The organism is Streptomyces sp. NPDC005408, assembly GCF_040606445.1.
Classification (GTDB): Bacteria; Actinomycetota; Actinomycetes; order Streptomycetales; family Streptomycetaceae; genus Streptomyces.
Window position 1 is genome coordinate 190,448 of sequence record NZ_JBEXEX010000003.1, and the last position, 56,419, is coordinate 246,866.

Consider the following 56,419-nt stretch of genomic DNA (forward strand, 5'->3'; position numbering starts at 1 on the left):
GACGACGTGGAGCCCCGGAGTCGCCATGTAGTACGCCTCGGACGAGTCGCTGTGGTGCTCCACGCCGCCGATTCCGCCGCCGTACGGCACGCGCACGGTGATCGGCAGCGGCATCCCGCCCCGGGTGCGGTTCCGCATCCGCGCGACATGGCTGATCAGCTGCTCGAACGCCGGGTAGGCGAAGGCGTCGAACTGCATCTCGACGACCGGCCGCAGCCCGTACATCGCCATGCCGACGGCCGTGCCGAGGATGCCCGCCTCCGCGAGCGGTGTGTCCGTACAGCGGTCCTCGCCGAACTCCTTGGCCAACCCGTCGGTGACCCGGAAGACTCCGCCGAGCGTGCCGACGTCCTCCCCCATCACATGGACGGTCGGATCCTCGGCCATCGCGTCCCGCATCGCCCGCTGAAGGGCCTGCGCCATCGAGGCGGGCTTCACCGCAGCCGTGGTCATCGTGCTTCTCCCTCGGCGTCGAGCTCGGCCCGCAGCTGCGCCGCCTGCTCCCGCAACTGGCTCGTCTGCTCGGCGTATACATGCGCGAACAGGTCCATCGGGTCGAGCACCGGGTCGGCGTTCATCCCCTCGCGCAGCTGTGCGGCCATCGTCTCGGCCGCGTCGGCAGCCGCCCGTATGCCGTCCTCGTCGAGCAGTCCTCGCTCGGTCAACTCCCGCTCCAGCAGCCTGATCGGATCGTGCGCACGCCAGGCCTCGACCTCGCTCTCGACCCGGTAGCGGGTCGCGTCGTCGGCGTTCGTGTGGGCGTCCATGCGGTATGTCACGGCCTCGATCAGCGTCGGACCGCCGCCGCGCCTGGCACGGGCCACGGCCTCGGTGAGCACCTCGTGCACCGCGGCCGCGTCGTTCCCGTCGACGAGGCGGCCGGGCATGCCGTACCCCACGGCCTTGTGGGCGAGCGAGGGCGCTGCGGTCTGCTTGGCCAGCGGCACCGAGATCGCGAAGCCGTTGTTCTGGACGAGGAAGACGACCGGGGCCTGCCACACCGCGGCGAAGTTCAGCGCCTCGTGGAAGTCGCCCTCGCTGGTGCCGCCGTCGCCGACCATGGCAAGGGCGACGACGTCGTCGCCCTTGAGCCTTGCCGCGTGCGCCAGTCCCACGGCGTGCGGCAGCTGGGTGGCGAGCGGGGTGCACAGGGGCGCTATGCGGTGCTCACGCGGGTCGTATCCGGTGTGCCAGTCGCCGCGCAGCAGTGTCAGAGCCTGCACGGGGTCGAGGCCGCGCGCCACCGCCGCGAGGGTGTCGCGGTAGCTGGGGAAGAGCCAGTCCCGCTCATCGAGCGCCAGCGCCACCGCGACCTCGCACGCCTCCTGCCCGGTGCTCGACGGGTAGACGGCGAGCCTGCCCTGCTTGGTCAGGGCCGTCGCCTGGGCGTTGTACCTGCGGCCGCGCACCAGCTCCGCGTACAGCCGCAGCAGCAGCTCGGGGTCGGCACCGGCTGCGGCGTCCGTGCCGAGCACGCGGTACGGCTCCGGGTCCGGGAGCAGGGGTGCGGGGTCGGTGCGGGGCTTCCACGCCGGGGGCGGGGTGGGCCGGTAGGCAGCCGTGGCACCGGGCAGCTCTTGGACCGTCATGCTGCTCTTTCTCAACGCGAGCACCTCCTCGTGGGAGCGGCGACGAGGCGGCACGACGATGTGGCCCGCCTCCCTACCGATTGTTCGGTCGTGGACGCATTTTGGCTACAGGCACCTTCAGCCTGTGGACAAACGGTTCTCCACAGCCTGAGATGGAGACAGGTCGTCCATGCTGGGAAGGCGGGGGGATATGGCAGCTGAACAAATGGCCGAGGGCGGGGACCGGACGGAGCAGACCCCTCCGGCCCGGCCCCTCGACCCCATCGACCGGGACATCCTGCGCATCCTCCAGACGGACGGCCGCGCCTCGATACGCTCCGTGGCCGAACGTGTGCATGTTTCGCGCGCCAATGCGTACGCGCGCATCAACAGGCTCATCGACGACGGTGTGATCCGCGGCTTCAGCGCCCGCGTGAACCACGAGCGGGCAGGTCAGGGAGCATCCGCCTACATCACGCTCAAGATCGTGCAGAACACCTGGCGCACGGTGCGCGAGCAGCTGCAGGCGCTGCCCGGAGCCGCCCATATCGCTCTGGTCAGCGGTGATTTCGACGTACTGCTGCTGGTGCACACCCCCGACAACCGCACCCTGCGCGAGCTCGTCCTGACCAGGCTCCAGTCCATCCCGGAAGTGCTCTCCACCCGCACGCTGCTGGTCTTCGAGGAGACCGATCTCGACCCGGGGCCGGGCTCCTCCGGCCCAGCCCCGGACGTGGAGCCCCTGCAGTGAGCCCCGCGGCAGCCCGGCCGTGGATCTCTAGGAGTCCGTACGCAGGCCGTCGAAGGCGAGTCTGACGACGGTCTCGGCGACCTCGTCGCCCTCGTAGCCGCTGCCCGGATGCGGGCGGTACCACTCGACCAGGGAGTTCACCATGCCGAAGAGCAGCCTGGTCGCGAGCCGTATGTCCATGTCGGCGCGGAGATCGCCGTCAGCCGCGGCCGCCTTGAGCAGATCGGCGACCCGCTGGTCGAACTCGCGGCGCCGTTCCATGGCCCACCGCTCGGTCTTCGTGTTGCCCCGCACGCGCAGCAGGAGCGTCACATAGGGCAGCTCGGCCACCAGCACCTCGACGGTGCGCCGGGTGACGTACTCGACCCGCTCGACGGCCCGTCCGCGCAGCGCTCCCGGCTCGTCCAGGACGGCGAAGAGCGCGTCGAGAGCCCGGCTGACGGCCCGGCGCAGCAGCTCCTCCTTGCCTGCCACATGGTGGTAGATCGAGGACTTGGAGATGCCGGCCGCCTTGGAGAGGTGCTCCATGGAGGTGCCGTCGTAGCCGCGCTCGTTGAAGATCCGGACGGCGACGGTCAGCAGCGTCTCCGGGGTGTACGTGTCCCTCTTGGCCGTGGTCATGTGCCTGCCTCGTCCTTCTCCGGCCGGACATACGACTGCCGGTAGAGCCCCAGGGAAGGGGCGTAGCGCCCGGTGGGCACGCGCGCGTGGAGCTCGTCCAGCAGCTCGTGCGCCCAGGAGCGCCCGAGCCGTCGGCCCCATTCGACGGGCCCCAGCGGATAGTTGACGCCGAGCCGCATCGCGGTGTCGATGTCCTCCGGGGTGGCGACCCCCTTCGCGACGGCGTCGGCGGCGAGATCCATGAGCATCGCGACCGTACGGGCCACGATCATCCCGGGCACGTCCCCGATGACGCTGACCTTCTTGCCGATGGCCTGGAAGAGGCCGATCGACTGCCTGAGCGTCTCCCAACCGGTGACCTCGGAGGCGGAGAGCGCGATCCGGGTCGCGGCCCGGTAGTCGAGCGCCAGGTCGAAGTAGACGACATCGCGGAACTCGGCCGAGGTCTGTCCGTCGGCCAGCACCAGCTGTCCGCCGCTCGGCAGCACAATCCTGGTGCCCCGGTCCTCGTCCGCCTCGTGGACGGTGATGCCCGCCTCCCGGAACAGCCCGAGCAGCTCCCCGGCGGGTCCGAGGCCGCCCTCCACGGTGATGTGGGACGGCGGCTCGGTGGCCGGTGCGGTATGCGGCTCGGGGCGTACGGCGCCTTCCTCGTACGAGTACCAGCCGTGCCCGCTCTTGCGCCCGTGCAGGCCCGACTCGACCAGTCGGCGCTGGGCGAGCGACGGGGTGAACTTGGGGCTCCGGAAGAAGGACTCCCAGACCGACCGGGTCACGGCCTCGTTGACGTCCTGGCCGATCAGGTCGGTCAGCTCGAAGGGCCCCATCCGGAAGCCGCCGCACTCACGCAGCACCGCGTCGATGGTGGCCGGGTCGGAGCCGCGCTCCTCGTAGACCGCAAAGGCCTCCGCGTAGAAGGGCCGGGCGATGCGGTTGACGATGAAACCGGGGGTGTCGGTGCAGCGGACCGGCGTCTTGCCCCAGGCCTTCGCCGTCTCGTACGCGCGCGTGGCGGCCGCGTCCTCGGTGGCGAAGCCGCTGACGACCTCGACCAGCGGGAGCAGCGGCGCCGGATTGAAGAAGTGCAGGCCGACGAAGCGGCCAGGGTTCCTGAGCGCTCCCGCGACGGCGGTCACCGAGAGCGATGAGGTGTTGGTGGCGAGCAGACAGTCGTCGGCGACTATCTCTTCGAGCGCCGTGAACAGTTCCTGCTTCACCGGGAGTAGTTCGACGATCGCCTCGACGACGAGCGCGGCGTCGGCCAGCTCGGCCGGTTCCGCAGCGGGGTGCAGCCTGGCGCGGGCGGCGTCCCTGGCGGCCGCGTCCATACGGCCCTTCTCGACCAGCCGGTCGAGGCGCGCGCCGATGGCGTCCGCCGCCTCGCCCGCCCGCCCGGGGACGGCGTCGTAAAGACGCACGGGGTGGCCTGCGACGAGGGCGACCTGCGCAATGCCCTGCCCCATGGTGCCGGTGCCGACCACGGCGACTGTCCGGCTCTGATCGATGGCGGTCATGGGAGCGATCCTCCCCGATGAGTTGTCCACAGGTTCGACAGGCCCCCTTGTACCGACCGATCGTTCGGTTACTCTAACTCTGTCATTCCTTCCCTGCCCAGCTCGACGAGGAGTTGGTCCTTCATGCAGCTGACCGAGACCCACCGGCCCACGCTCGACCAGGCCCTCGAGGCGATCCGCACCCGCGCCTACTGGTCCCCGCACGCCGAGCACCCCAAGGCGTACGGGGAGAGCGCGCCGGCCGACGGCGTTGCGGCGTTCGAGGCCCTGCACAACACCCGCTTCGAGCTGGACCAGCCGGGCACGGACGGCTGGACCGGCGGCGAAGTCTCGCCGTACGGCCCGGAGTTGGGTATCGAATACCCCCACCCGGACCTGGACGTCCTGCTGCCCGCGATGCGCGCGGGCATGGCCGCCTGGCGCGAGGCCGGGCCCGAGACCCGTGCCCTGGTCTGTCTGGAGATCCTGGCGCGGATCAATGCCCGCACCCATGAGTTCGCGCACGCGGTGATGCACACCAGCGGGCAGGCTTTCATGATGGCGTTCCAGGCGGGCGGCCCGCACGCCCAGGACCGCGGCCTGGAGGCCGTGGCGTACGCCTACGAGGAGCAGGTCCGCACCCCCGCCGCAGCCGACTGGTCCAAGCCGCAGGGCAAGCGCGACCCCCTGGAGCTGAAGAAGACCTTCACCACGGCGGGCCGCGGCATCTCCCTGCTGATCGGCTGCAACACCTTCCCCACGTGGAACGGCTACCCGGGGCTGTTCGCGTCCCTGGCCACCGGCAATCCCGTACTGGTCAAGCCGCACCCCCGCGCGGTGCTGCCTCTCGCGCTCACGGTGCGGGTGGCCCGCGAGGTGCTCGCCGAGGCGGGCTTCGATCCGAATCTCGTCGCTCTGGCCGCGGAGCGACCGGGCGAGGGCATCGCCAAAATCCTGGCCGTCCGCCCCGAGATCAAGATCATCGACTACACGGGGTCCACCGCCTTCGGTGACTGGCTGGAGGCGAACGCCCGCCAGGCGCAGGTCTACACCGAGAAGGCCGGCGTCAACACCGTCGTTGTCGACTCCACCAACAACTACAAGGGGATGCTGTCCAACCTGGCCTTCTCGCTGTCCCTGTACAGCGGCCAGATGTGCACCACGCCGCAGAACTTCCTGATCCCGAGGGACGGCATCACCACGGACGCCGGACCCAAGTCCTACGACGAGGTGGTCACCGACCTCGCGGCCTCCGTGGGCGGCCTGCTCGGCGACGACGCCCGGGCGAACGCCCTGCTGGGCGCGCTGGTCAACCCCGATGTGAAGGCACGCCTGGACGCGGCGGCCGGACTGGGCGAGGTGGCTCTGCCCTCGCGGAAGATCGCCAACCCGGAGTTCCCGGACGCGGTCGTCCGTACGCCGGTCATCGTCAAGCTCGACGGCGCGCGGAAGCTCTGGGAGGGAACCGACCCGGAGGCCGTGTTCCTGTCGGAGTGCTTCGGCCCGGTGTCCTTCGCGGTCGCCGTGGACTCGACGGCCGACGCGCTGGAGCTGCTGCGGCGCACGGTCCGCGAGAAGGGCGCGATGACGGTCGGCGCGTACACGACGTCGGAAGAGACCGAGCGCGCGATCGAGGACGTCTGCCTGGACGAGTCGGCGCAGCTGTCCCTGAACCTGACAGGCGGGGTGTACGTCAACCAGACGGCGGCGTTCTCCGACTTCCACGGCTCGGGCGGCAACCCGGCGGCGAACGCGGCGCTGTGTGACGGCGCGTTCGTCTCCAACCGCTTCCGGGTGGTGGAGGTCCGCCGCCAGTCCTGAGGCCCGGACAGGCCGTGACCCGTGGGACGTACGGGTCACGGCCCCGCAGGGGTCACGGCTCTGCGGGAGCCTCGGTTCAAGGTCTTCCGGAGACCCAAGGACAACGATCTTCCCCGGGGCTCATAGGAGCCCTCGGCGATCCGCTACGGGGCCTGGATCTCCGCGTACCGCTGCACCCAGGCATGCATCGCGATCGCCGCCGCCGCGCCGGCGTTGATCGAGCGCGTCGAGCCGAACTGCGCGATGGAGCAGACCATCGTCGCGTGCTTGCGCGCCTCCTCGGTCAGTCCGGGCCCCTCCTGGCCGAAGAGCAGCACGCACCGGCGCGGCAGCTCGGTCCGCTCCAGGGGTACCGCCCCCGGCAGATTGTCGATCCCGATGATCGGCAGGTTCTCCGCGGCCGCCCACGCGGTCAGAGAAGCCGTGTCCGGGTGGTGGCGCACATGCTGGTAGCGGTCGGTGACCATGGCCCCGCGCCGGTTCCAGCGCCGCCGGCCCACGATGTGGATCTCCTTCGCCAGGAAGGCGTTGGCGGTGCGCACCACGGACCCGATGTTGAAGTCGTGCCCCCAGTTCTCCACGGCCACATGAAACCCGTGTCGCCGTGTGTCCAGGTCGGCGACGATCGCCTCGCGCGTCCAGTACCGGTACTGGTCGACCACGTTGCGCCGGTCTCCCTCGGCCAGCAGCTCGGGGTCGTACCGCTCGTCCTGCGGCCACGGCAGGGGATGCGGCCCGACGCCGACCTCGGCCGTGCCGTAGCCGTCGTCGTACTGAGTCGGTTCTTCGGTGGTGCTCACCCGACGAGCGTACGGGGCTGGTCCTGGCTCCCCCGCCGCTGCTGCGCCCCCACCGCGTCGCTCCGCGAGAGCAGCCGGTCCCGGCCCCGCGCCGCCCACCCGCCGAGCCGGACCAGGAAGGTGGTCGGCAGGAATACGGCGTCGGCGGCGATCATCGCGAGCGAGAAGAACGGCAGCCCGAGCAGCACGGCGATGGCTGCGTGCTCCATCATCATGGCCACGAGCAGGACGTTCTTGACGCGCCGGTTGAAGAGCGTGAAGGGGAAGGCGACCTGCACGATCACCGTGCCGTACGTCAGCACCATCACCATCACGCCGCCGGAGGCGAGGAGGTCCGAGAGGGCCGGCCAGGGCGTGAAGTAGTCGAGTTTGAGCGGGTAGTAGAGCGCGGTGCCGTCCTGCCAGCGCGAGCCCTGGATCTTGTACCAGCCGGCCGTGGCGTAGATCAGACACACCTCGGCCATGATCACGACGAGCGCGGCGTTGTGCGCGAGGTTGGCGAGGACGTCCAGGAGGGTGCGCGGTTCACTGTTCGGCGCGTACCGGCCGACCATCCACCACAGGCCCTGCCCCACCCAGAGCACCCAGAGAAGGAGCAGGACGAACCAGCCGGTCTGGTTCAGGAAGGTGGCGATGACCAGGGCGAATCCCAGGACCGCCCAGAGCGCGGTGCCGACCCGGTCACGCGGCGGCACGCCCCGTACATCCGGAACGGCCCGCTCCGCGCGCCGCGCGTCCAGGGACCAGACCTGGCCGCAGCGCGTCAGGACCAGATAGATCGCCATCAGGTGGATGACGTTGTCGCCGCCGTCGCCCACGAAGATGGAGCGATTCTGCAGCGAGAGCACGCCGATCATGAAGAGCACAGACATGGTGCGGGTGCGCCAGCCGAGCATCAGCAGCGCGCTGGAGAGCACGGCCAGGCCGTACACGAGCTCAAACCAGAGGGTGTTGTCCGACCACATCAGCGCGGTGAAGGCGTCATTGCCCGCTATGAGCTGCTGCGCCATGTCCCAGCTCCATGGGCCGTTGGGCCCATACATCTCATGGCGGTTGGGGAACTCGCGCAGCAGGAAGAGCAGCCAGGTGGCGGCGAAGCCGATCCGGACGATGGCGCTCTGATACGGGCCGAGTGCCGTGGAGGTGATGCGCTGGACAGCGCGGGCGGCCCTGCGGTCGGGAGTGTCGCTCACTGGCCCGCCTCCGTACGACCGTTGGTGACTCCCCCGGGCAGATCCGCGGCGGTGACCGTCCACCAGGGCAACACCCGGTAGGCCGGGCGGGTGTCGATTTTCTCGTCGCTCCACGCCGGGGCCTTCACCGAGCGGGTCGACGACCTGAGCTGTATGCGCTCGACACGGCCGCCCAGGTCGCGCTTGTCGACCCGCATCATCACGATGCGGCGGACATAGCTCTCGGAGAGCCGGCCGCGCAGGCCGTTCCCGCGGTTCTCGTTGTCGTGGGAGTTCACATAGAGGTCCCAGGCCCGGCGCAGCTCGTTCTGCTGGACATGGCTGGGGAGGGGATTGCCGCGTATCGCATCGCCGTCATCGGCGGTGAGGTCGATCCAGTCGGTGTTCTTGCGGCTCCCGTCGGTGGTCGTGTACTCGACCTTCACCTGTACGTCGACGTTCTGCTGGAGCGGGTTCGGGGCGAAGAGCTTCCAGTTCTGCTCGAACTCGGGATAGATCCAGCCGTCGACCGCCTCGCCGTGCTCCTTGGTCACCGTGTTGGGGGGCGCGACGTGCAGAAAAACCATGGCCAGGTGGACGCAGGCGAGCGCGGCGATGATCGCGAGCGAGACGGCGGCCGCCACTTGGTATGGGAGGGAGAGCGCCGCGATGCCGCGGGCGGGGGCGGGGCCGGGGCCGGCGGCGGGCTGGACCGGCGGGAACTGGTGCAGATATGGGTGGGCGAGGGAATCAGGCTCGGGCACCACGGCGGATTCGGGCCCGGTGGCCGCCTCCCGCCGGGCCGCGGGAACGGGCTCGGGACCGTGGCCGGCCGGCGCCTCGGAGCTCAAGCCCCCGGCGCCTTTGACGTCCTCGTCCTCGTAGGAGTCCATCCCGCCCCGATCCCCATCGGTCCACCTCAGTTATCCACAGGGTTGACACCCTACGGGCCGTCGACTCACCATTGAAGTCAATGAACCGAACGATCGGTCGGTAGGGGGCCCGGATGACGGCAGTGACTGCGGATACGTACGAGGCGGTTTTCGACGCCGCCGTAGCCGCCGACGAGCGCATCGAGCCGCGCGACTGGATGCCGGACGCCTATCGGGCGACGCTGGTGCGCCAGATGGCGCAGCACGCCCACTCCGAGATCATCGGCATGCAGCCCGAGGCGAACTGGATCACCCGGGCGCCCTCGCTGCGGCGAAAGGCGATTCTGATCGCCAAGGTCCAGGACGAAGCCGGCCACGGTCTTTATCTGTACAGCGCCGCCGAGACCCTGGGCACCAGCCGCGAGGAGCTGCTCGACAAGCTCCACGCAGGCCGCCAGAGGTACTCCTCGATCTTCAACTACCCGACGCTGACCTGGGCCGATGTGGGTGCGATCGGCTGGCTGGTGGACGGCGCCGCGATCACCAACCAGGTGCCGCTGTGCCGCTGCTCGTACGGCCCCTACGCCCGGGCGATGGTCCGGATCTGCAAGGAGGAGTCCTTCCACCAGCGCCAGGGTTACGAGCTGCTGCTCGCCCTCTCCAGGGGCACGGCCGCCCAGCACGAGATGGCGCAGGACGCGGTGAACCGCTGGTGGTGGCCCTCGCTGATGATGTTCGGCCCGCCGGACGACGAGTCGTCGCACTCCGCGCAGTCCATGGCGTGGAAGATCAAGCGGCACTCCAACGACGAGTTGCGCCAGCGCTTCGTGGACATCTGCGTCCCGCAGGCCGAATCCCTGGGGCTCGCCCTCCCGGACCCCGACCTTCGGTGGAACGAGGAGCGGGGCCACCACGACTTCGGCGCGATCGACTGGTCGGAGTTCCAGGAAGTCCTCAAGGGCAACGGGCCCTGCAACGAACAGCGGATTTCGCAGCGGCGCACGGCACACGAAGAGGGTGCCTGGGTCCGGGAAGCGGCCGCGGCATACGCCACCAAGCACGAAGCACAGCACGTGAAGCCCGGGGAGGCGACGGCATGAGCAGCTCGACAGACTGGCCGCTGTGGGAGGTCTTCGTCCGCTCACGCCGCGGGCTCTCCCACACCCACGCGGGAAGCCTGCACGCCCCGGACGCGGAGATGGCCCTGCGCAACGCCCGCGATCTGTACACCCGCCGGAACGAAGGCGTGTCGATCTGGGTGGTGCCGTCCACCGCGATCACCGCGTCCTCGCCCGACGAGAAGGACTCGTTCTTCGAGCCGGCGGGCGACAAGCCATACCGGCACCCGACCTTCTACGAGATCCCGGAAGGGGTGAAGCACCTGTGACCACCACGGTGAACGCCGCAGCACTCGCCCTCGGCGACGACGCTCTGGTGCTCTCGCACCGACTGGGGGAGTGGGCGGGCCACGCGCCCGTCCTGGAGGAGGAGGTCGCCCTCGCCAATATCGCCCTGGACCTGCTGGGTCAGGCGCGGGTGCTGCTCTCCCTCGTCGGCGACGAGGACGAGCTCGCCTATCTGCGCGAGGAGCGGGCCTTCCGCAATCTTCAGCTGGTCGAGCAGCCGAACGGCGACTTCGCGCACACCATCGCCCGCCAGCTCTACTTCTCCGTCTACCAGCACCTGCTGTACGGGCAGCTGGCGGCCCGCGACAGCGAGTTCGCCGGGCTCGCGGCGAAGGCGGTCAAGGAGGTCGCGTACCACCAGGACCACGCCGAGCACTGGACCGCGCGGCTCGGCGACGGCACGGCCGAGAGCCATGAGCGGATGCAGCGCGCCTGCGACGCACTGTGGCGGTTCACCGGCGAGATGTTCCAGCCGGTCGAAGGGCTGGACGTCGACTGGCAGGCACTGCAGACCAGTTGGCTGGAGTGCGTCACCGCTGTCCTGGAGCGGTCGACGCTGACCGTGCCCGACGGGCCGCGGTCCGGCGGCTGGGCCGCGGGCGCGGGCCGCCAGGGCCTGCACACCGAGTCCTTCGGGCGGATGCTGGCCGAGATGCAGCATCTGCACCGCAGCCACCCGGGGGCGTCATGGTGACCGACGTGACCGAAGCCTCCGAAACCGCCGAGGCAACCGAAGCCGCCGGCGTCACGGGCGCGGCCGACACGGCTGAAGCCGGGCGCGGGACGGTGCCCGGTACGCGCCTCGAGGAGGAGCTGCGCAGGCTCGCCGGCTCCGTGCCGGACCCTGAGCTGCCGGTGCTGACGCTGGAGGAGCTCGGTGTGCTGCGCGGGCTTCAGATCCTCGGGCCCGGCAGGGTCGAGGTGGAACTGACCCCGACCTACACCGGCTGCCCGGCGATCGAGGCCATGACCTCGGACATAGAGCAGGTCCTGCACGACCACGGAATTCCGGACGTCTCGGTCGTCAAGGTTCTCTCCCCGGCCTGGTCGACGGACGACATCAGCGCGGAAGGGCGGCGCAAGCTCGCCGAGTTCGGCATAGCCCCGCCCCGCCCGCACGCTGCCCAGGAGCCGGTGGCGCTCACGCTCTCCGTGCGCTGCCCGCACTGCGGCTCCACCGACACCGAACTGCTGAGCAGGTTCTCCTCCACCGCCTGCAAGGCCCTGCGCCGCTGCGTCAGCTGCCGCGAACCATTCGACCACTTCAAGGAGTTGTAGATGTTCCATCCGCTCCGGGTCAGCGAGGTCGAACAGCTCACGGACGACTCGGTGTCCGTCACCTTCCAGGTGCCGCCCGAGCTTCGCGAGACCTTCCGTCACACCCCCGGCCAGCATCTGGCCCTGCGCCGGCTGGTGCAGGGCGAGGAGATCCGCCGTACGTACTCGATCTGCGCCCCGGCCCCCCTGGCGAACGCTGATCCGATGCTGCGTGTGGGCATCCGGCTGGTAGACGGCGGCGAGTTCTCGACGTTCGCGCTCAAGGAACTCGCTGTCGGCGACACCGTCGAGGTCATGCCTCCGATGGGCCGCTTCCTCCTCGCCCCCCGCCCCGGTTACTTCGCGGCGATCGTCGGCGGAAGCGGCATCACCCCGGTGCTCTCGATGGCGGCGACGCTGCTGGCGAGCGAGCCGGAGGCGCGGTTCTGTCTGATACGGAGCGACCGCACCGCGGCCTCGACGATGTTCCTGGACGAGGTCGCCGACCTCAAGGACCGCTTCCCCGACCGTCTGCAGCTGGTCACCGTGCTCTCCCGGGAGGAGCAGCAGTCGGGGCTGCCGTCCGGACGGCTGGACCAGGAGCGGCTGACCGGGCTGCTGCCGGCCCTGCTTCCGGTGGCGGACGTGGACGGCTGGTTCCTGTGCGGCCCGTTCGGCCTGGTCCAGGGCGCCGAGCGCGCGCTGCGCGGGCTCGGGGTCGGCCGGAGCCGTATCCACGAGGAGATCTTCCACGTCGACGACGGCTCCGGGCCCAGCCAGGCCCCGGCGACGGCGCCGGCCCATGCCGAGCTGACCGCGACCCTCGACGGCCGGTCCGGCAAGTGGCCCGTCCGGGAAGGGGAGTCGCTGCTCGAGACGGTGCTGCGCAGCCGCGCGGACGCGCCGTACGCGTGCAAGGGCGGCGTCTGCGGCACGTGCAGGGCGTTCCTGGTCTCGGGCGAGGTGCGGATGGACCGCAACTTCGCACTGGAGGACGAGGAGACCGAAGCGGGCTATGTGCTGGCTTGCCAGTCCCATCCGGCCACGCCGGAAGTGGAGTTGGACTTCGACCGCTGAGCCGGGGGCGCGCCGTGCGCGCGCCTACTCGATCCCTCCCAATGCCTGTGTTCTTTTTCAAGAACGTGTTCTATCTTAACGGTCTATCTTGACGGTCCGTCAGATATGGACGAGGCAGCACCGGTGCGTGGGAGGACAGGGCAGTGGACTTCACCTTCACCGAGGAGCAGCAGGCGGCCGTCGAGGCGGCGAAGGCGGTCTTCTCGGGCGTCGCGCCCGACGGAGTGCCGAGCCCCGCGCTCACCCCGGGCGCGGTGGCCGAGGAGTTCGACCGGCCGCTGTGGGCCAAGCTCGCGGGCGGGGATCTGCTGAGCCTGGTCCTCTCCCCAGAGCACGGCGGGGCGGGCCTCGACCCCATCGCGCTCTGCCTGGTCCTGCGCGAGTCCGCGAAGGTGCTTGCCCGGGTGCCACTGCTGGAGACGAGCGCGGTCGCCATGGCCGTGGAGCGTTATGGCAGCGCCGAGTTGAGCGACGAGATCCTCCCCCGGGTCGGCCGCGGTGAACTGGTCCTCACCGTCGGAGCCAATGGCCGCACCGGCCACGACCCCGCCGAGCTCGCCGTCGCCGCCCGCCGGGACGCCGGGCAGGGGGACGAGCACGGAGGCGGCTGGGTGCTCGACGGCGTACAGACGGGCGTGCCATGGGCCCAGTCCGCGGACCGCATTGCGGTGCCTGCCCACACCGATGACGGCCGGGCCGTGGTCGCCCTGATCCCCCGGGACCGGGAAGGCCTCGCTCTCGCCGAGCAGATCTCCACCAGCGGCGAGCGTTTCGCCGAGGTCAGCCTCGATTCCGTACGGATCGGGAGCCGCGAGCTGATCGATGCCGAGGGCGCCTGGGAGTGGCTGCGCCAACTCCTGGCGACCGGAACCTGCGCGCTGGCGCTCGGGCTGGGTGAGGGCGTTCTCTCGATGACCAGCGAATACACCGGAAAGCGCGAGCAGTTCGGCTTCCCGGTCGCGACATTCCAGGCCGTCGCCGTCCAGGCCGCCGACCGTTATATCGATCTGCGCGCGATGGAAGCGACCCTCTGGCAGGCGGCCTGGCGGCTGGGTCCGGTGCGGGGGAGTGCGGGAGTCGGTGGCCCGCTGCCGGTGTCCGGCGATGTGGCGGTGGCGAAGATCTGGGCCTCGGAGGGCGTACGCCGTGTCGTGCAGACCGCCCAGCATCTGCACGGCGGCTTCGGCGCGGACACCGACTACCCGCTGCACCGGTATCACGCCTGGGCCAAGCAGATCGAGCTCTCGCTCGGCCCGGCGGCGGCCCATGAGGAGGCTCTCGGCGACCTGCTGGCCGCCCACCCCCTCGGCTAGAAGCTCAGAGAACGAACGCCGAGCTGCCGCTGTCGGTGACCATCGGACGCCCGGCGCCGTCCCAGGCGAGCATGCCGCCCTCGACGTTCACCGCGTCGATGCCCTGCTGCACCAGATACTGGGTGACCTGCGCCGACCGCCCGCCGACCCGGCACATCACATAAGCGCGGCCCTTGTCGGCCACGGCCTCGGTCACCTCACCGAAGCGGGCGACGAAGTCGCTCATCGGCACATGCAGTGCGCCTTCGACATGCCCGGCCGCCCATTCGTCGTTCTCCCGGACGTCCAGCACAAGGCCGTCGGACGGTACCGCCGCGGCATCGACCGAGGGCAGCGGTGCGAAGTTCATGGGTCATGCCTTCTCTCGTACGTACGCGAACCTCAGGAAACCTACTGCACCAGTCCTACTGCACCAGTTTGGACAGTTCAGCCTCACGCTCGGCGACCTGCGCGAGCAGTTGCTCGGCGATCTCCTCCAGCAGGTGGTCCGGGTCATCGGGCGCCATCCGCAGCATCGCGCCGATCGCGCTCTCCTCCAGCTCTTTGGCGACCGCGTTGAGCAGCTCTTTGCGCTGCGACAGCCACTCAAGCCGGGCGTAGAGCTCCTCGCTCTCGCTCAGCGGCTGCTCGGCGGGTACGGGCCCGGCCTCCCACTCGGTGGCCAGCTCCTGCAGCAACGCCACGTCGCCGAGCGCGTACGCAGCGTTCACACGGGTGATGAACTCGTCGCGCCGCGTCCGCTCCTCCTCGTCCTGTGCCAGGTCCGGATGCGCCTTGCGGGCCAGCTCGCGGTAGAGCTTGCGCGCCTCCTCGCTCGGCCGCACGCGCTTCGGCACCCGCACAGGCTGGTCGGTGAGCATCGCGGCGGCCTCGGGGGAGAGGCCGTCGGAGTCCATCCAGTCGTGGAACAGCTCGTCGACGCCGGGCATCGGCATCACCATCGCCCGCGCCTCCTGCGCCTTGCGCAGATCCTCCGGGTCGCCGGTCCGGGCGGCCGTGGCCTCGGCGATCTGGGCGTCCAGCTCATCGAGGCGCGCGTACATCGGGCCGAGCTTCTGGTGGTGCAGCCGGGAGAAGTTCTCGACCTCCACCCGGAACGTCTCCAGCGCGATCTCGAACTCGATCAGCGCCTGCTCGGCCGCGCGCACCGCCTTCTCCAGCCGGGCCTCGGGCCGCGTCTGCGCGTCCTGCTCTTCGTCGTTCCGGGTCGTCGGGCCCCCGGGGGCATCCTCGGTCACCCGCCCAGCCTACGGGCGCGGTCGAGCGCCCTGTCACACCCCCAGCTCAGCGGCTATCCGCCCGCTCTTGATCGCCGACAGCAGATCCGCGTGGTCCGCCTCCGTACGGTCCGCGTAGACCACGGCGAAGCCGGCCACAGCCTCGTCCAGCTCTTCGTTCTTTCCGCAGTATCCGGCGAGCAGCCGAGGGTCGGCGCTGTGCGCGTGGGCCCGGGCCAGCAGGGCGCCGGTCATCCGTCCGTAGTCGTCGAGCTGGTCGGGCGCGAGGGCCGCCGGGTCCACGCTGCCCTTGCGGTTCCTGAACTGCCTTACCTGGAACGGCCGTCCGTCGACTGTCGTCCAGCCGAGCAGAATGTCGCTGACCACCTGCATGCGCTTCTGGCCGAGCACCACCCGGCGGCCCTCGTGGCCCACGTCCGCCACCGGGAACCCAGCGGCCGTCAGATGCGGAAGAAGGGCCGAGGCCCGCGCCTCCTTCACCTGCAGCACCAGCGCATCACCGCGGTGGTCGAGCAGCAGCACCACATACGACCGGGTACCGACGCTGCCGGTACCGACCACCCGGAACGCCACGTCATGGATCGAGTACCGGGCGAGCAGCGGCAGCCGGTCCTCCGACACCGTGCGCAGATACTCCTCCAGCGACGAGGCGACAGCCGCCGCCTCCGCGTCGGGCACCCGCCGCAGCACCGGCGTCGCATCCACGAAGCGCCGTCCTCCGTCGTCGCTCTCCTCGGTCGCCTTGGCGGCGAACCGCGCGCTCGTGTTGTTGCGGGCCTTCTCCGAGACCCGCTCCAGCGTGCCGAGCAGATCCCGCGCGTCCGTGTGGGAGACCAGCTCCTCGTCCGCGATGGCGTTCCACGCGTCCAGCGCGGGCAGCCTGGCCAGCAGCCGCATCGTGCGCCGGTACGCGCCCACGGCGTCGAAAGCGGCCGCCCGGCAGACGGTTTCGTCCGCGCCCACCACACGCCCAGCCAGCACCAGCGAGGCGGCGAGCCGCTTGAGGTCCCACTCCCACGGGCCGACAACGGTCTCGTCGAAATCGTTGAGGTCGATGACGAGACGGCCGCGAGCATCGCCGTACAGGCCGAAGTTCGCCGCGTGCGCATCGCCGCAGAGTTGCGCGCTCACCCCGGTGACCGGAGTGCCCACCAGGTCATGGGCCATCAGCCCGGCCGAGCCGCGCAGAAAGGCGAACGGCGAGGCGGCCATCCGGCCCACCCGTATCGGAGTCAGCTCCGGCACCCGGCCGCGGCTGGACTCCTCGACGGCCCGGACCGCGTCGGGCCGCCCCACCGGAAGCGCGAGCGAGTCGTGCGACGCCCGCGGAATCTTGTCCCGCAGCGCCTTTCCCGCCTCCTTCGGCGACCTGGCGCCATCGGGAGCACCGGCCGCCCTCTGCCTCGGATGCCGTGCGAAGCCGGGCACCACCGGAATACGCTCGCGGCCCGCGGCCTCCGCTCCGGCCTCGCTCCCAGCCCCTGCCGCGGTTCCAGCAGCTCCAACCCCTGCCGCACTCCCGTACGCGCCGGCGCCCACTCCCTGGAACTCCGCCCGCTGCACCGGCATCACCGTCTCAGCCTCGCCCATGGCGCGCTGCCTCCCCCGTCGTCGTACAGGTACACCTTCAACATCAACTGCCAACGACCGTACCGCCGCTCCCCGACAGTCGTCTCCCCCTGTGGATAACGTTCGGCAACTCCACTGCCTGCGAAGATCAAGCACCCGCACTCACAGAGCTCCCCGATCCCCCAAACGTTGTACTATGCAACTGGACATCGAGGAGGCGACCCATGTCAGCCACACGTGACGAGTCCGTCGACACCATCGAGCGTGAACTCACCGCTTTCGCCCGCCGAGCCCGCGCCGCGGCCGCCCGTCTCCACCCCGAACTGCCGCTGGTCTCCTACACATTGCTGTCGCACATCGACGGCCGCCAGGGCTGCCGTGCGACCGACCTCGCGGCCCATTACATGCTCGACAAGTCAACCGTCAGCAGACAGGTCTCAGCGCTCGAAAAGCTCGGCCTTGTCGAGCGTCGCCCCGACCCGGACGACCATCGCGTCCAGGTCCTGCACCCCACGGCGGCCGGAACCGAACTGCTCTCCTCCACGCACGCGAGCCGCCGCGCCGCCTACCAGGAGCGCCTCGCCGACTGGCCGACCGAGGATCTCGCCCGCTTCGCCGCGTATCTCCGGCGCTACAACTCGGCTGGAGAAGCCTCCAGTTAGCCCCTCGGGCCTCGGGCCCCAGACCCGCGGAAGCGCGCGTAGTCCCAGTGGAAGCGCGCGCTGGCAGGTGCCGCCCGACTCGCCCTTCGCGAGATGCGTTTCGGCCCACAGCGCCAGCTCCTTGAGCGCGGTCTCCATCGCCGCCCCGGCTTCGGTCAGCCTGTACGCGACCCTCAGCGGCGGCCCTTCGTCGACCTCCCGCACAACCAGCCCGGCCGCCCCCAGCTCGGTCAGCCGGTCCGACAAAGGTGCTGACCGGAATGCTCGGCGCCGAGGTCGACTTCATCGTTCCTGAGCTGACGCTGGCCCGCTCCAGGCCGGAGATGGCGGAACTGATCCCGCTCGCCGACGCCTCCCGGACGAAGGCGCTGGACGAGGCCGCCGAGAAGGGCAAGGACCTGGCCGCACGCCTCGCAAGCTGACCGCTCACGCCACGTACAGCGCACGCGAACGCCCGCGCAGGGTCCACCCCGCGGGCGTTTCACGTGAAACAGGCAACGTGGATGTTCCACGTGAAACGACGGCCCACCCCGCCACCGCCCCCGAGACGCCAGGCTGACGCCCTGCACCTCACACCGCTCCGCACGGCCTCCGCCCGTGCGGGACCGCACCACGCCGCCAGACGCTCACCACCCCGCGTCCAGCCCCGCATCCCGTGCCAGCAGCGCCGCCTGCACCCGGTTCTCGCACGCCAGCTTCGCCAGGATCCGGCTCACATACGTTTTCACCGTGGCCTCGCTCATATGCAGCCGCCGCCCGGCGTCCGCATTGGACAGCCCTTCGCCGAGCAGTGCAAGCACCTCCCGCTCGCGACCGCTCAGCTGGGCCACCCGCGCCCGCGCCTGCTCGCCACGCGCCGCCGCCCGCCCCGAGGCGAGCTGGTCCACCACATGCCGGGTCGCTCCGGGCGAGAGATAGGCATCCCCCGCGGCCGCCGCCCTCACCGCCCGGATCAGCTCCGCGGGCGCCGTGTCCTTCAGCAGAAACCCCGCGCCACCGTGCTCCAGCGCCCTCAGTACGTTCCCGCGCTCGCCGAAGGTCGTCAGCACGATCACCCGCGCCGCCGGTACTGCCCTGCGCAGCTCTCCCAGCGCCGTGAGCCCGTCCATCACCGGCATCTGGATGTCGAGGAGCACCACATCGGCGTTGTGTGAACGCGCCAGTTCGACGGCCTCGCGTCCGTTCGCCGCCTCCGCCACGACCTCGATCCCGCGGTCGGAGGTGAGGATCATCCGTATCCCGGCCCTGATGAGCGGCTCGTCATCAGCGATGACGACCCGGATCGGCGACTCGGTCACTGCACCCCCCACAACCAGCGGCACCCACTCGGCCAACTCCTGCTATCGGCTGACCTCGTAGGACTTCTTCTCGATCAGCTTGCCGCCCTTGAAGCAGAACCGGAACACCGGCTCGGTGTCGATGCTGTCTCCCACCTCCGAGGACATCAGCACCATGCACTCGGAGCCCGCAGGCTCCACAGGGCCTTTGCCGCTCAGACCGGCCGTGGTGATCGTGTCGCCGCTGGGCAGCCGGTCGCGCACCTCGTCCTCCGCGGCCCCGACCTCCACGCGCTCGTACTCGGACGGCTCGATCATTCCCTCGCTCATCGAGCCCACCAGGAAGAACAACCCGAAGACACCCGCCGCCCCCAGCACCAGCAGTGCCGCCAGAGATATCCCGCAGCCCAGCGCAAGACCGCCGCCCCGGCTTCTGTTCTGTCCACCCATCGCCAGCTCCCGCTCCGAAACAGTCCAGTCCATGACCGGACCACCGTTCCCGAGCGCGGCCTTCGGCGACTGCTGGCGGAAGTCGTCCTCCGTCGCGACGAACGGCGCCGCCTCCACGACTCCGTACGGCAGCACCCCCGCCACCCGGAAACCTCCGCCGTCCGCCGAACCCGCGTGCACGATGCCGCCGACCAGCCGCGCCCGCTCGCGCAGTCCCGTCAGCCCCTGCCCGCCACTGACCACTTCGCCCGCCGCCGGCGCCACCGCGGCCCCGCTGACGATCTCGACGACGAACGAGTCCGGCTCGTATCTCAACTCCACGCCTATCGCTGCACCAGGCGCGTGCTTGTACGCATTGGTCAGCGCCTCCTGCACGATGCGGTACGCGGCGTGGTCGGCCGCGGCCGCAAGGGGCCGCGCCTCGCCCGCGCACCGAAGGTCCACGGCGTTGCCCGCAGTACGCGCCGCCTCGACGAGCCCCGCGATACCGGCCGTCCCACGCGCGGCACGACCCGACTCGTCCACCGGCGGCCCCTCGACCCCGTCCCGAAGAATCCCGACGACCTCACGCAGCTCATGCATCGCGGTCACCGAAGCCTCCCGCAGCACGCCTACCGCCTCCCGCTGCCGCGGTGTCAGCTCGGGATCCACCTCGAGCGCCCCGGTGTGCACGGAGATCAGCGCCAGCTGGTGGCCGAGGCTGTCGTGCATGTCCTGGGCGATCCGCTGCCGCTCACGGAGCCTCGCCTGCCCGGCAACCATGGCCCGCTCCCGCAGCAGCTGGGCGTTGCGCTCCTGCAGGGCGTGCAGCAGGGTCCGGCGCTGCGTCCAGTACCGGCTGGCAAGGCCCGGCACGACCATCGTCGCCAGGAAGTACAGAGTGGCGAGCAGCACCTCCGTCATCGGCGCCTGCTGCGACCAGGTGTCCAGGAGCGTGGTGCCGATAAAGAGGACGTACGCGGCGGTGAACGCGGCCAGCGCCCGCCCGGCGCCCACGATCCTGCGCCCCGCCGACCACCCCACGACCATCAGCAGCGGCGCGAAGCCGCTCATGAGCGGCGCCAGAGCCCCGGTCAGCGCCAGCACCGGTGTCGGCATCCGGCGCCGCAGCAGGGACAGCAGCGCGGCCGACACACCGACGACGAGCAGCCTCAGGCCCTCACTGCCGACCAGCTCCTCGGTCCCGGCGGCCATGAGGCCGAGCACCAGAGCGAGCACAAGCTCGCCGGCGGTGCGCCGCCTCGACCACAGCTCGGGCGCCGCCAGCCATCTCCAGCCCGCCCGGATCCTCGATGAAGCGTCCACATCCGCAACCTAAGCAGCCTGGCCCGCCGCCCACGGCTCACTTTCGTCTCGCCCGGAAGCGACGAACGTCGCACAGTCGCACATCCCACATCCGGCAGCCCGCCCGATGTGACCCAGGCGCCGACGTGACCCAGGCGCCATGTGACTCAGATCCCGATGTGACTCCGGCAACGCAGAAGCCCCGTAGGTCGATGACCTACGGGGCTTCTGATCTGTGCGCGAGGGGGGAGTTGAACCCCCACGCCCTTTCGGGCACTGGAACCTGAATCCAGCGCGTCTGCCTATTCCGCCACCCGCGCATTGGGTGTTGCCGCCTGCCCCACCTGTTGGGTGTGAGCGCCTGGCGACATCCAGAAGATTAGCACGCTGCACAGGGTGGATTCACATCCGATTGTTTCGCGGACGGTGCTGGGGAACAGGGAACGGAAGGCGGCCGCCCCCGCTCCTCCTTGGAGCACCCCGGGTGCGGGACACTGTCAGGAGGCCGCCTCTACGATCCGTGTGAGAGGTGACACTCATCGACGGGGCAGACAAGGGGAACCAGCCGATTTCCCTACGCGTGGATACGATCAGTAAGCAGTACCAGGACGGCAACGACGGAGGAGGTGCCTCATGGGAGTCCTGAAGAAGTTCGAGCAGCGACTCGAAGGTCTGGTCAACGGCACCTTCGCCAAGGTGTTCAAGTCCGAGGTCCAGCCTGTCGAGATCGCGGGCGCACTCCAGCGCGAGTGCGACAACAACGCGACGATCTGGAACCGCGAGCGGACGGTCGTCCCCAACGACTTCATCGTGGAGCTCAGCGCGCCCGACTTCGAGCGCCTGAGCCCGTACTCCGGCCAGCTCGGCGACGAACTGTCCGGGCTCGTGCGCGACTACGCCAAGCAGCAGCGCTACACCTTCATGGGGCCCATCAAGGTCCATCTGGAGAAGGCGGACGACCTCGACACCGGTCTGTACCGGGTGCGCAGCCGCACCCTCGCGTCGAGTACGTCACAGTCGCCCGAGCGGGCACCCGCCGGTCCCGGCCACGCCGCCGCCCCTCAGGGCGGCGCCCGCGGCGGCTACGGCTACCCGCCCGTCGGAGCACCTCCCATGCCGGCCGCGCCCCCTCCGGGCGTCGGCCGACCCGGCCCCGCGCCCGTCGCGGACCGCCGTCCGGCACCCGGCCCAGGCCCAGGCCCGATGCCGAGCACTCAAGTACGACGTTGGATCGAGATCAACGGCACCCGCCATCAGATCTCCCGCCCGACGCTGGTGCTGGGTCGCAGCACCGACGCCGATGTGCGGATCGACGACCCCGGCGTATCGCGCCGGCACTGTGAGATCCGGACCGGAACGCCCCCGACGATCCAGGATCTCGGGTCTACCAACGGCATCGTGGTAGACGGGCAGCACACCACCCGCGCTACGCTCCGCGACGGCTCGCGGATCGTCGTGGGCAGCACCACCATCGTTTACCGGCAAGCCGAAGGGTGAAGCGGGGGCAATGTCAGAGCTGACCCTGACGGTCATGCGGCTAGGTTTCCTGGCCGTTCTGTGGCTGTTCGTTATTGTGGCCGTTCAGGTCATCCGCAGCGACCTGTTCGGTACGCGCGTCACGCAGCGCGGCTCACGCCGCAACGCCGACGCGCGTCCCCAGCAGGCACGCCAGAATGCCGCGCCTCCGCAGCAGCGGCAGCAGGCGAGCGGCCGCCAGCGACGCGGTGCGCCGACCAAACTGGTCGTCTCCGAAGGCACGCTCACCGGAACCACGGTGGCGCTGCAGGGCCAGACGATCACCCTGGGCCGTGCGCACGATTCCACGATCGTGCTGGACGACGACTACGCATCCAGCAGGCATGCCAGGATCTACCCGGACCGTGACGGCCAGTGGATCGTCGAGGATCTCGGGTCCACCAACGGCACATATCTCGACCGGACCCGACTCACCACCCCGACACCGATTCCGCTGGGAGCGCCGATCCGCATCGGCAAGACCGTCATCGAGCTGCGGAAGTAGTACGACAATGAGCGAGCGGAGCGAGCGAGCCGCGGCGGTCCCGACAGCGGACCGGGGCGGGCTCCCGACCGGAGGGTGGGCAGTGTGGCTCGAGACCGGCTGTACCCCGAGCCGACGGGCGAGGTGCGCATGAGTCTGTCTCTGCGTTTCGCCGCCGGATCTCACAAGGGCATGATCCGGGAGGGCAACGAGGACTCCGGCTATGCCGGTCCCCGCCTTCTGGCCATCGCCGACGGCATGGGCGGCCAGGCCGCCGGCGAGGTCGCCTCGTCGGAGGTCATCTCCACGCTCGTCACCCTCGACGACGACGTGCCCGGCTCGGACATCCTCACCTCGCTCGGCAGTGCCGTACAGCGCGCCAATGACCAGCTGCGGCTGATGGTCGAGGAGGACCCCCAGCTCGAAGGCATGGGCACCACGCTCACCGCCCTGCTCTGGACCGGCCAGCGCCTGGGCCTCGTACACGTCGGCGACTCCCGCGCCTATCTCCTGCGCGACGGCGTGCTGACCCAGATCACCCAGGACCACACCTGGGTGCAGCGCCTCGTCGACGAGGGCCGGATCACCGAAGAGGAAGCCACCACCCACCCGCAGCGCTCCCTGCTGATGCGCGCACTGGGCAGCGGCGACCATGTCGAGCCCGACCTCTCCATCCGCGAGGTCCGTGCCGGCGACCGCTATCTGATCTGCTCCGACGGCCTGTCCGGCGTGGTCTCCCACCAGACGATGGAGGAGACGCTCGCCAGCTACCAGGGCCCGCAGGAGACGGTCCAGGACCTGATCCAGCTCGCGCTGCGCGGCGGCGGCCCGGACAACATCACGTGCATCGTGGCTGACGTCCTCGACACCGACTCCAACGACACCCTGGCCGGGCAGCTCAACGACACCCCGGTCGTCGTCGGCGCGGTCGCCGAGAACCAGCTCCAGCTGAACGACGGCGGCGCCATGCAGACCCCGGCGGGCCGCGCTGCGGGCCTCGGCCGTCCCGTACCCCCGCAGCAGGCCGGCGGCGGCTTCGGCCCGCCTGGCAGCGGCGACGGCATGGGATACGGCGGGATGCCGCCCGAGGGCAGCTTCGGGGCGTACACCGACGAGGACTTCATCAAGCCGCGCGGCGGCCGCAAGTGGCTGAAGAGAAGCTTCTACATCGTGCTCGCGCTGGCGGTCGTCGGCGGCGGTCTGTACGGCGGCTACCGCTGGACGCAGACCCAGTACTACGTCGGCTCCCAGGACGAGCACGTCGCGCTCTTCCAGGGCATCAGCCAGGATCTGGCCTGGGTGTCGCTCTCGGACGTCGAGAAGGACCACCCCGAGATCGAACTCAAGTACCTCCCGCCCTACCAGCGCAAGCAGGTCGAGGCGACGATCACCGCCGACAGCCTCAGCAAGGCCAAGGCGAAGGTCGACGAGCTCGCTGTGCAGGCCTCGGCCTGCAAGAAGGACGAGCAGCGCCGCGACGCGGCCGACCGGGCGAGCACGCCGCCGCCGGGCGAGGGCGAGGCCGGTGGCACCACCGGCAAGCCCACCACCCAGAACGCAAAGACCAAGCCGTCCGCACCTACTCCCACTCCGGGCCCCACCCTCTCGGAGGAGGAGCAGAAGCTGGCCTCGAACTGCGGTAAGCAGTAATCGGCCGTAGGGGGCCTTCTCCACCATGAGCGTTGTCACCAACACCACCACGATCGGCGCGATCGAAGCACCGAGCCGCCGCAACACCGAGCTGATGCTGCTCGCGTTCGCCGTTGTCATTCCGGTGTTCGCGTACGCCAATGTGGGCCTCGCGCTGAACGACGAGCTCCCGGCCGGCATGCTCGCCTACGGCCTGGGGCTGGGGCTGCTGGCAGGCGTCGGCCACCTCGTGGTGCGCAAGTTCGCCAAATACGCAGACCCGCTGCTGCTGCCGCTGGCGACACTGCTCAACGGCCTTGGCCTGGTGCTGATCTGGCGGCTCGACCAGTCGCCGAGACTGGCCTACCAGGGTGCCGCCGCCCCCAACCAGCTGATGTGGTCGGCGCTGGGCGTCGCCATGTTCATCGGTGTGCTGGTGTTCCTCAAGGACCATCGCGTCCTGCAGCGCTTCACCTACATCTCGATGGCCGTCGCGCTGATCCTGCTCGCAGCACCTGCGTTCTTCCCCGCGGACGACGCGAACTTCGGTGCGAAGATCTGGATCCGTCTCGGGCCGCTCTCGCTCCAGCCCGGCGAGTTCGTGAAGATCATCATCGCGATCTTCTTCTCCGGCTACCTGATGGTGAAACGCGACGCGCTCGCCCTTGCCAGCCGTCGTTTCATGGGCCTGTACCTGCCTCGCGGCCGAGACCTCGGCCCCATCCTCGCCGTCTGGATGCTCAGCATCCTCATCCTCGTCTTCGAGACCGACCTCGGCACCTCACTGCTCTTCTTCGGAATGTTCGTGGTCATGCTCTACGTGGCCACAGAGCGGACCAGCTGGATCGTCTTCGGCCTGCTGATGTCGGCGGTGGGCGCAGTCGTCGTGGCGGCGTTCGAACCGCACGTCAAGGCCCGTGTCGCGGCCTGGCTCAACCCGATGGCGATCTTCCTGCCGCCTGAACAGCGGCCCAAGGGCCTGATCTCCGACCAGGCGGCGCAAGCGCTGTTCGCCTTCGGCTCCGGTGGGACCCTCGGTACGGGCCTCGGCCAGGGCAACTCGGACCTGATCAACTTCGCCGCGAAGAGCGACTTCATCCTCGGCACGGTCGGCGAGGAGCTGGGGCTCGCCGGAATGATGGCGATCTTCCTGATCTACGCGCTGATTGTGCAGCGCGGTGTGCGCACGGCACTCGCGGCCCGCGACCCCTTCGGCAAGCTGCTCGCCATCGGCCTGTCCTCGGCATTCGCCCTCCAGGTCTTCATCGTCGCCGGCGGCGTCCTCAACCTGATTCCGCTTACCGGTATGACCATGCCGTTCCTCGCGCAGGGCGGCTCCTCCGTCATCACCAACTGGGCACTCGTCGCCATCCTGATCCGGATCAGCGACACCGCGCGCCGTCCCGCGCCGTCCCCTGCCCCGTCCCCCGACGCCGAAATGACCCAGGTGGTCCGACCGTGAACAAGCCCTTGCGCCGGGTCGCGATCTTCTGCGGCCTCCTCGTCCTCGCCCTGCTGATCCGTACCAACTGGGTCCAGTACATCCAGAGCGAGGAGCTCAACACTCACAAGAACAACAAGCGCGTACTGATCGAGCGATACGCCTACGAGCGCGGCAACATCATCGTGGACGGCAAGCCGATCACGGGCTCCACAGCGACCGACGACAAGTTCTACAAGTACAAGCGCACCTACATCGACGGCGCCATGTGGGCACCGGTGACCGGGTACGCCTCGCAGGCCTACGACGCCAACCAGATCGAGAAGCTCGAGGACGGCATCCTCACCGGCAACTCGGATCAGCTCTTCTTCGATCGCACGATGGCGATGTTCACGGGCGACAAGAAGAAGGGTGGCAATGTCGTCACCACCCTGAACGCCGCGGCTCAGAAGGCTGCTTTCGAGGGCCTCGGGTCCAAGAAGGGCGCCGTCGCGGCCATCGACCCGCAGACCGGCAAGATCCTCGCTCTCGCCTCGACTCCTTCGTACGACCCCTCGACCTTCGCCGGCTACTCGGCCAAGGACGAGAAATCGTGGGTGAGCCTCGAGAAGGACAAGGACAAGCCGAAGCTCAACCGCGCGCTGCGCGAGGTCTACCCGCCCGGCTCCACCTTCAAGGTGGTCACCGCGGCCGCCGCGCTGGAGCACGGCGTGATCGACGACATCAACGCTCCGACGGACACCCCTGAGCCGTACATCCTGCCCACCATCAGCAAGCCGATGGTCAACCACGCTCCCGGCTGCAAGAACGCCAGCCTGAACGAGGCGCTCAGGGTCTCCTGCAACTCCGTCTTCGCCAAGCTCGGTGACTCCGTCACCCGGGACAAGATGCTGGAGACGGCGCAGAAGTTCGGCTTCAACAACCCCGAGATCGACACTCCGGTGCGTGCCGCCGCCTCCGTCTACGACAAGGCGATGGACCGCCCCCAGAACGCCCTGTCCTCCATCGGCCAGTTCAACACTGCGACCACCCCCCTCCAGATGGCCATGGTCACCGCGGCGATCGCCAATGACGGCAAGCTGATGAAGCCGTACATGATCGACCAGCTGGAAGCTCCGAACCTGGACGTCATCAAGAAGAACGAGCCGCAGGAGATGAGCCGCCCGCTCTCTCAGAAGAACGCGCAGCTCCTCCAGGAGATGATGGAGAACGTCGTCAAGAACGGCACCGGCCAAAACGCCCAGATCAACGGCGTCACGGTCGGCGGCAAGACCGGCACGGCCCAGCACGGCGAGAACAACTCCAAGCGTCCCTACGCCTGGTTCATCTCGTACGCGAAGACCGACAGCGGCTCACCCGTCGCTGTGGCGGTCGTGGTCGAGGACTCCAGCGGCACCGCCCGCGACGACATCTCGGGTGGCGGTCTCGCCGCCCCCATCGCCAAGGCCGTGATGCAGGCGGTACTGGAGAGCAAGAAGTGACGCGGATCACGTCCGGCGCCCATACCTGCACAATGCGATACCGGTCGGGTATCAGGTGACGGTCGCGGGCCGATCAGGTGGTGCGTGCCCGGTACCGTATGCGCGAACAGCACACCGCCGGACCACACACGGGTGCGGTCGGGACTGACGGAGAGGGCTGGAACAGTTATGGAAGAGCCGCGTCGCCTCGGCGGCCGGTACGAACTGGGCTCGGTGCTCGGCCGTGGTGGCATGGCGGAGGTCTACCTCGCCCACGACACCCGGCTCGGCCGCACCGTCGCCGTGAAGACGCTGCGGGCCGATCTCGCCCGCGACCCGTCCTTCCAGGCCCGGTTCCGCCGTGAGGCCCAGTCGGCCGCCTCGCTCAACCACCCGGCGATCGTCGCGGTCTACGACACGGGCGAGGACTATGTCGACGGGGTCTCGATCCCGTACATCGTCATGGAGTACGTCGACGGCTCCACGCTCAGAGAGCTGCTGCACTCCGGGCGCAAGCTGCTTCCCGAGCGCACGCTCGAGATGACCATCGGCATCCTCCAGGCGCTCGAGTACTCCCACCGCAACGGGATCGTCCACCGCGACATCAAGCCGGCGAACGTCATGCTGACGCGCACCGGCCAGGTCAAGGTCATGGACTTCGGCATCGCCCGCGCCATGGGCGACTCCGGCATGACGATGACCCAGACCGCGGCCGTCATCGGCACCGCGCAGTACCTCTCCCCGGAGCAGGCAAAGGGCGAGCAGGTCGACGCGCGCTCCGACCTGTACTCCACCGGCTGCCTGCTGTACGAGCTCCTCACCGTGCGTCCGCCCTTCGTGGGCGACTCCCCGGTGGCAGTGGCGTATCAGCATGTACGCGAGGAGCCGCAGCCGCCGAGCAACTTCGACCCCGAGATCACGCCCGAGATGGACGCCATCGTCCTGCGGGCCCTGGTCAAGGACCCCGACTACCGCTACCAGTCGGCCGACGAGATGCGCGCGGACATCGAGGCGTGCCTCGACGGCCAGCCGGTCGCGGCGACGGCGGCGATGGGTGCGGTCGGCTACGGCGGATACGCCCCGGACGACCAGCCGACCACGGCGCTGCGCCAGACCGACCCGGCGGGCCAGACGTCGATGCTTCCGCCGATGAACCCGAACGACGGGGGCTACGACGGTTACGACGACCGCCCGGGCCGCCGCCGCCAGAAGAAGTCGAACACCTCGACGATCCTGCTGGTGCTGGCGGGCATCCTGGTGCTGGTCGGCGCGGTGCTGATCGGAAAGGCCGTGTTCGGCGGCAACGACGGCGGCAGTGGCGATGTGCCGGTGCCGCAGCTCGTCGGCAAGCCCTTCGGAGAAGCCCAGACACTCGCGACGAACGCCGGCGTCAAGCTCGCCGAGTCCGGTAGGCAGCGCTGCGACCAGCCCAAGGGCAGCATCTGCAGCCAGACGCCGGCCAGCGGCAAGATGCAGCAGGGCGAGACCATCCAGGCCGTCGTCTCCGAGGGCGCGCCCAAGGTCGAGGTGCCGGACGTCACGGAGAAGTCGCTGGAGAAGGCCAAGGACGAGCTGGCCCGCAAGGGCTTCAACGACGTCAAGGTCGTGGAGACCGAGTCCTCCGATCAGGACCCGGGCACGGTGCTCGAGCAGGACCCCAGGGGCGGCACCCAGGCCGAGAAGGGCACCAAGGTCACCCTGACCGTGGCCAAGCAGGCCAAGGTCACCGTGCCTCCGGTCGTGGGCAGCACGTTCGATGACGCCAAGAGCCAGCTCGAGACCCTTGAGTTCACGGTCGCACGGGTCGATGTGGACTCCGATCAGCCCGCGGGCCAGGTCACCGAGCAGGACCCCACGGGCAACTCGAAGGCCGTCAAGGGTTCCACGGTCACGCTGAAGGTCTCCAAGGGCCCCCAGCAGACGCAGGTGCCGGTTCCCGAGGTCAGGACCAGGAAGGTCTCCGAGGCCAAGCAGATCCTGGCCCAGAGCGGCTTCACGAACATCCAGTTCGCGCCCGGCAGCCCCACTGACGACAACGCCATCGTGAGCGGTATGAACCCGCAGCCCGGCACCCAGGCGGACCCGGCGACCACCACAATCGTGCTTCAGACGATCGGTGGCGGAAACAACGGCGGCGGCAACGGCGGATTCATCGGCGGCGGCGGATAGCAGCCCCGATACAGCAGGAGGCCCCGGCACCCTTCATGGGTGACCGGGGCCTCCTGCTGTACGCGCCGCCTGCACGCGCCGCGCGCCGTATGCGCAGCTGTACCTGCTAGCCCAGCTCCGCCGGCGGCGTACGGTCCTGGTCGACCTTCTCCGTGCGCACCAGCTCCCCCCACACGATGTAGCGGTAGTCCGAGGTGTAGACGGGCGTGCAGGTCGTCAGCGTTATGTAGCGGCCCGGCTTCGTCTTCCCCGACTCCTTCGGGACCGGCTGCAGCACATCCACGTTGTACTTCGAGGTCTCCCGAAGCTCCTTGTAGACCTTGTAGACGTACCAGGTGTCCCGAGTCTCGAAGACGATCGGGTCGCCGTCCTTCAGCTTGTGGATGTTGTGGAACTTGGCTCCGTGGCCGTCGCGGTGCGCGGCCAGCGTGAAGTTGCCCTTGCCGTCCCAGGGGAGCGCCGACTTGATCGGGTCCATGTAGTAGCCCGCGATGCCGTCGTTGAGGCTCTTGGAGTCGGTCCCCTTCTTCACCAGCACCTCGCCGTTCTTCATGGCGGGTACGTGGAGGAAGCCGATGCCGTCCTTGGTGTCGAGGGCGCCGGGACCGCGGGCGGCCCAACCGTCACGAATGTGGTCGCCCTGCTTGGAGGCCTCACGGTCGGCGAGAACGTTCGTCCACCACAGTGAGTAGACGACAAAGAGCCCCAGCACCACGCCCGCGGTGATCAGCAGTTCGCCGAAGACACTGATGACACCGGCGACCCGGCTACGCGCACGTGACACTGCACCTTTTCCCGTCTTGAAGTCCCAGAGCACCCACCGCACCCACAGCGTTCAGCCGACGAGCGCGTCGGGTTTGCCCTTGCTGCGCGGCCGTTCCTCGACCATCTTGCCCCACACGATCATTCGATACGTACTCGTGAATTCCGGCGTACACGTCGTCAGCGTGATGTACCGGCCCGGCCCGGTGAACTCGGAACCCTGCGGGACCGGAGCGATCACGTTCACGTTCGACGGCGAGGTCTGGGGGAGGATGCTCACCATCTTGTACGTGTAGTACGCGTCCTGCGTCTCGACGACGATCGGGTCCCCCGGCTGTAGACGGTTGATGTACCGGAACGGTTCACCGTGGGTGTTGCGGTGACCCGCGACCGCGAAGTTGCCCACCTTGTCCGAGGGCATCGCGGTCTTGAGCTTCCCCTCGCCGTAGTGGCCCACCATTCCGCGGTCGAGGACCTTGTGCTTGCTGATGCCCTCGGCGATCGGGACCACCACATCCAGCTTGGGGATGTGCATGATGGCGAAGCCCTGCCCGGGCTCGAAAACCCCGGGCTTGCGGCCCTTCGCCCAGCCGTCCTGGATCTTGTTCGTCTCCTGGCTTGCCTCCTGCCCGGCGCGGATGTTCGTCCACCAGAGCTGGTAGGTGACGAACAGCAGCATCAGCACACCGAAGCTGATGAAGAACTCACCGATGGCGCGGCTGGCGATGACGGCAGGGCTGTCCTTCGCGGCACGCGCGGCGCGGCGGGCCTCGACGCGTGAAAGGGGTTTGGCGGGCGCGGCGGAGTCGGGGGTGGCGGAAGCGGGCTCGGGGCGCTTACGGCCCCGGGCCTTGGCCGCACGGCGGCGCTCGGCACGGCCGGGACCTGCGGGGGTCTCCGCCGCGCGCCGGGTGTCCGATGTGCGCAGGGCGACGGTCTCGTCGTCCGGCACGGGTATCGGCTCGGACACGGGTACCGGCTCGGATATCTGCTGAGGGTTCGCGACGGTCTCGTACGGCGCGGACGGAGGTTCCGGTTCCGGTTGTTGCTCCTGCGCGTACCAGTCCCGCTGATAGCCCGCGGGGTCATACCACTCCTGGGGCGTAGGGGCCTGAGGCTGAGGGGGCTGCGGCTGAGGGGGCTGCGGCTGAGGGGCCTGAGGCTGCTCCTCCTCCTCCTGGGCGTTCGTGGCACGGAACCACGGCGACCCTTGCTCCCCCGGCGGCAGCGGATCCGTCAACGGGTCGTACTCATACCCGTCCTCAGGACGCTGAGCGCTCACGCCACAGCCTTGCCCACCACCGGTGCGAGCCCCGCCGAACGCCCGACCGCCCCGGTGTCGCCGCACTGCTCCAGCCAGTTGGCGAGCATCAGATGCCCGTGCTCGGTGAGGACCGACTCGGGGTGGAACTGCACGCCCTCGACGGCCACTTCACGGTGGCGCAGCCCCATGATGATGCCGTCCGCCGTCCGTGCCGTGACCTCCAGCTCGTCCGGGAGCTCCGCCGGCTCAGCGGCCAGCGAGTGGTAGCGGGTCGCGGTGAACGGCGAGGGCAGCCCGGCGAAGACACCCTTGCCCTCGTGCGTGACCGGCGAGGTCTTGCCGTGCAGCAGTTCGGGGGCCCGGCCCACCACACCGCCGTACGCCACCGCCATCGACTGCATCCCCAGGCAGACGCCGAAGACCGGCACTCCGGTGTCGGCGCAGTGCCGCACCATCTCGATGCAGACACCGGCCTGCTCGGGCGCTCCGGGCCCGGGGGACAGCAGCACCCCGTCGAAGCCGTCCTGCGCATGCTCCAGTGCCACCTCGTCGTTGCGCACGACCTCGCACTCCGCACCGAGCTGGTACAGGTACTGGACGAGGTTGAAGACGAAGCTGTCGTAGTTGTCGACGACCAGGATGCGCGCGCTCATCGAGCGGCCCCTGCTCCGTCGACCGTCACATCGTTGAACGGAAGCAGCGGCTCCGCCCACGGGAAGACGTACTGGAACAGCACGTAGACGACCGCGAGGACCAGCACGAGCGAGAGAAGCGCTCGCACCCATGCGTTGCCCGGCAGACGCCGCCAGATCCAGCCGTACATGCTGTCCCTTTCCGTTTGGTACCGCACCAGACTAAAGGGCGGCAGGGGCACATGGGTCAGCTGCGCAAAGCTTCCGGTTTGCCGTCGGTCACAGGCTGGGTGGCGTCCAGATGCGCCCAGGCGATCAGCCGGTGGCTGCTGCCCCACTCCGGGTCGCAGGTGGTCAGCGTCAGATAGCGCCCTGGCCCGTCGAATCCGGACTTCACCGGAACGGGATCGATGACACCGACATCGCTCGGGACGGTCCGGTAGGGCTTCTTGTCGATGCGGTACGTGAACCAGGTCGTCCCGTCCGTCAGCACCACCGCGTCCCCGGGCCGCAGCTCGGGGATGTCCTTGAAGGGATCGCCGTACGTACGCCGATGGCCCGCGACCGAGAAGTTGCCGCTGCCGCCGAGCGCGGCGGTGGATGCGTAGTGCCCGAGGCCCTTCTTGAGGGTGCCCGTCGAGGTGCCTTGCAGGACCGGCCAGTCCCAACTCCCGCCGAAGCGGGGGATGTACATGACCGCGAAGGGCTTGCCGTCGCGGTACTCCTCGGGGGCGGAAGGAGCGGGCGTGGTCGTGCTCCCAGGGGCCGGGGCCGGGGCCGGTGCCGGGGCGGGGGCCGCGATCGGTCCCTGCGACCACTCCTCCTGGAGCCTGTCGATCTGGCCTTCGGTCGCGCTGCCGGCCTTCACACCGGTCCAGAACAGCACATACACGACAAAGAGCACGATCAAGGTACCGACGGTGATGCAGAGTTCGCTGAAGGTCCTGACGATCAGCCGTACCGACACCGTCTCCCCCACCGACCCCCCAGGCGCTACTGCACGGGCTTCGCGTAGTGGAGATCCACTGTGCCCGAGTAGCCGGGGAGAGTCACCGCCTCACGCTCGTCGACTTTCCAGCCGAGGCCGTAGGCCTTCACATACAGCTGGTAGTTCTGGATCGCCGGGGAGGCGGCGAGCGCCTTCTTGAGCACGCCCCGGTCGCCGACCGCGGTGACCTTGTACGGCGGGGAGTAGACGCGTCCCTGGAGGATCAGGGTGTTGCCCACGCACCGCACGGCGCTGGTGGAGATCAGGCGTTGGTCCATGACCTGGATGCCCCTGGCGCCGCCCCGCCACAGGGCGTTGACGACGGCCTGCAGGTCCTGCTGGTGGATGACCAGGTCGTTGGCCTGCGGCTCGGGGTAGCCGGGGGCCGCCTGGGCGTTCGGCGGAGCGTCGTTGAGGGTGACGGTGAGGGCGGGGCCGCTGACCTTCGCGGTGCCCGCGACCTTCTCCAGGGCTGCGAGCTTCAAGTCCTCGGCCTTGGTGGAACCATCGTCGCGCCGGGCGAGGGCGTCGACGTCGTCGCGTACCGCCCCCGTGGACTCGTCGAGGTCGGCGTTCTTGGTGCTGCGCTGCTGAATCAGGTCGGAAAGCTTCAGCATCGAGGCATCCGTACGGATGTTGGTGCCCTTGGCGGTGTTGAAGCTGGTCACGAAGATCAGCCCGGCGAGGGCGAATACAGCAGCCGTCAGCAGCCGGACGGTCCCGCCCGTCACCCGACCACCACCCCTCATCGAGCTTCGCCCACCTTCCTGACTGTCAAAGCGGTTGTCCGGCCCTTGTGGGGAGTCGGCAGAATTGCTCAACGTACCCTTATCTCCTCAGGCGCCGCGGAAGCACTACGCTAACGGACGCCCGGGGGAGGCGGTGGTCCCCCTCGCTCCAGCCCCTGGCGTCAAGCCACAGTTCCCTGCGCGGTCACGCAGCGCATCGACAGGAGAGTCCCTCGTGCCGAAGTCACGTATCCGCAAGAAGGCCGACTTCACGCCGCCGCCGGCGTCGAAGGCGACCAGCATCAAGCTGACCAACCGCAGCTGGGTCGCACCGGTGATGCTCGCGCTTTTCCTGATCGGCCTTGCCTGGATCGTCCTCTTCTATGTCACCGAGGGCGACCTTCCGATCAAGAGCTTCGGCAACTGGAACATCGTTGCCGGCTTCGGCTTCATCGCCGCCGGCTTCGGCGTATCCACCCAGTGGAAGTAGCTTCTCCGCAGTCTCGCCGTCAAGCCCTGCCCTGAGGTTATCCACAGCGTTGTCCACAGTGGGGAAAAGGTCAGACGATCTGTGGATAACCCTCAAAGCATTGACGCCGGTGTGACTGCATCGGCCATCTTGGTGAAGCGTCCCGCCCCTTGTCCCTGCTGGGAAAACCCAGCTCAGCGACAAGGGGCACGCTTGTTCCCCACAGCATGCACAAGATCGGGCACACGCTGTGGACAACTTTGGGGAAAGGTCCCGCTCAGGTGAGCGAGACGGTCCTGGCCACCACCATCACGACGGTCGCCAGCAGGACCAGCGCGCAGGTCCCGGCCTGCACGAGGGTGCGGTGTTCGCGGGGCGCGTGCACCAGGCCGAAGGCGATGGCCGTGCCTGCGACCAGGCCGCCGACGTGCGCCTCCCAGGCGATACCGGACCAGGTGAAGGTGAAGAGCAGGTTCAGCGCGAGCAGCGCGATGACCGGCCGCATGTCGTAGTTGAGGCGGCGCATCAGTACGGCGGTGGCGCCGAGCAGTCCGAAGATGGCGCCCGAGGCACCCAGAGACGCCTCGTCCGGGGCCGCGATCAGATATGTGAAGGCGCTGCCTGCCAGCCCGGAGAGCAGATAGAGCGCGAGATAGCGGATGCGGCCCAGCGCCTGCTCCAGAGGGCCTCCGAGCCACCACAGGCCCAGCATGTTGAACGCGATGTGCCAGATCTGCTGATGCAGGAACATCGACGTGAAGAGCCGGTACCACTGGCCCTCGGCGACACCGTCCACCGGGATGAACGGCGCCGGCGGCCACTGTGCGATCAGCGCCAGATCGTTGACCACACGGTCGCTCGCCAGCGCGGCGACGAACACGGCGAGATTGATCGCCAGAAGGATCTTGGTGACCAGATGGGGACTGGCCGCCACGGCACCTCCGGCGACCGTCCGCGGCCGGTTCGCGCTCAGCCCGTGCCCCGTACCGGATCCCGAACGGACGCACTCCGGGCACTGGAACCCGACCGAAGCGCTGACCATGCACTCCGGGCATATGGGCCGCTCGCAGCGGGTGCACCTGATGCCGGTCTCACGCCCCGGATGCCGGTAGCAGCTGGGGCCGTGCGCATCCTGCGGCTGATGCGGACTGCCTGGCGCCTGGTCCATGAGGTCCCTCTGTCTCCCTAGCTCAACACACCGCCCCGCCCATCCATACGGATGAGCGGGGCGAATTGGTTCCCTGGATATCCCTGGATATCCCTCAGAATCCCCGGGGCTCAGGCCTCGCGGGTCTCCACGACGACGGACTCGATCAAGACATCGTTGAGGGGGCGGTCGGTGCGCGGGTTGGTCTGGGTGCCCGCGATCGCGTCCACGACCTTCTTGCCCGCCTCGCTGCTGACCTCACCGAAGATGGTGTGCTTGCGGGTCAGCCAGGCGGTGGGCGAGACGGTGATGAAGAACTGCGAGCCGTTGGTGCTCGGGCCGGCGTTCGCCATGGCCAGCAGGTACGGCTTGTCGAAGGCGAGGTCGGGGTGGAACTCGTCCTGGAACTCGTATCCGGGGCCACCCGTGCCGTTGCCCAGCGGGTCGCCTCCCTGGATCATGAAACCGCTGATCACGCGGTGGAAGACCGTGCCGTCGTACAGCTTGTCCGTGGACTTCTTGCCGGTCGCAGGGTGCGTCCATTCGCGCTCACCCTTGGCGAGCTCCACGAAATTCTTGACCGTCTTGGGCGCGTGGTTCGGCAGAAGCCGGATCTCAATGTCGCCTTGGTTGGTCTTCAAGGTGGCGTAAAGCTGCTCGGCCACGATCTGCCTTCCGTAAGTCTTCGCTGACGTCTGACGATCCTCGCACGGAAGAGGCGTCTGCGGATAAAAGGCGTCGAGTCGTCGCCGGAGCGGCGCGCTGTGGGACGAATCGTGGCATCGTCGTCCGCAAGGTCCCTAGATGACCCGGATGCCCGCCCCGCATGCCGAGGCAGCACTCAACAGGCATGATTTCCAAACGGGCGGAAAGGCGAATCTATGCCTAACTGGGAGTAAATCCCAGCCGCCCAGAACGCCACCGAGGAGGAGGATCCCGTGACCCGCATGGACAGCGTGCGCGCCGCGACCGGTACGGCGAAGGACAGCGTGCTGCACGCCGCGGAAGTGGTGGCGCCCTACGCCGGTACGGCCAAGGACCAGGCCGCGCATTATGCGCACGAGGCCCGCGTACGGCTCGCGCCCACAGTCTCCAAGGCCGCCTATCAGGCCCGTGTTCAGTACGACGCGCGTATTGCGCCGCATGTGCCGCCGAAGGTGGACGAGGCCACGCACCGAGCCGCGGTTCAGGCTCGGAGGGCCGCTCGTCAGGCGGCGGATTACACCGTTCCGCGTGTCGAGTACGCGATGGCCGTCGCTCAGCCCGTACGGGAGGAGGCTGCGGCCCGCTCCGTTGCCGCACTGGCCGCGCTGCGCGGACAGGTGACGGCGAAGGAGATTCAGAAGCTGGTGAGGAAGCACGAACGGCGCTCGAAGGCCGCGCGTCTTGCCAAGGGTCTCGCGATCATCGGTGTGCTGGCCGGTGCAGCTTTCGCGGCCTGGAAGTGGTGGGACAAGCAGGCCAACCCCGACTGGCTGGTGGAACCGCCCGCTGCCACGGAGGTCTCCGACCGAGCACCGCTGACGTCCGTCGACGGCAGTGGAGAGGGAGACCTGGACCCCGAGGTACAGGCGAAGCAGGACGAGGCGGAGGCTTCGGACCGCGACGAGCGCTGATCGCATACCGCCCGTGGGGCTGGTGGCGCCGGGAAACGTGAGTGATCCCGGCGCCTCAGGCCGGGGCGAGCGCCGTGTTCGCGCCGTGTGCGGAGGCCGAGCTCGGGTCGAAGTCGGCGAGGTCGGCACTGTCGGCGTCGATCGCGGGCAGATGGCGGCTGGCCGGCGACGACCCATGCGCCTCGGCGCGGATGCGCTGCTTGATGGTCGGCGGCAGCGACCTGTCCCGCGCCGTAGGGCTCCATCCTGTACTGGGCGCGGGCACCGTCGGCCGGACGATGTGCCGACGCGCCTGCTTCGGCAGGTCCAGCGCCTCCGGCGTCCGGACGGCCGGCCGGCGCGCGGCGGTGGAGGCTGTGGTCAGCCCCACCGAGGCAAGCAGCGCAAAGAACGCGGTGATGAACGCGGTCCACAGATTTCTGACCTTGATGGCGGCCATGACCCCTCACTTTCAGGTTGAGCGATCTACATACCTTTCTCATGATGTGTACGCATCTCGAGAAGTGCGGGAGCGACGCCGTCGCTCCGCAGTTCTTCTGATGAACACCACCCGGACGGCCCAATCCACCGTGCGGGCAGGGCGGCAAGGCAGTACAAGGCAGCAAAAAAGGGCGCCCCGATCTGTTCTCGACAGATCGGAGCGCCCTTGTCGCTGTGGAGCCTAGGGGAGTCGAACCCCTGACATCTGCCATGCAAAGACAGCGCTCTACCAACTGAGCTAAGGCCCCGGAAGGGTGGGTACGGCCGAGCAGAAACGCGCCCTCAGCCACCGCCGCAGACCAGAGTACCGGGTGACCGCCTGAATCCTGCAAAAGGATTGGGACTCCCCGTCGGCGACCACGCTCCGTAAGATGCTCGTCGTGGTTCGCAGCAGCGAAGCCCGCTTTGGGGAAGCGATGGGGAGACGCGATGGACGCCGCTCAGCAGGAAACAACCGCCAGAGCCAGAGAATTGCAGCGCAGCTGGTACGGAGAGCCATTGGGGGCGCTCTTCCGTCGGCTCATCGATGATCTGGGTCTGAACCAGGCCCGCCTCGCGGCGGTGCTCGGGCTGTCGGCACCGATGCTCTCCCAGCTGATGAGCGGCCAGCGCGCCAAGATCGGCAACCCCGCGGTGGTCCAGCGCGTGCAGGCACTGCAGGACTTGGCCAGCCAGGTCGCCGACGGCAGTGTCAGCGCGGTCGAGGCCACCGATCGGATGGAAGTCATCAAGAAGTCGCAGGGGGGCTCCGTGCTGACCGGCACAAGCCAGAGCACAAGCAGCTCGGGTGCGCCGACAGTTCGTCGTGTCGTACGCGAGATCCAGTCGCTGCTGCGCTCCGTGTCAGCGGCGGGCGACATCATCGATGCGGCGGACTCCCTCGCCCCGAGCCACCCCGAGCTGGCAGAGTTCCTCCGTGTGTACGGCGCCGGTCGCACGGCCGACGCGGTCGCCCACTACGAGTCGCATCAGAGCTGACCGAGGCAGCGGGCCTCACTAGGGAACGGGGAGCGGGCGCAGCGCAATGGGTGAGGTCTTCGCTGGTCGGTACGAACTGATCGACCCGATCGGTCGCGGCGGTGTCGGGGCGGTCTGGCGCGCATGGGACCAGCGGCGCCGTCGCTATGTGGCGGCCAAGGTGCTGCAGCAGAGCGATGCGCACACCCTGCTGCGCTTCGTCCGCGAGCAGGCCCTGCGGATCGATCATCCCCATGTCCTCGCCCCGGCCAGCTGGGCCGCGGACGACGACAAGGTGCTGTTCACCATGGATCTGGTCAGCGGCGGGTCGCTGGCGCATGTCATCGGCGACTACGGCCCGCTGCCGCCCCGTTTTGTGTGCACGCTGCTCGATCAGCTGCTGTCCGGTCTGGCCGCGGTGCACGCGGAGGGGGTCGTGCACCGCGACATCAAGCCGGCGAACATCCTGATGGAGGCCACCGGGACCGGGCGGCCGCATCTGCGGCTGTCCGACTTCGGGATCTCGATGCGCAAGGGCGAGCCGCGGCTGACCGAGACCAACTATGTGGTGGGCACGCCCGGTTACTTCGCGCCCGAGCAGATGATGGGCGCGGAGCCGGACTTCCCGGCGGATCTCTTCGCGGTCGGCCTGGTCGCGCTCTATCTGCTCCAGGGCCAGAAGCCCGACTCCCGGGCGCTGGTCGAGCACTTCGCCAACATCGGCACTCCCGGCGCTCCCCAGGGCATCCCGGAACCGCTGTGGCAGGTACTCGCCGGTCTGCTGCAGCCCGATCCGCAGGCCCGGTTCCGCACCGCCACGGGCGCGCGCAAGGCGCTCACGGCGGCCGTCGAAATGCTTCCGGAGCCCGGCGCCGACGACGAGCCCGTCGAGATCTTCGACCAGATCGGTCCGCTCCCCGCCGGATTCGGCCCGAGCGGCCCCGCCACGGACCCCGAGCCGGCCGCACAGGCCGGCCAGGCTCCCGTACCCCGCGTACAGCAGTCGCTTCCGCAGTCGCAGACGGGCAGCTTCCATCTGGCCCCGCCACCGCAGCAGCAGCCCGCCCAACTCCCTTACACGGCCCAGCCGTCCACTCCTCCCCCCATGCCGGCGGCCTCGGAGCCGACGCCAACGCCAACGCCGACTCCCACCCCCACTCCCGTACCAGCGCACAGCGCTTCCCCCCTTCATGTCCCCGCGCACGAGCAGTTCTCGCAGTCCCAGACCGCTCCGACCGCCCCGGTGCAGTACGAACAAGCTCTTACTCGTGCTTACACCGCTCAGAGCCCCCAGGTTCCGCACTCGCACGCACCGATTCCGACAGCGGCCCGCAAACGACCGGGACCGCCCCCGAAGGTTGCGGTCCCGGTGCTGCTTGTCGCGCTGCTCTGCTTCGCGGTCGGCATCTGGGCGCTGACCCAGGCCTGAACCCCGCGGCGCCCTGAACTACCAGGTGGGCGGCGGCCCGTACTGGCCGGGCGCCTGGCCCGGCGCCTGGCCCGGAACCTGACCCGGAACCTGACCCGGGGCACCGTACCCACCAGGCACCTGCCCGGGAAGCTGCCCCTGCACGGGCCCCTGCACCGGTCCCTGTGCGGGGAACGGAGCGGCAGCGTCGGCCACCGGAGCAGGTCCCTGCAGCGGAACCCCGGTCGTGCGCCGCCGCGCGAGCAGCGTCCACGCGCCGAGCCCCAGCACGAGCACGGTCCCCGCACCGATCCCCGCAGCGGCGACCAGCTGCATCGTGTCGCTCTTCGCGGCCTCCGGCGCGCTCTTCCCGCTGTCCGCCGCCTCCTGGTCGTCCTTCGTGACCTCGAAGTCCCCTGCGGGCCCCGCGTACGCCGGGCGGCCCTCCATCTCGCCCTCGACGTTGACGCGCAGGGTCAGCGGAATCGGCTTGTTGCCGTACTCCTTGCCGACCTCCGGGTTGAGCGTGGCCGAGAGGTAGTACCAACCCGCGAACCGCATGGCGCTGGTGGAGCTGGTGGAGTCGTACCGGTTCTCGTACGCCACCGGCGGCAGCGGATCCAGCGCGAGCGACTTCTGCTTGCCGTCGTAGTACACGCTCGACTTCTCGTCGACGTACCCACGGGCCGGGTTGTGCAGGGACAGCACAAGGGCAGTGCTGACGCTCTTCGCGCTGTCGGGCGCCGCGCTCGTGCCGAGGTCGGCGCTGGCGAAGAGCTGCTGTCCCCAGTCGACCGGCACCCGGTAGAAGAGCGTCTGGCCAGGGATGATCTTGTCCTGCCACTCGCCCTCCTTCAGGCCGGTGGCATCGGTGAAGCTGGTGCCGCCGTGCCGCTTCGCGGGGCCCCCGCCCGGCGCCGCAGGGGAGGCGGACGGCCAGCTCTCGGGCGGAGCGGTGGGTGCGGCGGACTTCAGCCCGGGCTCGGAGGCGTAACGGATCTCCACGGCCCACGGCTCGGGCGTCGACGTATCGTCGCTCTTCCGCTCGAGGAGCACGTAGTACGCACCCGCCTCCTGGCAGCTGTTGCTGTCCTTTTTGATCGTGCGGTCGGCGTACGCGGCGACCGGCCTTGCGTACGAGACAGAGCCGAACTGGGCGTCGTCCTCACCGCACTTGGAGCCCGACCGGTCCTCGATGCTCACCGACAGCTTGTCCGCGTAGGAGACCTTCGTCGCCAGCTTGGGGACGGCCACGGCCGAGACGTACGCATTGGTCTTGGCGTCGAGATCGACCCGGTAGTAGCGCTTCTCGCCGGGCTTGATCGTGTCCTTGTACGTCGATCCGGCCATCAGGGGCGGCCCGTCGCTGTTGACCGCCCTGCCCTTGATGGCCTTGGCCTCGCTGTCGAAGGCGTACGGATTGGGCTCGCCGGCCGCCCACGCCTGCCCGGGCAGCGCCGCCACAGCGCACATCGCCGCCATGGCCGCCAGCGTCACCCGGCCCGTGCCGCGCTGCCTCTTCACGCGCTTCTCCTTGTCCGCCGTACGAGTACGAGCACCAGGCCCACGATCAGGACGACCGCGCAGCCGGCCGCCGCGGCGGTCGCGGTGCCGGACCATCCTGCCCCGGCAGCCGCTTCGCTGTCTTCGCGGGCGGCCGAATCACCCTGCTTGTCCGCCTTCTTCGCCGGCGAAGGTGCGTCGTGCTGCGGCCCGGACAGTTCGTCACCCATCACGGCCACCCTCAACACCACACCGATCTGGGGGTTCTCGGCGATCTCGGCGGCCTTCGCGCCCAGCGTGACGGCGATGTAGAAGGCGCCCTTGCTGTGCACAGGAACGACATTGGGGTTCGACTCGTGGCGGTTGGTCCAGGCGACCGGCACGGTGCCCATCTCCAGTGCCGTAGGCCGTCCGTTGTAGACGGTCTGCGGGTTGAACTCGCCGGTGCCGCCGCCGACAGGGGCCCGTCCCGGCGTAAAGACCTGGGTGGCGCCGTAGGACCACACGGAGGACGAGCCGTCCACGGTCGGCTCGTTGGCGAACTCCACGTCGTACCGCAGCTGCTGTCCCCAGCCGACCGGCACCCGGTACCAGAGCGTCTGCGACGGCAGCACCTTGTCCCGCCACACGCCCTGCCCGATCTGCTGGGCGTCGTTGAAGCCGGTACCGCCCGTGACATCGCGCGGGTCCCCGGTCGGCAGCCGGGCGTCCTTGTCGCCGGCGCCGTACTCCGGCTGCGACTGGGCCGGCGTCACGCCCTTGGGCAGCGGCCTCTCGGTCGCGTACGTCAGCTCCAGCGGCCAGCGCGCCGCGTCCGAGCCCTTCTTGCTCTGCCGCTCGACAACCAGCCAGTACCGGCCCGCCCTGTCGCAGCCGCCGGTCCCCTTCTCGCTGGGAATCCGGGCAACCGCCGAGGTCAGCGGCGTCGCCCCCTCCTTCTGGAAGAAGTGCTCGGTGCTGGTCTCACACGCACTGTCAGTGCCGTACGCAATGCTTGTACGCAGGACGTCCAAGGTGTCCACAGCAGCCCCCGGCTGAGGCACCGCCGTCGCCGAAAAGTCCACAGTGGATTCAGCGTCCAGGTCGACGGCGTAGTACCGCTTCTCGCCCGGGCCGATCGTGTCCAGATACTGCCCCGGTACGAGAGCGGGTGCTGCGTCCCGCCGCAGCGCACCCTCGACCGGCCTGCCGCTGAAGCGGTATCCGTCGGCCGACAGCTGGGCCGAGCGCTGCAGCTGGCGGGCGAGTGCCTTGGCGTCGGGCGCGTCGTAGTAGCGCCCGACGCCCGTCTTCGCGACGCACTCCAGCTGCTGCCGTGCCGCACTCCTCACCTGGAAGCCGACCGTGTCGATGCGGAGTCCCACGCCCTGCTGGGAGAGCTGCTCGGCAACCTCGCAGGGCTGCGGGGAGCCACAGTTGTCCTCGCCGTCCGAGATCAGCAGGATCGTGCGCGTCCCGATGGTGCCGCTCGCGGGCTTGGGGAGATCGGCAGCGGCCTTCTTCAGCGAGAGGCCGATGGGGGTGTCGCCCTTGGGCTGCACGGCTGCCACGGCCTGCTTGATGCCCGCGCGGTCCAGCGGCTCGACAGTCTTCACCAGGCGGGTGTCGGTGCAGCCCTTGGGCTCGTCGGCGCCATAGACGCGCAGTCCGGTGGGAAAGCCGTCGGGGAGGGCGTCCACGACGGTCCCCACGGCAGCGCGGGCGGAAGCCATCCGCGTCTGTCCGGTGCCGTCGTCGTCGGCCATGGAGCCGGAGGAGTCGAGGACCATCACCAGGCCGCTCTTCCCGTCCGGAGTGTCCGCCTCCGCGGCCTGCACAGCCCGCCCGGCCTGCCCTGTCCGACCGGCGGCGCTCGCACCCGGCAGCGGTCCCGCCACCAGGGCGAGCAGTGCCCCGCCGATCGCAGCCGCCGTCGCGCGGCGGCCCAGTGGTGCCTTCACCCGTGTTCCCCTCCCGAATCCCCCGAGTTTGCTCTTGCAAGCTAATAATTTGCTCGGGTGAACTCAAGGCCGGGATTGTCACGGTCCCGCTACGGGCAACGGGCAGCCGGAAAAAGGCAGGCAGCACGAAGCCCCGGCCGCTTCAGCGACCGGGGCTCAGTGGATTCAAGACTGCTGCGTCTCACACACCCGAACCTGCGGGCACGGAGTCGGTCGCCTCCGTCCACAGATCCTGCTCGGCGCGATCCGCCTGGATCTGGCGGTACACGAGGAGCCCGCCGATGGCGGCCAGTGCGACCAGGAGAAGCTTCTTCACCGCGCGACCTCGTCTTTCCTTGACGTATGAGGACTTCTGGCGCCCGACTATACACACCGACCGATACCGATCGGTGACCTGCGTACGACCTCCGCACACCCTAACTCCGGCCCCGGACAAAGCGATCGGCCCGGACGGAGAAGCTCCGTCCGGGCCGATTCACAACTGTGGGGCTAACAGGATTTGAACCTGTGGCCTCATCCTTATCAGGGATGCGCTCTAACCAACTGAGCTATAGCCCCGCCGCGCTGCGCGCTGACTCATGAAGATTAGCGCACGTCGGGGCCAGTCCCAAAATCGGTTGTCCTGTCTCACTCGTCCTCGGCGAGCGTGAGCTCGACGCCGCCCACGAAACCGGCGGAGAGGTTGTAAATAAAGGCCCCGAGCGTGGCCAGCGCTGTGGCCAGCACCACATCGATCACCGCGATCACCGAGGTGAAGATGAGCACCCGCGGCAGCGACAGGAACGACTGAAGGTCGAAGCCATTGCTCTCGTTCGAGCCGGTGGCCTCGCTGATCGTCCCGCCGACCGTGGAGAAGACGCCCATCGCGTCCATGACCATCCACAGCACCGCGGCCGCGATCACCGTGCAGATACCCAGCGCGATGGAGAGCAGGAAGCTGACCTTCATCACCGACCACGGATCGGCCTTGGCCACCCGCAGCCGTGCCTTGCGCGTGCGTGGCGTCGTACGGGCCCCGGTCCGCGGCCGCCGTACAGCGGCACCCGGCTGCTGAGCGCCCACGCCATGGGGCGAGGGATACGCCTGCGGCGGGTGGTACGGCTGCGCCGCCTGCTGCGGCGCCGGCTGCTCGCCGCCATACGTCTCGTACGGGGGCTTGGGCCCCCGGGTGTCCGTCACCGTAACCCCCTGGGAGTCCGCGGCAGGGCCACGGGCACCGTTCGCTCCGGATGCGGCCGATCCGGCGCCCGTGGCTCCACTCACGCTTTACTCCTCGTGCTCCCCGGCCGAGGACTCACTGCCCTCGACTGCCGCCTCGGCCGCCTCAGCGCCGGCCAATTCGGTCCCTTCGACCTCGTCGGTCCCTTCGACCTCTTCGGCCTCGCGGCCTGCCTCGGCGTTACGAGCGATACCGACCACGGCATCGCGCTTGCCCAGGTTGATCAGTTGGACGCCCATGGTGTCACGGCCCGTCTCCCTGACTTCGTTGACTCGCGTACGAATCACACCGCCGCCAAGGGTGATGGCGAGGATCTCATCCGTCTCCTCGACCACCAGCGCGCCCACGAGTGAACCACGGTCTTCCACGATCTTGGCGGCCTTGATACCGAGGCCGCCGCGACCCTGGACGCGGTACTCGTCGACGGCGGTCCGCTTCGCGTACCCACCATCAGTAGCAGTGAACACGAACGTACCGGGCCGCACCACATTCATCGAGAGGAGCTCGTCTCCCTCACGGAAACTCATGCCCTTCACACCCGACGTGGCACGTCCCATCGGACGCAGCGCGTCATCGGTCGCGGTGAACCGGATCGACTGAGCCTTCTTGCTGATCAGCAGCAGATCGTCCTCCGCCGAGACCAGCTCGGCGCCGATCAGCTCGTCGTCGCTGCCGTCCTCCGTCTCCCGGAGGTTGATCGCGATGACACCACCCGATCGGGGCGAGTCGTAGTCCTTGAGCGAGGTCTTCTTCACCAGGCCGCCCTTGGTGGCAAGCACCAGGTACGGAGCGGCGTCGTAGTCGCGGATCGCCAGGATCTCGGCGATCTGCTCATCCGGCTGGAAGGCCAGCAGGTTGGCGACGTGCTGACCGCGCGCGTCCCGGCCGGCGTCCGGCAGCTCGTAGGCCTTGGCGCGGTAGACCCGGCCCTTGTTGGTGAAGAACAGCAGCCAGTGGTGCGTCGTGGAGACGAAGAAGTGGTCGACGATGTCGTCTTCCTTCAGCTTCGTGCCGCGTACGCCCTTGCCGCCGCGCTTCTGCGAGCGGTAGTCGTCCGTCTTCGTACGCTTCACATAGCCGCCACGCGTGATGGTGACGACGATGTCCTCCTCGGCGATCAGGTCCTCGATGGACATGTCACCGTCGAAGGGCACCAGCTTGGAGCGCCGGTCGTCGCCGAACTTCTCGACGAGGACGTTCAGTTCCTCGCTGACGATCTGGCGCTGCTTCTCGGGCGAGGCCAGGATCGCGTTGTACTCATTGATCTTGGCCTGCAGCTCGTCGTGCTCGGCGACGATCTTCTGGCGCTCAAGGGCGGCCAGTCGGCGCAGCTGCATCTCGAGGATGGCGTTGGCTTGGATCTCGTCGATCTGCAGCAGGCCCATCAGGCCCTCGCGTGCGATCTCGACCGTGTCACTGCGCCGGATCAGCGCGATGACCTCGTCGATCGCGTCCAGCGCCTTGAGCAGACCGCGCAGGATGTGCGCCCGCTCCTCCGCCTTGCGCAGGCGGAACTTCGTACGCCGGACGATGACCTCGATCTGGTGGTGCACCCAGTGGCGGATGAACGCGTCGAGCGAGAGCGTGCGCGGCACACCGTCGACGAGCGCCAGCATGTTCGCGCCGAAGTTCGTCTGGAGGTCGGTGTGCTTGTACAGGTTGTTCAGCACGACCTTGGCGACGGCGTCGCGCTTGAGCACGATCACCAGGCGCTGGCCCGTACGGGACGAGGTCTCGTCGCGGACGTCGGCGATGCCGCCGATCTTGCCGTCCTTCACCAGGTCGGCGATCTTCTGCGCCAGGTTGTCCGGGTTGGTCTGGTACGGAAGCTCCGTGACCACCAGGCACTGGCGGTTCTGGATCTCCTCGACCTCGACGACCGCGCGCATCGTGATGGAGCCACGACCGGTGCGGTACGCCTCCTCGATGCCCTTGCGGCCCACGACCAGCGCACCGGACGGGAAGTCCGGGCCCTTGATCCGCTCCATGAGTGCGTCGAGCAGTTCCTCATGGGTGGCGTCGGGGTTCTCGAGCGCCCACTGGGCGCCCGCCGCGACCTCACGCAGATTGTGCGGCGGAATGTTGGTGGCCATACCGACCGCGATACCGGCCGAGCCGTTGACCAGCAGGTTCGGGAACCGGGCCGGCAGGACCGTCGGCTCCTGATTGCGGCCGTCGTAGTTGTCCTGGAAGTCGACGGTCTCCTCGTCGATGTCCCGGAGCATCTCCATCGACAGCGGCATCAGCTTGCACTCGGTGTACCGCATGGCGGCGGCCGGGTCGTTGCCCGGAGAGCCGAAGTTGCCGTTGGAGTCCACCAGCGGCATCCGCATCGACCACGGCTGGGCCAGGCGGACCAGGGCGTCGTAGATCGAGGAGTCGCCGTGCGGGTGGTACGTACCCATGACGTCACCGACGACGCGGGCGCACTTGTAGAAGCCCTTCTCGGGCCGGTACCCCCCGTCGTACATCGCGTAGAGCACACGACGGTGGACGGGCTTGAGACCGTCCCGTACGTCGGGCAGCGCACGCGAGACGATGACGGACATCGCGTAGTCGAGATACGAGCGCTGCATCTCCGTCTCGAGCCCGACGGGCTCGATCCGCAGTACCGGCTCTTCTTCTTCAGTCGTGGCGGGAGTGTTCTCGTCGGCCATTGCTGGTCTTCAGTCCTTTCGTGCGGTCAGCTGAGACCGACTCAGATGTCGAGGAAGCGGACGTCCTTGGCATTGCGCTGGATGAACGAGCGCCGTGCCTCGACGTCCTCGCCCATCAGCACCGAGAACAGGTCGTCGGCCTGCGCGGCGTCGTCCAGCGTGACCTGGCCGAGAACGCGGTGGTCCACATCCATCGTGGTGATGCGCAGCTCCTCGGCGTTCATCTCGCCGAGACCCTTGAAGCGCTGGATCGAGTCTTCCTTGATCCGCTTGCCGTTCTGCTTGCCCAGCTCGACGAGCGCGTCGCGCTCACGGTCCGAGTACGCGTACTCGAAGTCGTCCCGGCCCCACTTGATCTTGTAGAGCGGCGGGCGCGAGAGGTAGACGTGCCCGGCCTCGACCAGCGGCCGCATGAAGCGGAAGAGGAAGGTCAGCAGCAGGGTGTTGATGTGCTGGCCGTCGACGTCGGCGTCCGCCATCAGGATGATCTTGTGATAGCGGAGCTTCTCGATGTCGAAGTCCTCGTGGACTCCGGTACCGAAGGCCGAGATCAGCGCCTGGACCTCGGTGTTCTGCAGGATCTTGTCGATCCGCGCCTTCTCGACGTTCAGGATCTTGCCTCGGATGGGCAGGATGGCCTGGTACATCGGGTTACGGCCCGACTTCGCCGAGCCACCGGCCGAGTCACCCTCGACGATGAAGATCTCGCACTTGGTGGGGTCGTTCGACTGGCAGTCGCTCAGCTTGCCCGGCAGGGAAGCCGACTCCAGCAGGCCCTTGCGCCGGGTCAGGTCACGGGCCTTGCGGGCCGCGACGCGCGCCGTCTGCGCCTGGATGGACTTGCGGATGATGTCCGCGGCCTCGTTGGGGTTGCGGTCGAACCAGTCCGTGAGGTTCTCGTGCACGACCTTCTGGACGAAGGTCTTCGCCTCGGTGTTGCCCAGCTTGGTCTTGGTCTGGCCCTCGAACTGCGGCTCTCCCAGCTTGACCGAGATGATCGCGGTCAGACCCTCGCGGATGTCCTCGCCGGAGAGGTTGTCGTCCTTCTCGCGCAGCAGCTTCTTGTCGCGTGCGTACCGGTTGACCAGGCCGGTCAGAGCGGCCCGGAAGCCCTCTTCGTGCGTACCGCCCTCATGCGTGTGGATCGTGTTCGCGAAGGAGTACACACCCTCCGTGTACTGCGAGTTCCACTGCATCGCGATCTCGACCGAGAGCGTCCGCTCCTTGTCCTCGGCCTCGATGTCGATGACGGTCGGGTGGATCAGCTCTCCCTTGCGGGAGTTGAGGTACTTGACGAAGTCGACGATGCCGCCCTCGTAGAAGTACGTGACGGTGCGCGCCTTCGGCTCCTCGGCCGCCTCGGCGTCGGGGTCGTCCGCGCCGACGGTCGCCTTCGCGGACTCGCGCTCGTCCGTCAGCGTCAGGGTGAGGCCCTTGTTGAGGAAGGCCATCTCCTGGAAGCGGCGCGCGAGCGTCTCGAAGGAGTACTCGGTGGTCTCGAAGATGTCCGGGTCGGCCCAGAACGTGACCGTGGTGCCGGTCTCGTCGGCCTCCTCGTTCCGCGCGAGGGGGGCGGTGGGGACGCCGAGCTTGTAGTCCTGCGTCCAGCGGTAGCCGTCACGCTTGACCTCGACGGAGACCTTGGACGACAGGGCATTGACCACAGACACACCGACGCCGTGCAGACCGCCGGAGACGGCGTAGCCGCCGCCGCCGAACTTGCCGCCCGCGTGCAGGACGGTGAGTACGACCTCGACGGCGGGCTTGTTCTCGGACGGCACGATGTCCACCGGGATGCCACGGCCGTTGTCGATCACGCGCACGCCACCGTCGGCGAGGATCGTGACATCGATCCTGTCGGCGTGGCCTGCGAGGGCCTCGTCAACGGAGTTGTCGACGACCTCTTGGACGAGGTGATGAAGTCCACGCTCACCGGTCGAGCCGATGTACATGCCAGGCCGCTTGCGGACCGCGTCCAAACCCTCGAGGACGGTGATCGCGCTGGCGTCGTACGACGAGCCGGACTCGCCGCTTCCGTCGGCAGCAGTGGAAGGAATGTTCTCGTTGGGGTTGCCGGAATCGGCCACGAAGCGCCCTTTCTGGCACAGCACAAGCCGTTCTCCGGGCAGGCGGGAGCGGCTGCGTCGTTCGACATGTTCCGCGAGTGGGCGGGATTGTCCACCAGTCTACCGGTACCGCCGACCCGAATGGGGGTTTGCCGGTAGCTGAGTCCTCACGTGCCGCCCTGAACCATGTCGGTCCGACTCCCCATATCCGGGAAGGGGCTTCAGGAGGCTCACACGGGCATTGAGCGCTTCGGCCTGTCAACCACTGGCTACGGTGAGGGACACCTCACACGTCTCGGGGGGTTTCGGGCGTTACGGGATGAGGGGTGCGGCTGCGTGCCTGGTGGGGTGGGCGGGGCGCGGTCAGCGGTAGGCGGCCGGTGGGCAGGACGCGGTCGGCGCGGGTGCCTGGCGCGGCGCCGGGGCCCGGCGCGGCGCCAGGCACCCGCAGGGTCCGGGGCGAAGCTCCGGTACGGGAAGGGGCCGAGCTGGGGACCCCCGCCTCACCCGTACGTGTCGCCCGGCCCCACACTTCCCGGCGCCCTCAACGGCCCGTACCCCCTCTGCGGCCCACCCGGCCCCAGTACCTTGATCAGCCGCACCGTCCCGTGCCCCAGGTCCTCGTTCAGCCGCGCCACCAGCCGCGGCGCCAGCAGCCTCAGCTGCGTCGCCCACGCCGTCGAGTCGCACTGCACCGTCAGCACCCGCTCGTCCGGGTCCTCGTCGTACCGCAGCGGAACACAGTGGTTCGCCAGGTCCTCGCCCACGATCTGCGGCCAGCGCCCCATCACACCGCCCACCGCGGCCGGCGTCTCCCAGCCGCGCTCGGTGATCAGCCGGTTGATCGCTGCACCCAGCGGCAGCGGATCGCGCCCGTCCGCCCGCGCGCCCGAGCGCAGCCCGCCGCCCCGCCTGGCCTGCTTCTTCTGCTGTGCCGCGGCGCCGCGCGCCTTCGCCTGTTCCTTCGCCGCGCGCAGCGCGACCCGCGCCAGGTCTACGCCCGACGACTCGGGCACCTGCGGCGGCACGGCCGGTTGTTTCGGCTCCTCGCTCATACGCGCTCCACCACCCCGTCAGCCACCAGATACCGCGCCCCCGCAAGGACCGCCGGCACGTCGTCGTCGACCGCCGCCGTCACCAGCACCTGCTCGCCCGGAGCGACCAGTTCCGCCAGCCGCTCGCGGCGTCGCACGTCCAGCTCCGCGAAGACGTCGTCGAGGACCAGTACCGGCTCATTGCCCTCGGCCCGCAGCAGGTCGTACGAGGCCAGCCGCAGCGCCAGCGCATACGACCAGGACTCGCCGTGGCTGGCGTACCCCTTCGCCGGCAGCTGCCCGAGCTTGAGCACCAGGTCGTCGCGGTGCGGCCCGACCAGCGTCACGCCGCGCTCGATCTCCTGCTTGCGCACCTCGGCCAGCGCGCCGATCAGCTGCTCGCACAGGGCTTCCCGCCCGTGCACCGAGCCCTCACCCACGGCCGCGGCACCGGCGGCGGTACCGGAGGAGGAACGGTACTCCAGCGCAACCGGCCCGCCTCCCGGCGCCAGTTGCTCGTACGCCTTGTCCGCCAACGGCTGCAGCGCCGCGATCAGATCCATCCGCTGCGCAAGCAACTCCGCCCCGGCGCGCGCCAGATGCTGGTCCCACACGTCCAGCGTCGACAGGTCCATCCCACGCCCGCCGTGCCGCCGCGCCATGGCCGTGGACTTCAGCAGCGTATTGCGCTGCTTGAGCACCCGCTCGTAGTCCGACCGCACCCCCGCCATCCGCGGTGAGCGCGCCGTGATCAGCTCGTCCAGGAACCGCCGCCGCTCGCCCGGATCGCCCTTCACCAGCGCCAGATCCTCCGGCGCGAACAGCACAGTCCGAACTATCCCCAGCACATCACGCGGTCTGACCTGCGAGGACCTGTTGATACGGGCCCTGTTGGCCTTCCCCGGATTGAGCTCGAGCTCGATCAGCTGCGAGCGCTCGCCCTGTGTGATGGCCGCCCGGATCACCGCCCGGTCCGCCCCCATGCGCACCAACGGCGCATCCGACGAGACCCGGTGGCTGGCCAGCGTGGCGAGATAGCCGACGGCCTCGACGAGATTGGTCTTCCCCTGCCCGTTCGCCCCCACGAACACGGTGACGCCCGGGTCGAGTGGGACCTCGACCCGGGCGTACGAGCGGAAGTCGGCCAGCGACAAATGCGTGACGTGCATGGATGTACGCCGACCTCCCCCGGCTCAGGGACTACTTCTTGTTCTCGACCGCGTGGCCGCCGAACTGGTTGCGCAGCGCCGCGATCATCTTCATCTGCGGGGAGTCGTCCTGACGGGACGCGAAGCGGGCGAACAGCGACGCCGTGATGGCGGGCAGCGGCACCGCGTTGTCGATCGCGGCTTCCACAGTCCACCGGCCCTCGCCGGAGTCCTGTGCATAACCGCGCAGCTTCTCCAGGTGCTCGTCGTCGTCCAGCGCGTTGACCGCCAGGTCGAGCAGCCAGGAACGGATGACCGTGCCCTCCTGCCAGGAGCGGAACACCTCGCGTACGTCGGTGACCGAGTTGACCTTCTCCAGGAGCTCCCAGCCCTCGGCGTAGGCCTGCATCATGGCGTACTCGATGCCGTTGTGGACCATCTTCGCGAAGTGGCCGGCGCCGACCTTGCCCGCGTGGACCGAGCCGAACTCGCCCTCGGGCTTGAGCGCGTCGAAGACCGGCTGGACCTTCGCGACATGCTCGGCGTGGCCGCCGTACATCAGCGCGTAGCCGTTCTCGAGGCCCCAGACACCGCCGGAGACACCGCAGTCGACGAAGCCGATGCCCTTGATGCCCAGCTCGACCGCGTGCTTCTCGTCGTCCGTCCAGCGGGAGTTGCCGCCGTCGACGACCACGTCGCCCGGCTCCAGCAGCTCGGCCAGCTCGTCGATCGTGGACTGGGTCGCGGCACCGGCCGGGACCATCACCCACACGACCCGCGGGCCCTTGAGCTTGCCCACAAGCTCGCCCAGGCTGTGGACATCTGCGAGGTCCGGGTTGCGGTCGTAGCCGAGGACGGTGTGGCCTGCGCGGCGGATGCGCTCGCGCATATTGCCGCCCATCTTGCCAAGGCCGACGAGACCGAGCTCCATCAGTGATTCCTTACGCGTTTGTATGCCGATTCGTACCCGGCTCCGAGCCTACGCCCGGCCGGTACGGACGGCCTGACGGGCCTGCTCGGGCGTGAGCAGGCCCGTCAGGATCAGTCGTTCGGCCGTTTTCGCCGTCTCAGCCGGACAGCCGCACGGGCATGATCAGGTACTTGTACGCCTCGTCAGCCTCGGCATCCACAGCGGGCTTGCCGCTCAGCAGCGCCGGCTTGGTGGAGGTGGTGAACGACAGCTGGGCGACCGGCGAGTCGATGGCACTCAGGCCGTCGAGCAGGAAGGTCGGGTTGAAGGCGATCGAGATGTCGTCGCCCTCCAGGTTCGCGTCGACGCGCTCCACAGCCTGTGCATCGTCGCTGGAACCGGCCTCCAGGATCAGCACGCCCTGCTCGAAGCTGAGCCGGACGGGGGTGTTCCGCTCGGCGACCAGCGCGACACGCTTCACGGCCTCGACGAAGGGCGCGGTCTCGATGACTGCGACCGAGTTGAACTCGGTGGGGAACAGCGTCCGGTACTTCGGCAGATCGCCTTCGAGCAGCCGGGTCGTGGTCCGCCGTCCGGCGCCCTCGAAACCGATGAGCCCCTCGCCGGCACCCGAGCCGGAGAGCGCAAGCGTGACCGTGTCACCGCTGGTCAGCGCCTTGGCGGTGTCCAGCAGCGTCTTGGCGGGCACCAGCGCGACGGCGGACGCCTCCGGGTTCTCCGGCTTCCACAGGAACTCGCGGACCGCGAAGCGGTAGCGGTCGGTGGAGGCCAGCGTGACGGTGTCGCCCTCGATCTCGATGCGTACGCCGGTGAGGACGGGGAGGGTGTCGTCGCGGCCGGCGGCGATGGCGACCTGCGCGGCGGCGGAGGCGAAGACCTCACCGGGCACGGTGCCGGTCGCGGTCGGCATCTGCGGCAGCGCCGGGTACTCCTCCACAGGCAGGGTGTGGAGTGTGAATCGCGAGGAGCCGCAGACCACGGTCGCCCGTACACCGTCTGTGGAAATCTCCACCGGCCGGTTGGGGAGAGCGCGGCAGATGTCGGCGAGGAGCCGGCCGGAGACGAGCACGGTGCCGTCCTCGTCCACCTCCGCCTCCACGGAGACGCGTGCCGAGACCTCGTAGTCGAAGCTCGAGAAGCTGAGGGCGCCGTCCTCCGCCTTCAGAAGAAGGCCCGCGAGTACGGGCGCCGGCGGACGGGCCGGGAGGCTCCGGGCCACCCAGGCCACCGCCTCCGCGAGTACATCGCGCTCCACCCGGATCTTCACCGGAACCGCCTCCTGCTGTTGCTGGCTCGCCCTTGCTGGCCTTCGTCGTCGGCTGTGTCGCCGGGGACCAGTCTGACGCACGGCACCGACAGTCGGTGCGGGTCGGGGTCAAGTCGTGGCAAGTGGTGTCGGGAGCTCCGGGCTCGAGTTGTGCACAGGGCCTTCTTCGAAGCGAATTCCCCGGTAACTCTAAGTGGGAGTAGTAGTAGGGCCTGTGGAAACCGTGGATAACGTCATCCGTGCAGGTCAGACCCGTTTTTTTGTCCACCGGGCCTGTGGGTGGCACCGGTGGACAACCCAGTGCTTCTGTGGACGCCCGAAAGTTCTGCACATCCGATGCACAGACCGGGGGGACTTCTCCCCAGTGCTGTCCCCAGCTTTACCCACGTTCCCCACAGCCCAACCGACCACCTTGGTGTGACGGCTTTCACTCGACCCGGTGAGCTCGGGCGTTTCGTTGCCGAACAGTGGACAGAGGTGTGGAGAAGCCGCGAGAAGCTGTGGGCAACGCGGCCCTGCCTGTGGGCTGCCGGTGGACAACTTTGATCAAGCCCTGTGGACTGTTTCTGCGTCCACAGCTTGTGGAGCACGGTTGGCCACAAATCCACAGCCGCCTGACCTGGCGTGATGAAATCTCAGCAACCGCCCCTGTGGACGCAATCTGGACAACTTTCCAGTCCCCAGGCTGTGGACGGAAGATCGTCCCCAGATCTGTGGAGAACACCGTCCCGTCGCCGGGTATTCGAACACCGGACATGCGCAGGACAGGTGCGGAACGCCGAAGGGCGCCCCGGGACTTGGTCCCAGAGCGCCCTCGAAGGCCTCTTGTGCTGTGCGCAGGCCGGTCTCGTCAGCCGTTCTTGATGCGGTTGGTGAGCTCGGTGACCTGGTTGTAGATGGACCGCCGCTCGGCCATCAGCGCGCGGATCTTGCGGTCGGCGTGCATCACGGTCGTATGGTCGCGGCCGCCGAACTGGGCGCCGATCTTCGGCAGCGACAGATCAGTGAGCTCGCGGCACAGATACATCGCGATCTGGCGGGCGGTCACCAGCACCCGGCTGCGCGAGGATCCGCAGAGATCCTCCACCGTCAGACCGAAGTAGTCGGCGGTCGCCGCCATGATGGCGCTCGCGGTGATCTCGGGGGCCGAGTCCTCACCGCCGGGGATCAGATCCTTCAGCACGATCTCGGTGAGCCCGAGATCCACCGGCTGCCGGTTGAGCGAAGCGAACGCCGTCACCCGGATCAGCGCGCCCTCCAGCTCACGGATATTGCGCGAGATGCGGGATGCGATGAACTCCAGCACCTCCGGCGGGGCGTTGAGCTGCTCCTGGACCGCCTTCTTGCGCAGAATCGCGATCCGCGTCTCCAGCTCCGGCGGCTGTACGTCGGTGGTCAGACCCCACTCGAAACGGTTCCTCAGCCGGTCCTCCAGCGTCATCAGCTGCTTGGGCGGCCGGTCCGAGGAGAGCACGATCTGCTTGTTCGCGTTGTGGAGCGTATTGAAGGTGTGGAAGAACTCCTCCTGCGTCGACTCCTTGCTCGCCAGGAACTGGATGTCGTCGACCAGCAGGATGTCCACATCGCGGTAGCGCTTGCGGAAGGTGTCGCCCTTGCCGTCGCGGATCGAGTTGATGAACTCGTTGGTGAACTCCTCCGAGCTCACATACCGCACGCGCGTCCCCGGATAGAGGCTGCGCGCGTAGTGCCCGATGGCATGCAGCAGGTGCGTCTTGCCGAGCCCCGACTCCCCGTAGATGAAGAGGGGGTTGTACGCCTTGGCCGGCGCCTCGGCGACCGCGACGGCCGCGGCGTGTGCGAACCGGTTGGACGCGCCGATGACGAAGGTGTCGAAGAGGTACTTCGGGTTCAGCCGGGCGTGCGGCTCACCGGGGCCGGGCGCGGGTGAGGGCTGAGCGCCCAGCGGTCCGGGCGCGCCTGTGGGGCCGCGGCGCGGCGTCTGGCGGTCGGGCAGCTCGTGCCGCTCCGGGCGCTGCTGTTCGTACGGCTGGCGCTCGGGCGACTGCGGCTGCCGGTAGTCGTGCTGGGGCTGACGCGGCCGGGCGGTGGCGTACGGCTCACGCCACTGATCCGCAGCGGGGTCGCGGTCCTGGAAGCCCCCGAGCCGTGGCTGCTGCCAGGACAGATCCTCCTGCGTACGGGGCCAGGCACCGGGTTCCGGGCGCTGCTGCTGGTACTCGGGGTAGGCGGGGCGGACATCCGGCAGGCCGTCGCCGCCGCCGGGCCGGTGCCCATAGCTGTCGTAAGGATCGCTCTGCCGGGAGTCGCGCGGATCGTCGTGCTGCGGGCCCTGGTAGCGGGGCGCCTGCTGAGCGGGGGGCTGCTGGGGTGCCGGGGGCTCGCCCACGGAGTCGTCCACCGTGATGGCGATCCGGATCGGGCGGCCGCACTCGCGGCTGAGGGTCTCGCTGATCAGCGGGGCGAGCCGGCCCTCAAGAACACGCTTGCCCCATTCATTGGGGACGGCAAGGAGCGCGGTGTCGGCCACCAATGCGAGTGGCTGGCATCGTTCGATCCACTGTTTGTCCTTGGGCTCGATGCCCTGCTGGCCCTCTGCGAGGAGCTGTTCCAGCACTCGTGGCCACACTGCGGCAAGATCGGCAGGTACGTCAGCCACAAGGCACGCTCTCTCGCAGGTCCCACGAATGTGTGGTTCTCGGGACGGGATGGGAAGACAGGCAGGAAAGGAATTCGAGTTCAGCCACGGTAGTCAGGGCGACCCCAGCGGTTCAAGTTGTTGTCCACAGCCTGTGCACAGTGGACCACGGCCTGAGCCTGGTTTGACCGGATGGCGTAGCCGCGCGTACCGTAACCAGGTCGAGTTGTCGATGGCTGCTGCCGCCTGCCTCCGAT

50 protein-coding genes, 3 tRNA genes and 3 pseudogenes are annotated in these 56,419 nt (G+C 68.9%); 20 read left to right on the forward strand and 36 right to left on the reverse strand.

Annotated elements, in window-relative coordinates:
• Positions 1 to 453 (reverse strand): annotated as a pseudogene (locus ABZS64_RS04805) (alpha-ketoacid dehydrogenase subunit beta); the annotation flags it as partial.
• Positions 450 to 1,589 carry a pyruvate dehydrogenase (acetyl-transferring) E1 component subunit alpha gene (pdhA, locus tag ABZS64_RS04810; RefSeq protein ID WP_355823429.1) on the reverse strand — a complete coding sequence of 380 codons (1,140 nt, stop codon included), beginning with the start codon at positions 1,587 to 1,589 and terminating at the stop codon, positions 450 to 452. The gene pdhA and the pseudogene ABZS64_RS04805, both read right to left, overlap by 4 nt.
• A gap of 205 nt (positions 1,590 to 1,794) precedes the next feature.
• Here pdhA and ABZS64_RS04815 point away from each other — a divergent pair, with 205 nt between their 5' ends.
• Positions 1,795 to 2,319: an Lrp/AsnC family transcriptional regulator gene (locus ABZS64_RS04815; protein WP_355823431.1), complete on the forward strand. Its 525-nt coding sequence runs from the start codon at positions 1,795 to 1,797 to the stop codon at positions 2,317 to 2,319.
• 27 nt (positions 2,320 to 2,346) lie between these two features.
• On the opposite strand, the gene ABZS64_RS04820 is transcribed toward ABZS64_RS04815, so the two are convergent.
• Positions 2,347 to 2,940 (reverse strand): TetR/AcrR family transcriptional regulator, encoded by a 594-nt coding sequence (locus tag ABZS64_RS04820; RefSeq protein ID WP_355823137.1) that lies wholly within the window; start codon positions 2,938 to 2,940, stop codon positions 2,347 to 2,349.
• Entirely contained in the window at positions 2,937 to 4,454 is a 1,518-nt protein-coding gene (locus ABZS64_RS04825; RefSeq protein ID WP_355823139.1) for a 3-hydroxyacyl-CoA dehydrogenase, read from the reverse strand. The genes ABZS64_RS04820 and ABZS64_RS04825 overlap by 4 nt, the downstream gene beginning before the upstream one ends.
• 123 nt (positions 4,455 to 4,577) lie before the next feature.
• On the opposite strand from ABZS64_RS04825, the gene paaN reads away from it, so the two are divergent.
• The gene (gene paaN, locus ABZS64_RS04830; protein WP_355823142.1) at positions 4,578 to 6,254 is read left to right on the forward strand and encodes a phenylacetic acid degradation protein PaaN; all 1,677 of its coding nucleotides are present in this window, start codon (positions 4,578 to 4,580) and stop codon (positions 6,252 to 6,254) included.
• Positions 6,255 to 6,397: 143 nt separating this feature from the next.
• Here the strand turns inward: paaN and ABZS64_RS04835 are convergent, their stop codons facing one another.
• From ABZS64_RS04835 to ABZS64_RS04845, 3 genes are read right to left on the reverse strand one after another with little or no spacing between them, the layout of a single operon-like run.
• The gene (locus tag ABZS64_RS04835; protein WP_355823144.1) at positions 6,398 to 7,054 is read right to left on the reverse strand and encodes a TrmH family RNA methyltransferase; all 657 of its coding nucleotides are present in this window, start codon (positions 7,052 to 7,054) and stop codon (positions 6,398 to 6,400) included.
• Positions 7,051 to 8,247: an HTTM domain-containing protein gene (locus tag ABZS64_RS04840; RefSeq protein WP_355823147.1), complete on the reverse strand. Its 1,197-nt coding sequence runs from the start codon at positions 8,245 to 8,247 to the stop codon at positions 7,051 to 7,053. The genes ABZS64_RS04835 and ABZS64_RS04840 overlap by 4 nt, the downstream gene beginning before the upstream one ends.
• On the reverse strand, positions 8,244 to 9,119 hold the full coding sequence (locus tag ABZS64_RS04845) for a DUF5819 family protein (protein WP_355823150.1): 876 nt from the start codon (positions 9,117 to 9,119) through the stop codon (positions 8,244 to 8,246). The genes ABZS64_RS04840 and ABZS64_RS04845 overlap by 4 nt, the downstream gene beginning before the upstream one ends.
• Positions 9,120 to 9,232: 113 nt before the next feature.
• On the opposite strand from ABZS64_RS04845, the gene paaA reads away from it, so the two are divergent.
• From paaA to ABZS64_RS04875, 6 genes are all read left to right on the forward strand, one after another.
• Complete coding sequence (gene paaA, locus ABZS64_RS04850; RefSeq protein WP_355823153.1) at positions 9,233 to 10,198, forward strand: 1,2-phenylacetyl-CoA epoxidase subunit PaaA; 966 nt, start codon at positions 9,233 to 9,235, stop codon at positions 10,196 to 10,198.
• The gene (paaB, locus tag ABZS64_RS04855) at positions 10,195 to 10,485 is read left to right on the forward strand and encodes a 1,2-phenylacetyl-CoA epoxidase subunit PaaB (protein ID WP_254372136.1); all 291 of its coding nucleotides are present in this window, start codon (positions 10,195 to 10,197) and stop codon (positions 10,483 to 10,485) included. Before paaA ends, paaB begins: the two co-directional genes overlap by 4 nt.
• Positions 10,482 to 11,198 carry a 1,2-phenylacetyl-CoA epoxidase subunit PaaC gene (gene paaC / locus ABZS64_RS04860; protein WP_355823157.1) on the forward strand — a complete coding sequence of 239 codons (717 nt, stop codon included), beginning with the start codon at positions 10,482 to 10,484 and terminating at the stop codon, positions 11,196 to 11,198. Before paaB ends, paaC begins: the two co-directional genes overlap by 4 nt.
• Positions 11,199 to 11,290: 92 nt before the next feature.
• Positions 11,291 to 11,782: a 1,2-phenylacetyl-CoA epoxidase subunit PaaD gene (paaD, locus tag ABZS64_RS04865; RefSeq protein WP_355823433.1), complete on the forward strand. Its 492-nt coding sequence runs from the start codon at positions 11,291 to 11,293 to the stop codon at positions 11,780 to 11,782.
• Entirely contained in the window at positions 11,783 to 12,838 is a 1,056-nt protein-coding gene (locus tag ABZS64_RS04870; protein ID WP_355823159.1) for a 2Fe-2S iron-sulfur cluster-binding protein, read from the forward strand.
• A 143-nt stretch (positions 12,839 to 12,981) separates the two neighbouring features.
• Positions 12,982 to 14,151 carry an acyl-CoA dehydrogenase family protein gene (locus ABZS64_RS04875; RefSeq protein WP_355823162.1) on the forward strand — a complete coding sequence of 390 codons (1,170 nt, stop codon included), beginning with the start codon at positions 12,982 to 12,984 and terminating at the stop codon, positions 14,149 to 14,151.
• A gap of 4 nt (positions 14,152 to 14,155) precedes the next feature.
• On the opposite strand, the gene ABZS64_RS04880 is transcribed toward ABZS64_RS04875, so the two are convergent.
• The 3 genes from ABZS64_RS04880 to ABZS64_RS04890 are packed head-to-tail and all read right to left on the reverse strand — an operon-like array spanning position 14,156 to position 16,979.
• Positions 14,156 to 14,500: a rhodanese-like domain-containing protein gene (locus ABZS64_RS04880; RefSeq protein ID WP_355823164.1), complete on the reverse strand. Its 345-nt coding sequence runs from the start codon at positions 14,498 to 14,500 to the stop codon at positions 14,156 to 14,158.
• A gap of 55 nt (positions 14,501 to 14,555) precedes the next feature.
• Positions 14,556 to 15,389 (reverse strand): J domain-containing protein, encoded by an 834-nt coding sequence (locus tag ABZS64_RS04885; RefSeq protein ID WP_355823167.1) that lies wholly within the window; start codon positions 15,387 to 15,389, stop codon positions 14,556 to 14,558.
• 33 nt (positions 15,390 to 15,422) lie between these two features.
• Positions 15,423 to 16,979, reverse strand: a complete 1,557-nt coding sequence (locus ABZS64_RS04890; RefSeq protein WP_355823170.1) for a DUF2252 domain-containing protein — start codon at positions 16,977 to 16,979, stop codon at positions 15,423 to 15,425.
• Between the two features lie 203 nt (positions 16,980 to 17,182).
• Here ABZS64_RS04890 and ABZS64_RS04895 point away from each other — a divergent pair, with 203 nt between their 5' ends.
• Positions 17,183 to 17,620: a MarR family winged helix-turn-helix transcriptional regulator gene (locus ABZS64_RS04895; RefSeq protein WP_355823173.1), complete on the forward strand. Its 438-nt coding sequence runs from the start codon at positions 17,183 to 17,185 to the stop codon at positions 17,618 to 17,620.
• An 81-nt stretch (positions 17,621 to 17,701) separates the two neighbouring features.
• Here ABZS64_RS04895 and ABZS64_RS04900 read toward each other — a convergent pair.
• Positions 17,702 to 17,866, reverse strand: a pseudogene (locus ABZS64_RS04900) (winged helix-turn-helix transcriptional regulator); the annotation flags it as partial.
• Between ABZS64_RS04900 and ABZS64_RS04905 the strand changes: the two are divergent.
• Positions 17,866 to 18,042: pseudogene (locus ABZS64_RS04905) on the forward strand (FMN-dependent NADH-azoreductase); the annotation flags it as partial. The pseudogenes ABZS64_RS04900 and ABZS64_RS04905 sit on opposite strands and share 1 nt — an antisense overlap.
• Positions 18,043 to 18,246: 204 nt before the next feature.
• Here the strand turns inward: ABZS64_RS04905 and ABZS64_RS04910 are convergent.
• From ABZS64_RS04910 to ABZS64_RS04920, 3 genes are all read right to left on the reverse strand, one after another.
• Positions 18,247 to 18,918 (reverse strand): response regulator transcription factor, encoded by a 672-nt coding sequence (locus ABZS64_RS04910; protein WP_355823176.1) that lies wholly within the window; start codon positions 18,916 to 18,918, stop codon positions 18,247 to 18,249.
• Between the two features lie 42 nt (positions 18,919 to 18,960).
• A complete protein-coding gene (locus ABZS64_RS04915; RefSeq protein ID WP_355823179.1) occupies positions 18,961 to 20,652 on the reverse strand; it encodes a histidine kinase in 1,692 nt (563 codons plus the stop codon).
• A gap of 215 nt (positions 20,653 to 20,867) precedes the next feature.
• Positions 20,868 to 20,951, reverse strand: a tRNA-Leu gene (locus ABZS64_RS04920).
• Between the two features lie 313 nt (positions 20,952 to 21,264).
• Between ABZS64_RS04920 and ABZS64_RS04925 the strand changes: the two genes are divergently transcribed.
• The 6 genes from ABZS64_RS04925 to pknB all read left to right on the forward strand — a co-directional run bounded on the left by ABZS64_RS04925 (position 21,265) and on the right by pknB (position 29,329).
• Complete coding sequence (locus tag ABZS64_RS04925) at positions 21,265 to 22,128, forward strand: DUF3662 and FHA domain-containing protein (protein WP_355823182.1); 864 nt, start codon at positions 21,265 to 21,267, stop codon at positions 22,126 to 22,128.
• A gap of 10 nt (positions 22,129 to 22,138) precedes the next feature.
• On the forward strand, positions 22,139 to 22,651 hold the full coding sequence (locus ABZS64_RS04930) for an FHA domain-containing protein (protein WP_355823185.1): 513 nt from the start codon (positions 22,139 to 22,141) through the stop codon (positions 22,649 to 22,651).
• A 129-nt stretch (positions 22,652 to 22,780) separates the two neighbouring features.
• Entirely contained in the window at positions 22,781 to 24,280 is a 1,500-nt protein-coding gene (locus ABZS64_RS04935) for a PP2C family serine/threonine-protein phosphatase (RefSeq protein ID WP_355823187.1), read from the forward strand.
• A 25-nt stretch (positions 24,281 to 24,305) separates the two neighbouring features.
• Positions 24,306 to 25,721, forward strand: coding sequence for an FtsW/RodA/SpoVE family cell cycle protein (locus ABZS64_RS04940; protein ID WP_355823190.1), 1,416 nt, complete (start codon positions 24,306 to 24,308; stop codon positions 25,719 to 25,721).
• A complete protein-coding gene (locus ABZS64_RS04945; RefSeq protein ID WP_355823193.1) occupies positions 25,718 to 27,181 on the forward strand; it encodes a penicillin-binding transpeptidase domain-containing protein in 1,464 nt (487 codons plus the stop codon). The genes ABZS64_RS04940 and ABZS64_RS04945 overlap by 4 nt, the downstream gene beginning before the upstream one ends.
• Before the next feature lie 168 nt (positions 27,182 to 27,349).
• Positions 27,350 to 29,329: a Stk1 family PASTA domain-containing Ser/Thr kinase gene (gene pknB / locus ABZS64_RS04950; RefSeq protein ID WP_355823195.1), complete on the forward strand. Its 1,980-nt coding sequence runs from the start codon at positions 27,350 to 27,352 to the stop codon at positions 29,327 to 29,329.
• 106 nt (positions 29,330 to 29,435) lie between these two features.
• Here pknB and ABZS64_RS04955 read toward each other — a convergent pair whose 3' ends face one another.
• Genes ABZS64_RS04955 through ABZS64_RS04980 form a run of 6 tightly spaced genes read right to left on the reverse strand, consistent with a single transcriptional unit; the run spans position 29,436 to position 33,724 of the window.
• Entirely contained in the window at positions 29,436 to 30,113 is a 678-nt protein-coding gene (locus ABZS64_RS04955; protein WP_355823198.1) for a class E sortase, read from the reverse strand.
• Positions 30,114 to 30,164: 51 nt separating this feature from the next.
• On the reverse strand, positions 30,165 to 31,373 hold the full coding sequence (locus ABZS64_RS04960; RefSeq protein ID WP_355823200.1) for a class E sortase: 1,209 nt from the start codon (positions 31,371 to 31,373) through the stop codon (positions 30,165 to 30,167).
• Complete coding sequence (locus tag ABZS64_RS04965) at positions 31,370 to 32,008, reverse strand: aminodeoxychorismate/anthranilate synthase component II (RefSeq protein ID WP_355823203.1); 639 nt, start codon at positions 32,006 to 32,008, stop codon at positions 31,370 to 31,372. Before ABZS64_RS04965 ends, ABZS64_RS04960 begins: the two co-directional genes overlap by 4 nt.
• On the reverse strand, positions 32,005 to 32,178 hold the full coding sequence (locus tag ABZS64_RS04970) for a hypothetical protein (protein WP_355823206.1): 174 nt from the start codon (positions 32,176 to 32,178) through the stop codon (positions 32,005 to 32,007). The genes ABZS64_RS04965 and ABZS64_RS04970 overlap by 4 nt, the downstream gene beginning before the upstream one ends.
• 56 nt (positions 32,179 to 32,234) lie before the next feature.
• A complete protein-coding gene (locus tag ABZS64_RS04975; protein ID WP_355823436.1) occupies positions 32,235 to 32,954 on the reverse strand; it encodes a class E sortase in 720 nt (239 codons plus the stop codon).
• A 26-nt stretch (positions 32,955 to 32,980) separates the two neighbouring features.
• Complete coding sequence (locus tag ABZS64_RS04980) at positions 32,981 to 33,724, reverse strand: DUF881 domain-containing protein (RefSeq protein WP_355823209.1); 744 nt, start codon at positions 33,722 to 33,724, stop codon at positions 32,981 to 32,983.
• Between the two features lie 214 nt (positions 33,725 to 33,938).
• Between ABZS64_RS04980 and crgA the strand changes: the two genes are divergently transcribed.
• Complete coding sequence (gene crgA, locus ABZS64_RS04985; RefSeq protein WP_355823212.1) at positions 33,939 to 34,193, forward strand: cell division protein CrgA; 255 nt, start codon at positions 33,939 to 33,941, stop codon at positions 34,191 to 34,193.
• A 256-nt stretch (positions 34,194 to 34,449) separates the two neighbouring features.
• Here the strand turns inward: crgA and ABZS64_RS04990 are convergent, their stop codons facing one another.
• Together ABZS64_RS04990 and ABZS64_RS04995 are read right to left on the reverse strand one after the other, a co-directional pair.
• A complete protein-coding gene (locus ABZS64_RS04990; protein WP_355823215.1) occupies positions 34,450 to 35,340 on the reverse strand; it encodes a rhomboid family intramembrane serine protease in 891 nt (296 codons plus the stop codon).
• Between the two features lie 110 nt (positions 35,341 to 35,450).
• Complete coding sequence (locus tag ABZS64_RS04995) at positions 35,451 to 35,984, reverse strand: peptidylprolyl isomerase (RefSeq protein WP_355823218.1); 534 nt, start codon at positions 35,982 to 35,984, stop codon at positions 35,451 to 35,453.
• A 273-nt stretch (positions 35,985 to 36,257) separates the two neighbouring features.
• Here ABZS64_RS04995 and ABZS64_RS05000 point away from each other — a divergent pair, with 273 nt between their 5' ends.
• Positions 36,258 to 36,935 carry a DUF5324 family protein gene (locus tag ABZS64_RS05000; protein WP_355823221.1) on the forward strand — a complete coding sequence of 226 codons (678 nt, stop codon included), beginning with the start codon at positions 36,258 to 36,260 and terminating at the stop codon, positions 36,933 to 36,935.
• Positions 36,936 to 36,990: 55 nt separating this feature from the next.
• Here the strand turns inward: ABZS64_RS05000 and ABZS64_RS05005 are convergent, their stop codons facing one another.
• Both ABZS64_RS05005 and ABZS64_RS05010 read right to left on the reverse strand, forming a co-directional pair.
• The gene (locus ABZS64_RS05005; protein ID WP_355823224.1) at positions 36,991 to 37,374 is read right to left on the reverse strand and encodes a DUF6344 domain-containing protein; all 384 of its coding nucleotides are present in this window, start codon (positions 37,372 to 37,374) and stop codon (positions 36,991 to 36,993) included.
• A 216-nt stretch (positions 37,375 to 37,590) separates the two neighbouring features.
• Positions 37,591 to 37,663, reverse strand: a tRNA-Ala gene (locus ABZS64_RS05010).
• A gap of 181 nt (positions 37,664 to 37,844) precedes the next feature.
• On the opposite strand from ABZS64_RS05010, the gene ABZS64_RS05015 reads away from it, so the two are divergent.
• Together ABZS64_RS05015 and ABZS64_RS05020 are read left to right on the forward strand one after the other, a co-directional pair.
• A complete protein-coding gene (locus tag ABZS64_RS05015) occupies positions 37,845 to 38,393 on the forward strand; it encodes a DNA-binding protein (protein WP_355823227.1) in 549 nt (182 codons plus the stop codon).
• Between the two features lie 46 nt (positions 38,394 to 38,439).
• Positions 38,440 to 39,801 (forward strand): protein kinase, encoded by a 1,362-nt coding sequence (locus ABZS64_RS05020; RefSeq protein ID WP_355823230.1) that lies wholly within the window; start codon positions 38,440 to 38,442, stop codon positions 39,799 to 39,801.
• Between the two features lie 18 nt (positions 39,802 to 39,819).
• On the opposite strand, the gene ABZS64_RS05025 is transcribed toward ABZS64_RS05020, so the two are convergent.
• The 12 genes from ABZS64_RS05025 to dnaA all read right to left on the reverse strand — a co-directional run bounded on the left by ABZS64_RS05025 (position 39,820) and on the right by dnaA (position 56,183).
• A complete protein-coding gene (locus ABZS64_RS05025; RefSeq protein WP_355823233.1) occupies positions 39,820 to 41,304 on the reverse strand; it encodes a hypothetical protein in 1,485 nt (494 codons plus the stop codon).
• Complete coding sequence (locus ABZS64_RS05030) at positions 41,301 to 43,223, reverse strand: VWA domain-containing protein (protein WP_355823235.1); 1,923 nt, start codon at positions 43,221 to 43,223, stop codon at positions 41,301 to 41,303. The genes ABZS64_RS05025 and ABZS64_RS05030 overlap by 4 nt, the downstream gene beginning before the upstream one ends.
• A 181-nt stretch (positions 43,224 to 43,404) precedes the next feature.
• Entirely contained in the window at positions 43,405 to 43,539 is a 135-nt protein-coding gene (locus ABZS64_RS05035) for a DLW-39 family protein (protein WP_003958712.1), read from the reverse strand.
• A 168-nt stretch (positions 43,540 to 43,707) separates the two neighbouring features.
• Positions 43,708 to 43,781 (reverse strand) — tRNA-Ile (locus tag ABZS64_RS05040).
• Between the two features lie 69 nt (positions 43,782 to 43,850).
• Positions 43,851 to 44,402 (reverse strand): DUF3566 domain-containing protein, encoded by a 552-nt coding sequence (locus ABZS64_RS05045; protein ID WP_355823439.1) that lies wholly within the window; start codon positions 44,400 to 44,402, stop codon positions 43,851 to 43,853.
• 87 nt (positions 44,403 to 44,489) lie between these two features.
• Positions 44,490 to 47,099, reverse strand: coding sequence for a DNA gyrase subunit A (gyrA, locus tag ABZS64_RS05050; protein WP_355823238.1), 2,610 nt, complete (start codon positions 47,097 to 47,099; stop codon positions 44,490 to 44,492).
• 41 nt (positions 47,100 to 47,140) lie between these two features.
• A complete protein-coding gene (gene gyrB, locus ABZS64_RS05055; protein WP_355823241.1) occupies positions 47,141 to 49,210 on the reverse strand; it encodes a DNA topoisomerase (ATP-hydrolyzing) subunit B in 2,070 nt (689 codons plus the stop codon).
• 458 nt (positions 49,211 to 49,668) lie between these two features.
• A complete protein-coding gene (locus tag ABZS64_RS05060; RefSeq protein ID WP_355823243.1) occupies positions 49,669 to 50,220 on the reverse strand; it encodes a DciA family protein in 552 nt (183 codons plus the stop codon).
• Positions 50,217 to 51,368 carry a DNA replication/repair protein RecF gene (recF, locus tag ABZS64_RS05065; RefSeq protein WP_355823245.1) on the reverse strand — a complete coding sequence of 384 codons (1,152 nt, stop codon included), beginning with the start codon at positions 51,366 to 51,368 and terminating at the stop codon, positions 50,217 to 50,219. The genes ABZS64_RS05060 and recF overlap by 4 nt, the downstream gene beginning before the upstream one ends.
• A gap of 31 nt (positions 51,369 to 51,399) precedes the next feature.
• Positions 51,400 to 52,278 (reverse strand): phosphogluconate dehydrogenase (NAD(+)-dependent, decarboxylating), encoded by an 879-nt coding sequence (gene gnd, locus ABZS64_RS05070; protein ID WP_324975316.1) that lies wholly within the window; start codon positions 52,276 to 52,278, stop codon positions 51,400 to 51,402.
• A 136-nt stretch (positions 52,279 to 52,414) separates the two neighbouring features.
• Positions 52,415 to 53,545: a DNA polymerase III subunit beta gene (gene dnaN, locus ABZS64_RS05075; RefSeq protein WP_355823249.1), complete on the reverse strand. Its 1,131-nt coding sequence runs from the start codon at positions 53,543 to 53,545 to the stop codon at positions 52,415 to 52,417.
• Positions 53,546 to 54,395: 850 nt separating this feature from the next.
• Positions 54,396 to 56,183, reverse strand: a complete 1,788-nt coding sequence (gene dnaA, locus ABZS64_RS05080; protein WP_355823252.1) for a chromosomal replication initiator protein DnaA — start codon at positions 56,181 to 56,183, stop codon at positions 54,396 to 54,398.
• Positions 56,184 to 56,419: the final 236 nt, after the last annotated feature.

Bases quoted from the DNA above. Each gene is read 5' to 3' on its own strand.
- pdhA (WP_355823429.1), bottom strand. From the start codon at position 1,589: ATGACGGTCCAAGAGCTGCCCGGTGCCACGGCTGCCTACCGGCCCACC.
- ABZS64_RS04815 (WP_355823431.1), top strand. From the start codon at position 1,795: ATGGCCGAGGGCGGGGACCGGACGGAGCAGACCCCTCCGGCCCGGCCC.
- ABZS64_RS04820 (WP_355823137.1), bottom strand. From the start codon at position 2,940: ATGACCACGGCCAAGAGGGACACGTACACCCCGGAGACGCTGCTGACC.
- ABZS64_RS04825 (WP_355823139.1), bottom strand. From the start codon at position 4,454: ATGACCGCCATCGATCAGAGCCGGACAGTCGCCGTGGTCGGCACCGGC.
- paaN (WP_355823142.1), top strand. From the start codon at position 4,578: ATGCAGCTGACCGAGACCCACCGGCCCACGCTCGACCAGGCCCTCGAG.
- ABZS64_RS04845 (WP_355823150.1), bottom strand. From the start codon at position 9,119: ATGGACTCCTACGAGGACGAGGACGTCAAAGGCGCCGGGGGCTTGAGC.
- paaA (WP_355823153.1), top strand. From the start codon at position 9,233: ATGACGGCAGTGACTGCGGATACGTACGAGGCGGTTTTCGACGCCGCC.
- paaB (WP_254372136.1), top strand. From the start codon at position 10,195: ATGAGCAGCTCGACAGACTGGCCGCTGTGGGAGGTCTTCGTCCGCTCA.
- ABZS64_RS04870 (WP_355823159.1), top strand. From the start codon at position 11,783: ATGTTCCATCCGCTCCGGGTCAGCGAGGTCGAACAGCTCACGGACGAC.
- ABZS64_RS04880 (WP_355823164.1), bottom strand. From the start codon at position 14,500: ATGAACTTCGCACCGCTGCCCTCGGTCGATGCCGCGGCGGTACCGTCC.
- ABZS64_RS04890 (WP_355823170.1), bottom strand. From the start codon at position 16,979: ATGGGCGAGGCTGAGACGGTGATGCCGGTGCAGCGGGCGGAGTTCCAG.
- ABZS64_RS04895 (WP_355823173.1), top strand. From the start codon at position 17,183: ATGTCAGCCACACGTGACGAGTCCGTCGACACCATCGAGCGTGAACTC.
- ABZS64_RS04925 (WP_355823182.1), top strand. From the start codon at position 21,265: ATGGGAGTCCTGAAGAAGTTCGAGCAGCGACTCGAAGGTCTGGTCAAC.
- ABZS64_RS04930 (WP_355823185.1), top strand. From the start codon at position 22,139: ATGTCAGAGCTGACCCTGACGGTCATGCGGCTAGGTTTCCTGGCCGTT.
- ABZS64_RS04935 (WP_355823187.1), top strand. From the start codon at position 22,781: ATGAGTCTGTCTCTGCGTTTCGCCGCCGGATCTCACAAGGGCATGATC.
- ABZS64_RS04940 (WP_355823190.1), top strand. From the start codon at position 24,306: ATGAGCGTTGTCACCAACACCACCACGATCGGCGCGATCGAAGCACCG.
- pknB (WP_355823195.1), top strand. From the start codon at position 27,350: ATGGAAGAGCCGCGTCGCCTCGGCGGCCGGTACGAACTGGGCTCGGTG.
- ABZS64_RS04965 (WP_355823203.1), bottom strand. From the start codon at position 32,008: ATGAGCGCGCGCATCCTGGTCGTCGACAACTACGACAGCTTCGTCTTC.
- ABZS64_RS04970 (WP_355823206.1), bottom strand. From the start codon at position 32,178: ATGTACGGCTGGATCTGGCGGCGTCTGCCGGGCAACGCATGGGTGCGA.
- ABZS64_RS04980 (WP_355823209.1), bottom strand. From the start codon at position 33,724: ATGAGGGGTGGTGGTCGGGTGACGGGCGGGACCGTCCGGCTGCTGACG.
- ABZS64_RS04990 (WP_355823215.1), bottom strand. From the start codon at position 35,340: ATGGACCAGGCGCCAGGCAGTCCGCATCAGCCGCAGGATGCGCACGGC.
- ABZS64_RS05005 (WP_355823224.1), bottom strand. From the start codon at position 37,374: ATGGCCGCCATCAAGGTCAGAAATCTGTGGACCGCGTTCATCACCGCG.
- ABZS64_RS05015 (WP_355823227.1), top strand. From the start codon at position 37,845: ATGGACGCCGCTCAGCAGGAAACAACCGCCAGAGCCAGAGAATTGCAG.
- ABZS64_RS05020 (WP_355823230.1), top strand. From the start codon at position 38,440: ATGGGTGAGGTCTTCGCTGGTCGGTACGAACTGATCGACCCGATCGGT.
- gyrA (WP_355823238.1), bottom strand. From the start codon at position 47,099: ATGGCCGACGAGAACACTCCCGCCACGACTGAAGAAGAAGAGCCGGTA.
- ABZS64_RS05060 (WP_355823243.1), bottom strand. From the start codon at position 50,220: ATGAGCGAGGAGCCGAAACAACCGGCCGTGCCGCCGCAGGTGCCCGAG.
- recF (WP_355823245.1), bottom strand. From the start codon at position 51,368: ATGCACGTCACGCATTTGTCGCTGGCCGACTTCCGCTCGTACGCCCGG.
- gnd (WP_324975316.1), bottom strand. From the start codon at position 52,278: ATGGAGCTCGGTCTCGTCGGCCTTGGCAAGATGGGCGGCAATATGCGC.